The sequence below is a fragment of the Mitsuaria sp. BK037 genome (genome assembly GCF_014193045.1).
Taxonomy (GTDB): Bacteria; Pseudomonadota; Gammaproteobacteria; order Burkholderiales; family Burkholderiaceae_C; genus Roseateles.
On the sequence record NZ_JACHYS010000001.1, the window covers coordinates 1,530,608 to 1,588,278 of the forward strand.

A 57,671-nucleotide genomic window follows, 5' to 3' on the forward strand; every position below is an offset into this window, starting at 1 on the left:
GGCGAGAACTTGGGGCTGGATGGCCCGAATGGTCAACAGAAAATCTCGTTGCGTACGGTGATGCTGAGCGAAAACGAAACAGTCCTGCACTTGGCGGCGCTTCAGGGCATGGGCCTTGCCTTCTTGCCGCTGTGGATGGTTGAGGCGGATCTCGCGGCGAGGCGTCTGGAACTGGTTTTGCCCGATATCCTACGGTTCGGCAACACGCTGCATGCCGTCTATCCAAGCCGCAAGTATCTCTCTGCCAAGGTTCGTACCTTCATCGACTTCTTGGCGTCCCAGATCCCGGAGGACGATCAAGGCACACCGCTTCCGAGTGCCCTCAATCTCCTCAGCAGATGAGATTGGGTCATACACGTTTTGCTGCGGCAGATGAGGCCGACGAGACCTACTTCCTGCGCTCCAGCAAAAGCCAACACGTGCAAGCCCGCAAGGCTCGACACCGAGGCGGCAGCGGAGCCAAGCGCGGACTGTCCGACGAACAAGAGCCGGTGTTGGCGGCGCGAGACCGCTCCGGCGCAGCGGCCGACTTCATCTCGCACCGCGCCGGTAAGGCTCAGACCATCGCGGTGTTGACGCCGGTGCTAGCCCCGGACGCTGCTGTGCACGGACTGCAGCGGCTCGCTAGGAGCGGCAGCCAGACATCTGGGCGTTGAGCACCACGCGCTGAACCTGTCCAGAGGTGAGCGGGGGCAGGGCGCTTGGCACATTGGACCAGCCCCCGTTCGGTGGACGCCACGAGGCGCGACGAGCGTTATCCACGGACGGCTGGTTCGGGCGCTTGCGACGAACCGGGAACCGGCCGTCGGTGGGTAACGCGGTGCTCCGCATGCGCGACGCCTTGGTCTTTCGTCTGGTCGAGCCACGCGGAAGGCCTGTTGCTTCACCGCGAGCCACTGGCTGCCGTTCAGGGGCGGTGGAGCACCGTTGCAGTCGTAGCGGCATGACTGCGCACGGAGATCACGTTCGGGATTCGCCAGTCGGACCTTAACGTTGTGCGCCATGACAGGCCTCACTTCATCGTTGTGCGCCATCGCCATGAGTGCCTAGGTCGAGGGTTTGACTTGCTGCGCCGAATGCATCGGCACATCCCCGTGACATCACATAATGCACATTGTCAATCACTCAAACCTGCATTCATGCGCTGTCCTTGACCCATTCGTTATCGAGCTCACTGGCTCCGTTCGCGTTCCGTGATCCACCAACGCGCGTTCCCGCCTAAGGGCTCCACTTCGCAATCGCCGGCACATCCTTGCGTCCCACGCATTTATTGATCCAAACGATGCACTTCACGTCATCAACGGCATGGCCGAGCATGCCGCTCCATGACACGAACCATCCCTTGCGTCCTGATGCGTGCGGGCACCTCCCGAGGCCCGTTCTTCCTGCGCGACTGGCTGCCCGCCGACGAACGCCAGCGTGACGAGGCGCTGATCGGCGCCATCGGCGCCAGCGACCTGCTGCAGCTCGACGGCGTCGGTGGCGGCAACTCGCTGACCTCCAAGGTGGCCATCGTGTCCCGGTCCAAGGAACCGGGCTGCGACGTCGACTACCTGTTCGCCCAGGTCGGCGTCGGCCAGCGCTCGGTGGACACGCGGCCGAACTGCGGAAACATGCTCTCGGGCGTCGCGCCGTTCGCGATCGAACAAGGCCTGATCGACGCCCAGGACGGCGAGACGACGGTCCGCGTGTTCAACGTCAACACCCGCTCGCGCATCGACGTGACCGTGCTGACCCCCGGCCGGCGCGTGGTCTACGCCGGCGACACCAGCATCGACGGCGTCGCCGGCGCCGCGGCGCCCATCCGCCTGAACTTCCTCGATGCCTGGGGCTCGGTCACCGGATCGCTGTTCCCGACCGGCCGCCGCATCGACGCCATCGACGGCCTGCCGGCGACCTGCATCGATGCCGCCATGCCGCTCGTCCTGCTGCGCGCCGCGGACCTCGGCCTGCACGGTCGCGAAACCCCGGCCCAACTCGACGCGGATGCCGCCTTGCTGGCTCGCATCGAAGCGGTCCGTCGTGCCGCCGGGCTGGCCATGGGCCTGGGCGACGTGTCGGCGAGCGTCGTGCCCAAGCCGGTGATCGTGAGCGCCGGCGACGACCCGGACAGCATCACGTCCCGCTACTTCACGCCGCGCCGCTGCCACGCCGCCCATGCGGTGACGGGCGCGATCGGCGTCGCCACCGCCTTCGCCTTGCCCGGCACCGTTGCCAGCGGCGCGCCCGCGCGCGACGGGACGCGCACCGTGTCCGTGCTGCATCCGCAGGGACGCATCGCCATCGAGGTCCTGGTCGCCGGCCACGGCGAGGCGGCCTCGGTCCAGCGCGCCGCGCTCGTGCGCACCGCCAGAAAGATCCTGCAGGGCGACTTGCATCTGCCCGAGGACGTGTTCTCGACATCAACGAAGGAGACAAACCGATGAAGACTCTGCTCGCGCCCGTGGCGCTGGTGGCCACCGCCGCTCTCACCGCCCTCACGGCCATCAGCGCCCTCGCCGTCCCCATCGCGGCGCCCGCCGCCACGCCAACCGTCGCCCCCATCGCCTATCCCACGCGGACGATCACCATCGTCGTGCCGACGGCGGCGGGCGGCGGCAACGATGCGATGGCGCGCACCATCGCGCAGAAGCTCGGACCGCTGCTGGGCCAGACGGTCATCATCGACAACCGCGCCGGCGCCAACGGCGCGATCGCCAGCGAATTCGTCGCCCGCGCGGCGCCGGACGGCCACACGCTGATGCTGGGCTACGTCGGGACGCATGCGATGAACCCGGCACTGCAGAAACTCCGCTACGACCCGGTGGCCGACTTCGAGCCGGTCGGCCTGGTGGGTTATTCGCCGACGCTGATGGTCGCCAATGCCCTGGCGCCGGTGAAGGACGTCCGCGACCTCGCGTCCCAGCTCAAGGCCAAACCCGACCGCTACAGCTACGCCTCCGCCGGCAACGGCACGGCGCCCCACTTCGCCGCCGAGCTCTTCAAGCTCAATGCCGGTGTCGACATGCTGGGCGTGCCCTACAAGGGCTCGGCGCCCGCCATCACCGACACGCTGGGCGGCCAGACACAGTTCATGTTCCCCAGCCTCTTCACCGCGATCCCCTATGTGAAGGCCGGCAAGCTCAAGCCGCTGGCCGTCGCCGGCCCCCGGCGCAGCCCCCTGCTGCCCGATGTGCCGACGCTCAAGGAAGCGGGCGTCGACGGCGTCGAGGTGCAGCAGTGGTACGGCGTCTTCGCGCCGGCGCGAACACCCCGTCCCATCGTCGACAAGCTGAACAAGGCCCTCAACCAGGTGCTGGCCGACAAGGAGGTCATCAAGCGCATCGAGGACCACGGTGCCGACGTCGAAGCCAGCACGCCGGAGCAGCTCGGCACGCTGGTCAAGAGCGAGCTGACGAAATGGAAGGCCGTCGTTCAGAAGGCCAGGTTGACCGCCGAATGAGCAGCAGAACGCCTCGAGGAGCCCTCCGCATGACACTCCCCTCCCCCCTGCTGCGGATCGCCGCGGCCACCGCGCTGGGCACCTGCGCCGCCGCGGCCGCCGCCCAGGGCAGCGTGACGCTGTCCGGTGTCGTCGATGCCGCGGTGCGCAGCGTGCGCAACGACGGTGCCGGCCGTCTCCAGTCCCTGATCAGCGGCGGCAACGCGACCAGTCGGCTCGTCGTGCGCGGGTCCGAGGACCTGGGTGCCGGCTGGTCCGCCGGCTTCCATCTGGAACACGGCATCGCGCTCGACACCGGCGCCGCGACCAGCGCGAGCCAGTTCTGGGATCGCCGCGCCACGCTCAGCCTGGCCAGCCGCGAGCTCGGCGAGCTGCGCGCCGGCCGCGATTACGTGCCGACCTACACCGTGTGGGTCAAGCAGGACCCCTTCAGCCACGTTGGCGTGGCCGGCTCGACCAACCTCTACACCGCCGCGCCCGCTGGTCCGATCCGCTCGGCCTTCGGCAGCAGTCCCAACACGCTGGTGCGCAGCAGCAACTCGGTGCAGTGGCTGTTGCCCGACCGCTTCGGCGGCCTGGAGGGCGGCGTGATGGTGGCCGCGTCGGAAGGCGGCACGCAGGTCCAGGGCGCCAACAAGCTGATCGGGGCCCGGCTGGGTTACGTGAAGGGCGCGGCGTCCCTGTACGCGGCGCATGTGAGAAGCGAGAACAACGTCATCGCGGTCAGCGGCGATTTCAACGACACGCTGATCGGCGGCGGCTACGACTTCGGCGTGGTGCGCTTGGCCGTGACGCAGCGCCGCTTCCGGCAGGCCAATGCCGCGCAGACGCTGCGCATGCTCGGCGCCTGGGTGCCGCTGGGGCGCGGTGAGCTGAAGTTCCAATGGCTGGCGAGCAACATGGCCGGGCGAGTCGGTGCCGTCGATGTCGGCGCCAACGATGCGCGCCAACTCGGCGTCGGTTATGTCCACGCCCTCTCCAAACGGGTGGCGGTCTATGCCCAGGTGGCGCGTGTCGACAACGATGGCGTGGCGGCCTATGCCGTGCCCGGCGGTCCGGCGGGGCTCTCCGCGGGCCGGTCCTCCACCGGCACCGAACTCGGCATCCGCCACAACTTCTGACACGCGGGCGCGGCTGCATCGCGGGCGGCGCGGGCAGCGCGCTGCGGGTCGGGCGCCGGATCGGCCCGGCCGATCATCGGGAGCGCCGCCGCACCGCACGCGGCGGCAGCTTCATCTCCGCCAGGAAGTCGTACAGCTGCTGCGCCTCCGGCGACAGCCGACGGCCCTGACGCGTGATCAGTCCGATGCGCCGCGTGACGACCGGGTCGACCAACGGCACGCTGACCAGCAGTGGATGGTCCGGCCCCGGCATCGCGATCGACGGCACCGCCGCCACGCCCAGCCCCGCTTCCACCAGCCCCAGCAAGGTCGTCACGTGCTGGGCCTCGTACACCGGCTGGGGGCGGTCCTTCACGCGCGCCAGGGCCTGGTCGAGCAGCAGCCGGTTGCCGGAGGACTTCGCCACCGCGATGAAGTCATGGGCGGCGAGCTGGCTCCAGCTGACCTCGCGGCGTCGCGCCAGCGGGTGGTCGCGTCGGCAGGCCGCGACGAAACGCTCCTCGAGCAGCGGCCGGAACTCGATGCCCGGCTCCGAACTGCCGATGAAGTTGAGCCCGAAGTCGGACTCTCCGCGCGACACCGCAGCCAGGACCTCGTTCGCGCTGGCGTCCAGGATCTTCACCCGCAGCTTGGGATAGCGCTCGCGGTAGCGGTGGATCACCTGGGAGAGGAAGTAGTAGACCGTCGACGGCACGCTGGACACCGTCACCTCGCCCATCCGGCCGGTGCCCACCCCGCGCACCGTCAGCAGCGTCTCGTCCAGCTCGTCCAGCAGCAGGCCGATCTTGCGCGCGAACTCGCGCCCCACCGCGGTGAGCGTGACACGCCGGGTCGTGCGCTCGAACAGCTTCACGCCCAGCGCCTGCTCCAGCTTGTCGATGCGCCGGCTGAACGCGGGCTGCGAGATGTGCACCGCCTCGGCGGCCTTGCGGAAATTCGACAGCTCCGCGGCGGCACGAAAGGCGATGAGGTCGTGGAGATCGAATTTCATGCGACGCAATGCTCCCGTCAATTGATGTCGAGTATGCATTGAGCGCGCACCGCCGCACCTGTGGCGGGAAGCGCCTCTTAGCGGGCGCGCCGCCGACGTCCGCGCGTTGAGCATCACAGGGTTAGTTCTGATTAATTAGTGCAGCGCGCGAACTAACATCGTCAAATAGGCCGGTTATGCACAGATCGTCTGTTCAAGACGACGACCGGCCAGGAGACAAGGCAATGTCGAAGCTTGGAACGAATGTGAAACGCCGCGTCGCAGTCATCCGGACGCTGGCGATCGCCGGCGGCGCGACGCTGGGCCTGCTGGCCGGCGGCGCCCGCGCCGAGGACAAGGGCCTGGTCGGCATCGCGATGCCGACCAAGAGCTCGGCCCGCTGGATCGCCGACGGCGACAACATGGTCAAGGCCTTCCAGGCCAAGGGCTACAAGGTCGACCTGCAGTACGCCGAGGACGACATCCCCAACCAGCTCGCCCAGATCGAGAACCTGATCACCCGCAAGGTGAAGGTGCTGGTGATCGCGTCCATCGATGGCTCGGCGCTGTCGCCGGTGCTGCAGAAGGCGGCCGACCGCGGCATCAAGATCGTCGCCTACGACCGGCTCATCAAGGGCACGAAGAACGTCGACTACTACGTCACCTTCGACAACTTCCAGGTCGGCGTGATGCAGGGCCAGAGCCTGGTCGACAAGCTGGGCCTGGCGCAGGGCAAGGGCCCGTTCAACATCGAGCTCTTTGGCGGCTCGCCCGACGACAACAACGCGGCCTTCTTCTACGACGGCGCGATGTCGGTGCTCAAGCCCTACATCGACAGCGGCAAGCTGGTCGTGCGCAGCAAGCAGCTGGGCATGGCCAAGGTCGGCACGCTGCGCTGGGACGCGGCCACCGCGCAGGCCCGCATGGACAACCTGCTGTCCGCGTTCTACGGTAAGGACAAGCTGCATGCGGTGCTGTCGCCGTATGACGGCATCAGCCTGGGCATCCTGTCCTCGCTCAAGGGCGCGGGCTACTGCACCGCGAAGCAGCCCTGCCCCATCGTCTCGGGCCAGGACGCGGAGCTGCCGTCGATCAAGTCCATCCTCAAGAATGAGCAGGCCAGCACCGTGTTCAAGGACACGCGGCAGCTCGCGCAGGCGGCGGCGACCGTCAGCGACGAGATGCTGGCCGGCAAGACGCCCTCCCAGATCAACGACACCAAGACCTACAACAACGGGGTGAAGGTCGTGCCCAGCGTGCTGCTCAAGCCGGTCTCGGTGGACGCGAGCAACGCGAAGGCCGTGCTCGTGGGCAGCGGCTACTACAAGGACACGCAGCTGCGTTGATCCGCGGGACTTGCAGTCATGAACCCGATTCCTGGGAACGGCGCGGGCTCCGCTCCGCTGCTCGAGCTGCGCGGCATCACCAAGCGCTTCCATGGCGTCGCGGCGCTGGAGGAGGTGCGGCTGTCGGTGCGCGCCGGTGAAATCCATGCGCTCTGCGGCGAGAACGGTGCCGGCAAGTCGACGCTGATGAAGGTGGTGTCGGGCGTCTACCCGCACCCCGACCATGGCGGCGACTACGGCGGCGAACTCCGCTTCGACGGCGAGGTGCGCCGCTTCGCCGGCATCACCGACAGCGAGCGGCTGGGCATCATCATCATTCACCAGGAGCTGGCGCTGGTGCCGCAGCTCTCGATCGCGGAGAACCTGTTCCTCTGCCACGAGCCGGCGCGCTGGGGCGTCATCGACCGCGTGGCGATGCACCGGCGCGCGGTCGAGCTGCTGGCGCGCGTCGGCCTGCGCGCGTCGCCGGACACGCTGGTCGGCGAACTCGGGGTCGGCCAGCAGCAACTGGTGGAGATTGCCAAGGCGCTGGCCAAGGAAGTGCGGCTGCTGATCCTGGACGAACCCACCTCCAGCCTCAACGAGGCCGACAGCGACGCGCTGCTCGCGCTGCTGATGGAGCTGCGGGCGCAGGGCATCGCCTGCATCCTGATTTCGCACAAGCTCAAAGAGGTCACGCGCGTGGCCGACGGCCTGACCGTGCTGCGCGACGGGCGCTCCATCCTCAGCGTCGATTGCCGGGGCGAGCCGCTCAGCGAGGCGCGCATCATCCAGGCGATGGTCGGCCGCGACCTGGCGGATCGTTATCCGCGCCGCACGCCCAAGATCGGTGACCTGCTGTTCGAGCTCCGCGACTGGCGCGCCCAGCACCCGGTGCAGGCGGGCCGGGAGGTCGTCAAGGGCGTGAACCTGAAGGTGCGCCGCGGCGAGATCGTCGGCATCGCCGGGCTGATGGGCGCGGGCCGGACCGAGCTCGCGATGAGCGTCTTCGGCCGCAGCTACGGCCGGCGCATCAGCGGCAGCGCCTGGATGGACGGCCGCGAGGTCGACGTGTCCACGGTGCCCAAGGCGATCGCCGCCGGCCTGGCCTACGTGACCGAGGACCGCAAGTCGCTGGGGCTGCTGCTGGACGAATCGATCGCCGTCAACACGACGCTGGCCAACCTGCGGGAAGTCTCGCGCGCCGGCGTGCTGGACAACGCGCGTGAGCACCAGGTGGCGCAGGACTACCGTCGACGCCTGGCCACGCGCTGCGCGGGCGTCGACCAGAGCGTCGTGCACCTGTCCGGCGGCAACCAGCAGAAGGTGGTGCTGGCCAAGTGGCTGTTCTCGCAACCGCGCCTGCTGATCCTGGACGAGCCCACCCGCGGCATCGACGTCGGCGCCAAGTTCGAGATCTACAGCCTGATCGCCGGCCTGGCCGAACAGGGCTGCGGCATCCTGGTGATCTCGTCCGAGATGCCCGAGCTGCTGGGCCTGTCCGACCGGCTGTACGTGATGAACGAGGGGCGTCTGGTGGAGGAGTTCCCGGCCGCCGGCACGACCCAGGAAATGATCATGGGCGCCATCGTCGGCGCCGGAGAGACCGCGTATGTCTGAACCGATCGCGGCGAGCGTCACGCCAACCGCCCGCCCCTCCTCCCCTGCCGCCGGGGCCGCCGGCATCGGCCATTTCCTCAAGCGCCACCTGCGCGACTACGGCATGTTGCTGTCGCTGGTGGCGATCATGGCGCTCTTCGAGTTCCTGACGGACGGCACGCTGCTGGAGCCGCTCAACCTCACCAACCTGGTCCTGCAGAACAGCTACATCGTCATCATGGCGCTGGGCATGCTGCTGGTGATCGTCGCCGGCCACATCGACCTCTCGGTGGGCTCGGTGTGCGGCTTCATCGGCGCGCTCGCGGCGGTGCTGATGGTGCAGTACGAATGGGCCGCGCTGCCCGCCGGCCTGGTCTGCCTGCTCGCGGGCGCGGTGATCGGGGGCGCGCAGGGCTGGTTTGTCGCCTACCTGGGCATCCCGTCCTTCATCGTCACGCTGGCCGGGATGCTGGTGTTCAAGGGCCTGGCGCTGGCGCTGCTGCAAGGCCAGTCGCTCGGCCCCTTCCCCGACAGCTTCCAGGCGCTGAGCGCCGGTTTCCTGCCCGAGCTTTTCGGCCAGGAGGACCCGCGTCCGACGACGCTGGGCCTGGGCCTGCTGCTGACCGCCGTGGCGGTGGTCGTGGCCTGGCGCCACCGCATCGCGGCTCTGCGGCACGGCATGGACACGGAACCCGGGCCGGTCTTCTGGCTGCGGCAGGCCTTGCTGGCCGGCGCGGTGCTCGCGATGAGCTGGCTGATGGCGTCCTACAAGGGCCTGCCCACGGTGATGGTCGTGATGGTGGCGCTGACGCTGCTCTACGACTTCATCGCCGGCCGCACCACGCTGGGCCGCCGCGTCTACGCGGTGGGCGGCAACGAGAAGGCGGCCCGGCTGTCGGGCGTGCGCACGCAGCGCATCGCCTTCCTGACCTTCGTGAACATGGGTGCACTGGCGGCGCTGGCCGGCCTGGTCTTCGCCGCGCGGCTCAATACCGCCACACCCAAGGCGGGCCTGGGCTTCGAGCTCGACGTCATCGCCGCCTGCTTCGTCGGCGGGGCCTCGGCCTCGGGCGGCGTGGGCAAGATCATGGGCGCGGTGATCGGCGCCTTCGTGATGGGCGTGATGAACAACGGCATGTCCATCCTGGGCGTCGGCATCGACTACCAGCAGGTCATCAAGGGCCTGGTGCTGCTGGCCGCCGTGTTCGTCGACGTCTACAACAAGCGCAAATAGGCGCGAAGGCGTACTCGCCCCACCACTCCCGGGATGCGGCCTGCCGGCATTCGCGATACGCTGCCGACGCGTCGCCCGCCGCGAAGGAGTGTCCGTGAGCCCACCGAAAGGCCAAGGTCGAAGCCGCCTCGTGACGAGGCTGCTCCTGGTATCGGCGCTGTGCACCTCGCTGTCCCCGGCGCTGGCGGCTGATCCGCCGCGACAGGTCGCCCAGTACGCGCATACCTCGTGGACCGCGCGGGACGGCGCCTCGCTGGGACTGGTCTTCGCGATGGCGCAGACCCCCGATGGCTACCTCTGGATCGCCGGATCGCTCGGCCTGTTCCGTTTCGACGGACATCGATTCACCGAGTGGCAACCACCCGACGGCCAGGTGCTGCCCAGCGGCCCCTACAGCCTGCTGGCCTCGCGGGACGGCACGCTGTGGATCGGCACCTTCCATGGACTCTCGAGCTGGGACGGACGCAAGTTCGTCGCGCGGCATCCGGAGATCGGCCAGACCTTCGTGACCTCGCTGATCGAGGACCGCGAAGGCACCGTCTGGGCCGGCCTGCTGGGCCAGGCCGGGCGCCTGTGCGCCATCCGCGGGAAGAGCATCCAGTGCGCCGCGCCCGAGGGGGGCTTCGGCAACTTTGTCTGGAGTCTGGCGGAGGACCGCGCCGGCCAGCTCTGGGTGGGAGCGGAGGCCGGCATCTGGCGGTGGGGCCCCGAAACGCCGCGGCGCTATCCCGTGCCGGGCGCGCGCGTGGGCGACCTCACCACGACCGCCGACGGCCAGGTCCTGGCCGGCATCGCGTCCAAGGGGCTCTGGGAACGGGCCGGCGACCAGTGGGTGCCCCATCGATTCCGCAAGGTTTCCAAGCCCGATGAATGGATGGCCGACATGGAGGTCAAGGCCAACAAGCTGCTGCGCGACCGCGATGGCGGGCTGTGGATCGGCACCGAGGGCCTGGGCCTGCTGCATGTGAAGGACGGCCAGGCCGACAGCTTCACGCGCATGGAGGGACTTTCCGGAAACATCGCATGCAGCCTCTTCGAGGATCGCGAGGGCAACGTCTGGTACGGCAGCGAACGGGGCGTGGACCGTTTCCGCAAGTTGCCGGTCACCACCTTGTCGACACGCCAGGGCCTGCCCGACGACGTCACCAGGTCCGTGCTGGCCGCCGCCGACGGCGCCCTGTGGGTGGCCACGAACGGCGGTCTGGCGCGGTGGAAGGACGGTCGCCTGTCCATCTTCAAGGAGCAGGAGGGCTTGCCCTCCGCACAGGTGCAGGCCCAGTACCAGGACGCGCAGGGGCGCCTGTGGGTGAGCACGGCCACGGGGCTGGCCTATTTCGCGAACGAGCGCTTCGTCGCCGTCGACGGCGGGCCCAGCAGCGAGATCTACGCGATGGCCGGGGACGCCGCGGGCAACCTCTGGCTGTCCGGCAACAAGGGGCTTGCGCGGCTGCATCAAGGCCGCTTCGCCGAGAACATTGCGTGGGCCGCGCTGGGGCACTCGCAGCAGGCGCAGCTTGTCGTGGCCGATCGCGGCGGGCTCTGGCTGTCCTTCTGGGATGGCAGCGGCGTGTCGTACGTCAGGAATGGCAAGGTCGAAGCGAACTACAGCTTCGCGCATGTACCGGGCCGTGGGCAGGTCACCGGCCTGCGCGTGGATGACGAGGGCGCACTGTGGGTGGCCACCGGGTCCACGGGCCTCAAGCGTATCAAGGACGGCCGCGTCACGGCGCTGACGCCAGCCAACGGCCTGCCCTGCGAGACGATCCACTGGTCGACGCTGGACCAGGGCGGCGCCCTGTGGATGTACACGTCCTGCGGGCTGGTGCGGGTGGACCGAGGCGATCTCGCGTCCTGGATCGCCGACCCGGCGCACCGCGTCTCGCCGGTGTCCTGGGGCGTGACGGATGGCGTGCCGCTCATGGTCACCCCGCAGGCCTATTTCAATCCGCCGGTAGCCCGGCAGCCCGACGGCAAGCTCTGGTTCATCGCGGGCGCCGAGCTGCTGTGGGCGGATCCGGAGAACATGCCCTCCAACGCGGTGCCGCCGCCCGTGCACATCGAGCGCCTGACCGCCGACCACCAGAGCTACCCGATCGAGCAAGGCCTGCGGCTGCCGCCGCGGATCCGGGACATGACGATCGACTTCGTCGCGCTGAGCCTGGCGGATCCGCTGCGCACGCGCTTCCGCTACCGGCTCGAAGGCCACGACAGCGACTGGCGCGAGGCCGTCGACCGCCGCCAGGCCAGCTACACCAACCTGCCGCCGGGTCAGTATCGATTCCAGGTGAAGGCGGCCAACAACAGCGGCGTCTGGAACGAGGACGGCGCGCAGCTCGAGTTCACGATCCTGCCCGCCTTCCACCAGACGACCTGGTTCCGCGTGGGCAGCCTCGTGGTGCTCGCAGGCTTGATCTGGGCCGGCTTCCAGCTCGCGCTGCGGCTGCGCGTGCGGCGACTGCATCGGCAGTTCGAGGCGACGCTGGAGGGCCGCGTCGCCGAACGCACGCGCATCGCGCGCGATTTGCACGACACGCTGCTGCAGCGCTTCAATGGGCTGCTGCTGCAGTTCCAGGCCGCGTCCAACCTGCTGCCCGACCGCCCGCGCGAATCCAAGCGGGTGCTGGACACCGCCATCGACCAGGTGGCCGGCGCGATCACCGAAGGTCGCGACACCGTGCAGGGATTGCGCGCGTCGACGCTGGAGACGAACAGCCTGGCGGAAGCCGTGCGGACGCTCGCGCGCGAGCTCTCCAGCGAAAGCGGCCGCGCGCTGCCGGTGGATGTCCAGGTGCAAGGCAAGCCGCAGGAGCTGCATCCGCTGCTGCGCGACGAAACGGTGCGCATCGCCGCCGAGGCGATGCGCAACGCCTTCCGCCATGCGCAGGCGACGCGGATCGATGTCGAGCTGCGCTACGACGCGCGGCAGCTGTGCCTGCGGATTGGCGACGACGGCCAGGGGATCGATCCCGAGGTGCTGCGACGGGGCGAGCGCGAGGGCCACTTCGGCTTGAGCGGCATGCGCGAGCGCGCCGAGGTCGTCGGCGGTCGCCTCTCGGTGCGCTGCCCCGAGGGCGGCGGAACGGTGGTCGAATTCACCGCCCCGCTCCACCGCCCCCCTGCCCTCACTCGACCTTGACCCAGTCGTACTGGGCCTGGCCGCCGCCGCCGTTCCACTGGCCCAGGAAGCCGATGGCATCGGGGCTGTTGTCGCCACGCCAGTGGTTCAGCATCAGCCGCATCGGCGTGGAGACCGAGACGATCTGGTGACGGATGGTCGTCTCGCCGCCCTGCGCGTTGACGGTGAACCAGCGCACGAAGTTCTCGCGCCATTCGAAGCCCAGCGTCTGCCAGCCGGTCGCGATCGGGAACTGCTTGTAGTTCTGCACCCCGCCCTTCCAGACGTTGGTGTGCAGCACCGTGCCGCCCTTGATCAGCTCGATGTCGATCTCGAAGTGGCTGGCCGTGCCCGCCGTGCCGGTGTAGAGGAAGAACGAGGTGTTGCCGCCGGCGAAGGTGCTGGCCTTCAGGCGCGTCGTGAACTTGCCGTAGGTGAAGCTCTGCTGGGTCCGGATCTCGCCGCAGCGGCCGGTGCCGGCATTGACGTTCAGCACCATGTTGCCGGCGTCCTTCCACACCTCGCTGTAGGCGAAGCCGCAGCCGAAGGGCGTGCCGTTGTGCCAGGTGGCCGTCTCCCACGCCGGCCCGGCGCCGCCGGTGCCATCGAAGCCGTCGAAGAAGCTGGCCGCGTGCGCGGTGCCGGCGGCACCGACGGTCGCGACGCCAATCGCGCCCATGGCGCCGATGAGCCGGGCCGCGCGCAGCGCGCGCTTGAATCGGAATGTCATCCTTGTCTCCTTGGTTCTTGGGTTCTCAGAAGTCCGCGCGCACCCGCAGGCCGTAGCTGCGCGCGTCGTTGAGGAAGCGCACGTTGAGGCTGGAGCCCACCAGTGCCTTGGTCGAGGCCTGCTCGTTCGTCACGTTGGCCGCGAAGGCCTCGATGCGATAGCGGTTGAGCGTGTAGCCCACGCCCAGGTTCAGCGTCGCGAAGCCCTTCTGGCGGTCCGGGAAACCGGCCGCCAGCGCGCTGGTGCGGGCGCCCGCCAGGGTCACCACGTCCAGCTCGTTGTACTGGGTCAGGTAGTAGGACGAGCGGTAGCTCAGCAGCGCCTGCCAGTCGAAGCGGCCTGAGCCCAGCGCGAAGGCCTGCTGCAGCCGCGCCGACACGCTGACCTTGGAGGCCAGCGGCAACTGGTTGCCGGCCAGGCTGATCTGCGGCGCCTTGCCGCCCTGGCCGTAGTCGATGGCGCGCGCGTCGGCCACCACCGCATTGCGGATCTTCGTCTGCAGCAGCACCGCGTTCAGGTCCAGCGAGAAGCCGGCCGGCAGCGGCATGCGCAGCTCGCCTTCCAGCCCGTACAGCCGCGACGCACCGATGTTGCGGTTCACCAGCGAGTAGCCGTTGCAGGTGTTGGGCGTGACCTCGGTGTTGACCTTGATGCAGCTCAGGTCCTGGAAGACCTGGTTCTTGTAGTCGTAGTAGAAGCCCGAGAGATTGACCACCGAGCGGCGCCCCATCAGCTCGATCACGTTGCGCGAGCCGACCTCGAGCACACTGAGCTTCTCCGGGCCGTAGACCTCGGGGATCGGCGAGGTGGCGAAGGTGTCGTTGAAGCCGCCGGCCTTGTGCCCGGTCGAGAACTTCGCGTAGACCATCGCGTCGCGGCCCAGGTCGTGCTCGACGCCGACGCGGAAGTCGTTGTACTGCGCGCTGCTGCTGCCGTACTGCTGGGTCGGCAGGTCCCACGAGTTCACGTAGGAGAAGCCGCCATTGGTCGTCGCCGGGTTGGTGCGCGGGCAGGACAGGCGGCCATTGCCGTTGACATCGGGCCGGTCGATGCAGGCGCCGTTGGGGTTGGAGCCATCGGCCACCGGTCCGAGCTGCTGGCCGACCAGGTCGCGGCGTCCCGGCACCAGGAAGGTCTGGAGGATGAACTGGGCCCGCTGCGCATCGGTCGTGATCTGGCTCATGTCGAAGTTGGGGCGCGACAGCAGCGCGGGCTGGAAGCCGTCCGTGCCCCAGCGCGTGGCGTAGCAGCAGTCGTAGTTCTCGCCGCCCAGCACCACGCCCAGGTTGCCGCCGATGCCGTAGCGCGACTTGCTCTCCTTGGTCCGCCGGAAGCCGGCGAGCGCGCGCCAGTCCGGCGTGACCTTGTAGGTCGCATCCAGATAGGCCGCGGTGGACTTGCCGCGCACGTCGGGCATGGTGAACTCGCTGCCCCAGTAGCAGCAGCCGCCATCGGCCAGCGACAGGTAGCCCACGCCCTGCTTCTCCTTGAAGTGGAAGAGCCCGGTGGTCCATTGCAGCGGCGACTGGCCGTCGTTGGAGCGCAGCACCAGCTCGTAGACATTGCTCTTGGACAGCGTCTGCCAGTACTGCGTCGAGTAGTTGTCGTAGTTGACCGCCGACAGGTCGCGGCCCGGCCAGTCGATGCCGTCGGACTGGCCGTTGCGCTGCCAGAAGTCCACCGAGCGCCGGCTGGCGTTGAACTCGGCGCTGACCGGGCCGAGGTCGGCCTCGACCTTGCCCAGCAGGCCCCACAGGTCGTTGCGCATGTCGCCCTGCGCGCCGCGGTACACGACGTGGCGCAGGTCCAGGTCTTCCGCGCGCAGACCGCTGGCGGTCACCGCGCTGAAGATGTTGGCGCCGGGATAACCGGTGCCGCGCTCGCGGCCCGTGTCGGCCACGACGCTGAAGCGCAGCGCCTCGGTCGGCTCCCAGCGCGCGGACAGGCGCAGCGCGCGGTTGTTCTCCTGGCCGGCCGGCTTGAGCTGGCTCGCCACCGGGTCGGTCGACACGTTGGTGAAGCCGTAGTCCTTGGTGCTCTGGTAGCCGGCGATGCGGATCGCGGCGTCGGAGCCGATGGGCACGTTGACCGCTGCCTCGGCGCCATGGCCGCTGCGGTTGGAGACCTCGCCCTGCGCGTAGCCGGAGAACTGGTTCAGGCGCGGCTGCGCGGTGATGATGTTCAGCGTGCCGGCCAGCGCGTTGCGGCCATACAGCGTGCCTTGCGGGCCCTTGTTCACCTCGACCCGCTCCAGGTCGTAGAACATCAGCCCAAGCCCGCGTGGGCGCGGGATGTAGACGCCGTTCAGGTGCGGCGCCGCGCCCGGATCGCCGAGCTCGGTGTTGTTGGCCGAGCCGACGCCGCGGATGAAGATCTCGACGTTGCCTTCCTGGTTGGCGATGCTCAGGCCCGGCACCGCGGCCTGGAGCTGGCGCACCTCGGTGATGCCGTCCTTGCGCAGCTGGTCGCCGCTGACGGACTGCACCACGCCGGAGACCTTCTGCGCCGTCTCCAGCCGCCGGTTGGAGGTGACGGTGACGGTCTCGAGGCGGCTGGAATCGGCGGCGGGCTGCTCGTCCGCGCGCGGGGTCTCGGGCGCGGCCTGCGCCAGGGCATGGCCGTGGCACACGGCCAGCGCGGCGGCCATCACGAGCGGGATGGCGAAGGGATGGGCGGGCGTGGACGGCGACGCGGGTTGGCGGGGGGCTTGTCTCTTTGTCATTGTTGTCCTCTGGCGGGAGTAAGGGGTTGCGGGTGGCGCGGGCCTCGGGCCCAGGGCGCGGGTGGAACTGCGTTGGCGGGAAAAACGTGAGAGGGGAAATGGGCCGGGTCGCCGATCAGGCGGCGATCGCGTGGCCCTCGGCATCGAAGAAATGCACGCGCTCTGTCCGGATGCGCAGGCCGACGGCATCGCCGGCGCGCGGTGGCGGTGAATCGGGGGCCAGGCGCACCGCGATCAGCGGCTGGTCCGGCGCCCAGCGGGCATGCGCGATCACGGTGTCGCCCAGGTGCTCGATCACCTCGATCGAGGCGGGCAGGCCCTGCTCCGGCGCGCTCAGCGCGATGTCGTTGGCGCGCACGCCCAGCGTCATCGGGCGACGAGCCGACGCACCGGTCTGCGGCACGCGCACGCCGGCCCGCGACAGGCCCTCGTCCGGGCTGGCCGACATGGCGGGCACGGTCAGGAAATTCATCGTGGGGGTGCCGAGGAAGCCGGCCACGAAGCGGCTCGCCGGCTGCTCGAACAGCGCCAGCGGCGTACCGACCTGCTCGACGCGGCCCGCGTTGAAGAGCGCGATGCGGTCGCCCAGCGTCATGGCCTCGACCTGGTCATGGGTCACGTAGATCATGGTCGTGCCCAGCTCGCGATGCAGGCGCGCCAGCTCCAGGCGCATCTGCACGCGCAAGGCGGCATCGAGGTTGGACAGCGGCTCGTCGAACAGGAAGACCGAGGGCCGGCGCACGATCGCGCGGCCAATGGCCACGCGCTGGCGCTGGCCGCCGGAGAGCTCGCGCGGCCGGCGCTGCAGCAGCGGGCCGATCTGCAGGATCTCCGCGACCTGGCCCACGCGCTCGCGCACCTCGGCGCGCGGCAGGCCGGACATCTTGAGCGCGAAGCCCATGTTCTGCTCGACGGTCATGTGCGGGTACAGCGCATAGCTCTGGAACACCATCGCCACGCCGCGCTGCGAGGCGTCGAGCGCGGCCACGCTGCGTCCGCCGATGCGGACATCGCCGTCGTCGATGTCCTCGAGCCCCGCGATCATGCGCAGCAGCGTCGACTTGCCGCAGCCGGACGGGCCGACGAACACGGTGAACTCGCCATCGGCGATGTCCAGGTCGATGCCCTTGAGCACCTCGACGCCGCCGCTGTAGCGCTTGCGCAGGCCGCGCAACTGCACGTCAGCCATGGACGGGCTCCTGCGCCGGCGCGGCCGCGTGGCGGCGCGCCTCGGCGATCGTGGCGCTGTACCAGTGCGCGCTGTCCTTCAGCGTGCGTTGCTGCGTCGCGTAGTCGACATGGACCAGGCCGAAGCGCTTGGCATACCCCGAGTCCCACTCGTAGTTGTCCATCAGGCTCCAGTAGAAGTAGCCGCGGATGTCGACGCCGGCGGCCTTGGCCTGCGCCAGCGCCTCGAGGTGGCGGCGCACGTAGTCGATGCGCGCGTGGTCGGGCACGCGGCCGTGGTCGAGCGTGTCGGCGTTGGCCATGCCGTTCTCGGTGATGAAGATGGGCGGCAGGTCCGGGTACTGCGCCTTCAGGCCGACGAGCAGCTCGCGCAGGCCGTCGGGGTAGATCTCCCAGCCCATGTCGGTGGCGCCCAGCGCCATCGGCGGCGGCACCGGCGGCTCGTCGCGGCTGGCCCAGATGCGGGCGTAGTAGTTGATGCCGAGGAAGTCCAGCGGCGCCTGGATGAGCGCCATGTCGCCGTCCTGGACCTGCGGGTAGTGGGCGATGCCGGCATCCTGCGGATAGCGCCCCTGGAACAGCGGATCCATGTACCAGCGCACGAAGCGCGCGTACTCGGTGGCGGCCGCGGCCTGGTCGGCGGCGCTCGCGGTCGCCGCGGTCACGCTGGACTGGTTCAGCACGATGCCCAGCGGGCAGGCGGTGCCGCTGGCCCGCATCGCGCTCATTGCCAGGCCGTGCGACAGCAGCAGGTGGTGCGAGACCTGCGCGGCCAGTTGTGGGTCGCGCTCGCCTGGCGCGAACTTGCCGATCTCATGGCCCAGCACCGCGGTGCACCAGGGCTCGTTGTGGGTCGCCAGCGAGGCCAGCCGGTCGCCGAGCCGCCGCGCGATCGCGTCGGCATAGATCGCGAAGTGGAAGGCGGTGTCGCGATTGCCCCAGCCGCCGCGATCCTGCAAAGCCTGCGGCAGGTCCCAGTGATACAGCGTCGCGTGCGGTGCGATGCCGCGCTCGAGCAGCTCATCGACGAGACGGTCGTAGAAGTCCAGGCCGCGCTCGTTGAAGAGCCCCTGCCCCAGCGGCTGCACGCGCGGCCAGGCGATGGAGAAGCGGTAGGCATCGACGCCCAGGCCCGCGATCATCGCGACGTCATCCTTCCAGCGGCGGTAGTGGTCGCAGGCGACGGCGCCGCTCTCGCCATTGACGGTGCGGCCGGGCTGGCTCGCGAAGGTGTCCCAGATCGACGGGCCGCGACCGTCGACATCGACGGCGCCCTCGATCTGGTAGGCGCTGGTCGCGACGCCCCAGGTGAAGGCATCGCCCAGCTGACGCAGCGCGGCGGCGGAGAGACGGTCGGAAGCGGTGAAGCGGTCGGTCATGGAAGGGGTCGGGCTCATGAGGGCTGGAAGGCTGGAGGGCTTGAAAGCGGGAGGAACGGGATGAGGCGTTGAGGCGCTGAGGCGTTGAGGCGTTGATTCGGTGGGAGACGGAGCGCGTCGCGGCTACTTGACCGCGCCGGCGGTGAGGCCGTCGATCAGGCGCCGCGAGGCGACGACGAACAGCAGCAGCAGCGGCAGCACCGCGACCGCGGCGCCGGCGCACAGCGCGCCCCAAGGCGTCTGTCCGCTGCCCTGCAGGGCGCGCAGCGCCAGCGGCACGGTGTAGAGGTCCATGTCGCGGATCACCACGAGCGGCCCCATGAAGTTGTTCCACGAGCCGATGAAGGTGATCAGCCCGAGCGTGCCCAGCGCCGGCAGCGTCAGCGGCAGCACGATGCGCCAGAAGATGCCGAACTCGCCGCAGCCGTCCAGCCGTGCGGCGTCGACGAGCTCGCGCGGCACCGTGCTGCCGATGTACTGCCGCATCATGAAGATGCCCAGCGCGCCGCAGGCGCCCGGCACGATCAGGGCCTTGTGCTCGTTCAGCCAGCCCAGCCAGGCCATCGTCAGCACGGTCGGCACCATGCCGAGGAAACCGGGCAGCAGCATGGTGGCCAGCACCAGGCCGAAGAGCCGGTCCCGTCCCGGGAAGTCCAGCAGCGCGAAGGCATGGCCCGCCAGCGAGCACAGCAGCAGGTTCAGCACCGTGACGGCCCCGGCCACGTAAAAGCTCCAGCCCAGGTTGCGCCAGAAGAAGGGCAGCCGGTCCAGTAGCAGCGTCAGGTTGTCGCCCAGGGCGTCGCCGAACCACAGCGGCGGCGGCACCGAGAGGATCTCCGCGTTGGTGTGGGTCGCGAAGACCATCATCAGGTAGAAGGGCGCGAACATCAGCAGCGCGCCGGCAAGCACGATGGCATGGCCGATCACGCGCGCCGAGGGCATCGGCCGCCAACGGGCGCCGAGGCGGGCGGGCCGGTCCGGTCCGGCATGGAGGGGAAGCAGGGTCGACATTGGAGGTGTCCTTGCCGCGTCAGCGCTGGCGGCCGAGCAGCCGGTTGTTGAGCCAGGTGGCGGCGGCGATCAGCAGGAAGAGCAGCCACGCGATCGCGGAGGCGGTGCCGAAGTCGCCGTCGGTGAAGGCGACCGAGTACAGGTGCATGGCCACGGTCTTGCCGGCCTGGCCCGAGCCGCCGGTGCCGCTGGTCAGGATGAAGGGCTCCTCGAACAGCTGCAGGCTGCCGATGATGGCCAGCGTCACCGCGAAGAAGATCATCGGCCGCAGCTGCGGCAGCACGAGGTGCAGGAAGGTCTGGCGCTCGCTGACGCCATCCACGCGCGCCGCCTCGAAGAGGTCGCGCGGCAGCGTCTGGATGGCCGAGAGGTAGAGCACCGTGTTCCAGCCGACGTAGCGCCAGAACACCACGATCGCGATCATCCAGCGCGTGTTCTCAGCCTGGTCCCAGTCGATCGGCGTGGACGGGAACAAGGCGCCGAGCAGCGGCAGCTCATGCAGGCCCAGCAGCGCCGCGTTGATCGCGCCGAAGTCCTTGGAGAACAGCGCCGAGAAGACCAGCGACACCGCGACGGTCGAGGTGATGAAGGGCAGGAAATAGAGCCCCACCACGCCGTTGCGCCAGCGCCGGAAGGCGGTGTGCAGGTAATAGGCCAGCGGCAGCGCGACCAGGTGCTGCGGCACGCAGCCCACCACGGCCAGCCACAGCGTGTTGAAGAGCGAGGCGCGCAGGCCGTCGTCACGGGTGAGCGCGTACAGGTAGTTGTCCAGGCCGACCCACTGCATCGCGCCCAGCCCGGCGGCGACGTCCCAGCTGTGCAGCGACAGCACGATGGAGAACAGCAGCGGGAACAGGCCGAAGGCCGCGAACAGCACGAAGAACGGGCTGATGAAGAGGTAAGGCATCCAGCGGCGCGGAATGCGCAGCCGGTGCGGCCAGGTGAGGCGAAGGCTCATGCGGGGGCTCATGCAAGGGCTCGTGGGCGAGGTTCCAGGGAAAGCGCGGCGGGTCAGGCGCGTCGGCGCACGCGGCGCTCGACGGTGGCGCGCGCGTCAGCCAGCGCCTGGTCGATGCCCTTGCGATGCAGCAGCACCTGGTCGAGTTCGTTGCGTACGACCTCGTCGGCCACGGCGTCATGGCGGTCGATCGTGATCGCCGGAATCCGGCGCGCCATGTCCCGCCACTGCAGGCGCGCCGCCTCCCCGCCCAGGAAGTCGATGGGCTCGGACAGGAAGCCGTCGTCCTGCGCGGACAGCAGCACCGGGAAGGCGTCGAGCGAGCGGAAGGCGGCCACCTGCTGGTCCCGGTCCAGGGCCAGCAACTGCAGCAGGTCCCAGGCCAGCGCCTTCTGCTGCGAGTGCACCGGGATCGCGTAGAAGGAGCCGCCCCAGGCCGCCGCCGCGCCCTCGGGCAAGGGCGCGGACCGCCAGAGCCCGGCCGTCTCCGGCGCGATCCACCGCTTCAGGTGGCCGCCCAGCCAGCAGCCCATCATCTGCGTCGCGATGGCCCCGCGGCGGAAGCCTTCGGACCATTCATTGCTCCAGGCGCGCACCCGCGCGTCGATGCCGGCATCGCGCGCCTGCAGGGCCAGTTCGAAGGCGCGGCGGAAACGCGCCGTCTGCACCTGGCTGCGCCCCTGCGGATCGAAGAACACCCCCTCCCCGTCGGCCAGACCGGCGCGGATGCGGATGTCCTTGAGGTCCTGCGCATGCGCGACCAGGTAGGCGCCGGTGCGGGCCCGCAGCGTCCGGCCGGCCTCGATGAAACCTGACCACGAGTGCGTGAGATCGGTTTCAAGCAGCCCGGCGCGCGCCAGCAGGTCGTGCCGGTAGAACAGCGCGCCGGGACCGGTGTCCACCGGCAGTGCCTTGATCTCGCCCCGGCGGTTGACGCCGGCGCGCCAGGCGTAACCAGGGAAGCGGGCGGCTTGGCCACCCGCGAGATACGGGGCGCGCGACAGATCCTCCAATCCGGCCGAGTCGACGAACTTGCCCAAGAAATCCATATCAAGGGCGATCAGGTCGGGCAGCGCGGCGCCGGCCGCGAGGGCCGTCGTCATCGCGGTGTGGTGGTCCTTGTGCGACAGCGTCACCACGTTGACCGCCACGCCGGGGTGGCGCCGGGCGAAGGCCGGGAGGGCCAGTTTCAGCGCCCGATCGAGGTCGGGATAGCTCGCGACGGTGATCCGGGCCGGCGCGGCCCGTGCTCCACCGGCGGCGGCGCAGGACAGCAGCATCAAGGCCTCTCGGCGCCTCAGCGATCTCATGGTTCTTCCTGTTGTCGACGATCCGACGCCTCGGATCGCAGCCTTGTCTCGTTGGCTTGAAATCGAATTCACGCAGTCTGCCTGCACGGGAATTGCGTTGTCAACGTTGTCATCGCACGAATCGACGCTCTTGAGGGAAGTCCCCTAGGGCGACATGCGATGGCTGTCTCGCGGACGCTGCGAAATCGTTATCATGCGCCGTTCCCGTCACAGGGCGCCCGTGGCGCTCCCTCTTCATGGATCCGAGCCCTTCCCTCACCCGCCCGAAATCCGAGCCGGCCACGGTGCAGGACGTCGCCCGGCTGGCCGGCGTCTCGCCCGCCACGGTCTCGCGCATCCTCACCGGCTCGGCCCGCGTGGCCGAGGACAAGCGGCGCGCCGTCGAGGCGGCGATCCAGAAGCTGAAGTTCCGCCCCAACCTGTCGGCGCGCGGGCTGCGCAGCGGCTCCACGCACACCATCGGCGTGCTGACGCAGGAGCTCGAGAGCCCCTACTTCGCCAACGCGGTCAAGGGCGTCGACGAAGGCCTGACCGGCAGCGGCTACACGCCAATCGTGGTGCCGGGCCACTGGAATCCGGACGAGGAGTCGGAGCGGGTCGCGCTGCTGACGGCGCGCAAGGTCGATGCCCTGATCGTGCTGGGCGGGCGGCTGGGCGACGCCCGGCTCGCCGAGCTGGCCCAGCAGCTGCCGGTGGCGATCATCGGCCGGCGCACGGACGCGGCGGGCGTCTTCTCCTTCTCCCAGGACCAGGTCGAAGGGGCGCGGCTGGCCACGGCCCACCTGATCGCGCTGGGGCATCGCCGCATCGCCCACATCGCCGGGCCCTCCAACCAGGTCGACGGCCAGGAACGCAAGGAAGGCTTCATGCTGGCCCATCGCCAGGCCGGGCTGAGCGTCGATCCGGCGCTGATCGTCGAGGGCGACTTCATGGAAACCGGCGGCATCGCCGCGATGGAAACGCTGCTGGGCGCCGGCCATGGGTTCACCGCGGTGTTCTGCGCCAACGACCAGTCCCTGTGGGGCGCCAAGCTGGTGCTGCACCGCCGCGGCATGCGAGTGCCTGAAGACCTGTCGCTGGTCGGCTTCGACGACCTGCCGCAATCGAAGTACATGACGCCGCCCGTCACCGCCGTGCGCCAGCACACCTTCGCGATGGGGCTGGCGGCGGCCTGGGCGCTGCTGAACGCCCTGGGCCGCGAGATGGACGAGCCGGCGCCGACGGTCCCGGCCATCCACCTCGAGGTGCGCGAGACCACCGGCCCCTGCCACGAACCGGCCTGATCGGGCACCCCGCGGCCAGGCGGGCGATACGCGGTCCGGGGGCGGCAGGCGATGGAGGGCCGGTGCTACAGTCCGCGGCCTCGCGCCGTCACGACTTCGCCTCCGCTCCTCCGTGCCAGCCTCGCCGCCAAAACCGCCCGCCAAGCCGCCTGCCAAGGCGTCGAAGGCCCCCAAGGCGCCCTCCAAAGCACCCCTCAAAGCGCCGGCCCCACCGCCTGCCGAGGCGGTCGCTTCGCCGGCCCCATCGACCCGTCGCCGCAGCGACGCGCCGACGCTGGCGGATGTGGCGCGCGCGGCCGGCGTGTCGGGGATGGCGGCCTCGTCCGCGCTCAACGGTGGTCGCCGCGGCTCGGCGCGGGTCTCGGCCGAAACCCGTGAACGCGTCCTGGCCGCGGCCGAGCGGCTCCAGTACCGGCCCAACGCCACGGCCCGCGCGCTGGCCAGCCAGCGCACGAATGCGATCGGTTTCGTCGCCAACTTCGAGAGCGAGGAGCCCAACCTCTATGTCCTGGAGGTGTTCACCGGCGTCATCCATGGCGCGACCGCCGCCGGCCAGACCGCGGTGGTCTTCACCCTGGGCGACTGGGCGGAGGCTCGCGCCCGCCTCCCGGCCCTGTGCGACGGCCGCGTCGACGGGCTGGTCCTGCTCGGCCCGCGCCTGCCGGACGACCACGCCAGCTGGCTGCCGCAGCACACGCCGATGGTCTCGGTCCACGCCGACCGCCCCCTCGCCGGCGTAGCCAACCTGGAAACCGACGACGAGGCCGGCGCTTACGACGTGGTGCGCGAGTTGCTCGCGCGCGGCCATCGCCGCATCCTCCACGTGGGCGGCCCGGAGGCCTTCGCCGGCGCCAACCGGCGGGTCGACGGCTATCTGCGCGCCCATGCCGAGGCCGGCGTGAAGCCCGCCGCCGGCCACCTGATCCGGGCGCCGCTGACCATCGACGGCGGACGCGACGCGATCGAGGCCTGGCTGCGCCGCCACCGCGGGCGGCCCTTGCCCGACGCGGTCTTCGGCTGCAACGACGCCATCGCGTTCGGCTGCATCGAGGCGCTGCGCGCGCGCGGCCTGCGCATCCCGGAGGACATCTCCGTCGTCGGCTACGACCACACCTTGATGGCCCGCTCGGTGCAGATGGCCACGATGCGGCAGCCGCTGCACGACATGGGGCGCCGCGCGGTCGAGCTGCTGGTGGAACGGATCGACGCGATGCGCCGCAACAAGCCCCTGCCCGCTCCCGGCCACCTGGTGCTGCCGACCGAACTCGTTGCCGGCGTCACGCTGGGGGCGCCGCGACGCGAGCGCCTGGCGATCTCCTGACGCGCGCTTGACGGACGCCTGAGGTCGTGCCTCGTCACCGTGCCCCGCGCTGGTGCGTCGCACCGTCCCGGTGAGGTCTTTCCCCTAGATAGTTCATTCAATACACAAACTAACATCGCGTCGCCTTGATTTAGCGGAATATCACGCGCCCACAACAGGGCCGTAACCAGATTCCATCAAGCTCGCGCCCGGAGGAGACAACCGGCCGGGCCCGTTGCTGAAAGGTCGACCGATGAGATTGCGATCCTCCCCCCTGCTGCTGGCCCTGGCGGCCGCCGGCGTGTCCACCGCCATGGCGCAGACCTGCACGCCGACGCCGATCAAGCCCTTCGTGAATGTCGGCGGCAGCTGGTCGGCGACGGCCTCGGCCACGCTCAAGACCGGCAGCTCGGCCGTGCTGGGGCCGCAGCCGGTCTCGGGCGGCAGCTGGAGCTGGACCGGCTGTGGCACCGTCGGCGCCTCCCGCGAGCAGACCATTCAGCCCGCCGCGGCCTGCACCGCCACGGCCACGCACACCAACGCCTGCGGCGCCAAGAGCCAGCAGGCGTTCTCGATCAAGGTCGGCACCTGGGCCAGCGCCAAGTTCGGCGGCGGCGGTTATGTCACCGGCCTGGTCTTCCATCCGAGCGCCCGGGACCTGCTCTACGCGCGCACCGACGTCGGCGGCGCCTACCGCTGGGACGCCGGCTCGTCGTCCTGGATCCCGATCAACGACGGCTTCACCGCGGCCGAGGGCTTCCATCACGGCGTTGAAAGCATCGCCCTGGATCCCACCAACGACCAGCGCGTCTACATGGTCACCGGCATGTCGGCCTCGGCGGACGCGACCGCGCGGCTGTACATCTCCAACAACCGCGGCGGTAGCTGGGCCTTCTTCAACCTGCCGTTCTCGGCGGGCGGCAACAACAACGGCCGGGCGATCGGCGAGCGCTTGTCGGTCGACCCCAACAATCCGTCGATCCTCTTCTACGGTTCGCGCACGGCGGGCCTGTGGAGGAGCGTGAACTCCGGCCGCACCTGGGCCCAGGTGAGCGGGCTGTCGTCGACAAAGCTCACCGCCGACCAGATCAACAATCTGGGCGGCCAGGTCATGGGCGTCGAGCACCTGGTGTTCGACACCTCGACCAAGGGCAGCGGCTCGCCGACGCGGACCCTGTGGGCCGCCATCGCGCCGGACTACGTCAACGCGGCCGGCCTGGGGTCCAACCTCTACAAGTCGGTCGACGGCGGCGCCACCTGGGCGCCGGTCGCGACGCCGGTGTCCGGCTTCCACATCCCCCACATCGTGCGCACCGCCGACGGCGCGCTGTACCTGCTCTTCACCAAGGGCGCCGGCCCGGGCGACGCCGGCCCCGCGCGGCTCTACAGGTACGACGCCAGCAACGCCAACACCTGGACGCTGCTCAACAGCAACGATGGCGCCGGCTACGGCGGCCTGTCGGTCCTCGGCACCGGCGCCACGGCGCGCATCGCGCTGGGCGTGAGCGGCACCTGGGGCAACTACAGCGGCCAGCAGGTGGTGCAGCTGTCCGACGACGGCGGCCGCAACTGGCGCGAGATCGCGGCCACCATGCCGCACACACCGGCCAGCGACGGCTTCTCCGGCTGGATCGACGACGTGGAGATCGATCCCTTCAACCGCGATCGCGTGCTGCATGTCTTCGGCGGCGGCATCTGGGAGACGCGCAACGCGTCCTCGTCCACACCGAGCTGGAACTTCGCGGTCAACGGCCTGGAAGAGACCTGCACGCTGAGCCTGGCCACGCCGCCGGCGGGCGCCTCCTACACGCTGATCAACAACTCGGGCGATGTCGGCACCTGGGTCCACACCGACCTCGGCACGACACCGACGCTGAGCCCGTACAAGCAGTGGAGCAACGGCAACTCCGCCGACATGGCCTGGTCCGACCCCAACTACATCGCCAACGCCAACGTCACCAGCACCGCGAGCGGCCATGTCGGGACCGGCTACTGGTCCGGCGACGGCGGCCGCAGCTGGGCACCGTTCGCGCGTCTGCCCGCGGGCGCCGCGGCCAACATCAACCAGGCGTCCAACCTGGCCGTGCTGGCGCGCAACCGCGTCGTCTGGGCGCCGGCCGATTCGGTGCCCTCCTACACCACCGACAACGGCAACAGCTGGACGGCCACCAACCTGCCGGCGCTCACCGTCGTCGGCGGCGTGCCGCGCAGCTATCGCCTGGTGGCCGACCGCAGGAACGCCAACAAGGTCTATGCCTACGACTCGGGCGGCGCGTGGTGGACCTACACCCCGGCCAAGGTCTACGTCTCGACGGACGGCGGCCGGACCTTCGCGCTGAGCCAAGGCTCGGTGGCCGCCAACATGCGCTTCGCGCCGTGGGGCGCGTCGTCGATGGCGGTGAACCCGAACGCCGAAGGCGACCTGTGGGTGGCCGACGGCCTGGCCGTCTACCACTCGTTGGACTCGGGCGCGAGCTGGACCAAGGTGGGCGCGTTCTCGCCCATCTGGGGCGGCCGGCAGGACTGGCTCGGGCCTGAAGTGGCGGGCGCCAGCATCGTCGCGCTGGGCAAGGCCAAGCCGGGCTCGAGCTACTCGGCGGCCGTCTACGTGGTGGGCGTGATCAACGGCGTGTGGGGCGTCTGGCGTTCGGACGATGCCGGCGCCACCTGGGTACGCCACAACGACGACGCCCACCAGTACGCCGGCCTCGGCGTGATGGCGGCCGACCAAGGCCTCTACGGACGGATCTACGCCGGCGGCAGCTGCCGCGGCGTGGTGTACAGCAACTGACCAACGGGCCCGGCGACGGGCCCCTTCCCTTTCTCCGCATGAAGATCATCACCCCCATCGCCGCGGCCGTCCTGGCCCTGGGCGCGTCCGGTGCCCAGGCGGCGGACGCCCTGCTCTCGTCGCCCGACGGGCGCATCACGCTGCGCATCGCCGACGACGCCAGCCGCTTCAGCATCAGCCGCAAGGGCGAGACGGTCATCGCCGACTCGCCGCTGGGACTGGCGCTCGACGGCCAGCCGCCGCTCGGCGCGCTGACGCTGGAGTTGCGCCAGGACACGCGGGAGGACCGCGTCATCCCGCTCGTCGCGACCAAGGCGGCCACGGCGCGCGACCACTACCTCGGCACGACGCTGACCTTCCGGGAAGCGGGCGGCGGACGGCGCCTCTTCATCGATGCGCGCGCCTATGACGAGGGCGTGGCCTTCCGCTACCGGCTCGAGGGCCAGGGCCCGGTGCGACTGAAGGATGAGCGCACGGCCTTCGTGCCGGCCGGCGATCCGGCCTGCCTCGTCACCCCGGTGGAAGGCGCGCATGAACTGCCCTTCGAGCGGCTGCGGATCTCCGAGCTCAAGCGCGATGCGGGTTACGACGTGCCGGTGGTCTGCGCCACGCCCTCGGGCCGCACGCATTACGCCATCACGCAGGCGCACCTGGAGGGCTACACCGGCGCCTCGCTGTGGCGCGACGGTGCCGCGCTGCGCGTGCGCCTGTCCGGCGTGCCCAAGCGCGAGGGGCCGGCCTATGTCTCCAGCGCCGGCCTGACGACCGCGTGGCGCGCCGTCATGATGGCGGACCGCGCCGGCCAGCTGATCGAGTCGCAGCTGGTGGGCAACCTCAACCCGCCGCCGCGGGGCGACTTCAGCTGGGTCAAGGCCGGCAAGACCTCCTGGGACTGGTGGTCCGGGCCGCTCGAGGGCGTCAAGCCCGACCTGGCCGCCTACAAGCGCTTCATCGACTTCGCGGCGGAATCGGGCTTCCCCTACCACCTGATGGACGCTGGCTGGGCCTTCGGCACCGGACCGTGCTGCGATCCGCTGCCCACCACCGACATCACCCGCGCGGCCGACGGCATCGACATGCCGGCCCTGGTGCGCTACGCCGCCGACAAGGGCGTGGGCCTGCTGCTGTGGGTGCACTGGGAGCACCTGGCGCCGCGGATGGACGAGGTGCTGGACACCTACGCGCGCTGGGGCATCAAGGGCATCAAGGTCGACTTCATGAACCGGGACGACCAGGACATGGTCGCCTTCTACCAGCGCGTGGCCGAAGCCACCGCCAAACGCCACCTGCTGCTGGACCTGCACGGTGCCTACGTGCCCGCCGGGCTGCAGCGGACCTATCCCAACTTCATCACCCAGGAAGGCGTGCTGGGCGCGGAGTGGAACAAGATGGACCGGCGCATCACGCCGCGGCACAACCTGATGCTGCCCTACACCCGGATGCTGGCCGGCCCGATGGACTACACGCCCGGCGGCTTCCGCAACGCCACGCCGCGGGACTTCGAGGTGCGCGCCTCGATGCCGCTGACGCAGACGACCCGCGGCCAGGCGCTGGCCATGTACGTGGTCTACGACAGCCCGCTGCAGATGGTCTCCGACGACCCGTCCAACTACCGCGGCGAGACCGGCTTCGACTTCGTGCGCCGCGTGCCCGCGGCCTGGGACGAGACCCGCTTCCTCGCCGGCGAGCCCGGCGAGGACATCGTGCTGGCGCGGCGCAGCGGCAAGGCCTGGTACCTCGGCGCGATGACGTCGGAACGCGCCCGCACTGAAAAGGTCCCGCTCCGCTTCCTGCCACCCGGCCGGTGGCGCGCGACGATCTGGCAGGACGGCGAGGTCGTGCGCGAGGTCCGTCGCAGCACGCGCAGCGTGACGAACGCCGATGTGCTGACGCTGTCGCTGGCCGCGGCCGGCGGCGCCGCCGTGATCCTGGAGCCGGCGCCGTGAGGACGCGCGCGTTCACGCCCGCCCACGCCAAGGAGGACGCACTGACATGAGACGCCGCGATGTGTTCGGGCTGATGGCGCTGGCCTCGGCCGGCCCGCTGGCTACCGCAGCGAGTGCCGCCAGTGCCGCGACGAACGCGGCGCTGCTGCCCTCCGCGCTCGATGCCGCGGGGCAGTTGCGCGCGCTGCCAATGGACGGGCCGGCGGACGGCTTCCACTGGCGGCGTGTCGCGGAGGGTGTGCAGTTCCGCGTCGACAGCCTGACCAAGGCCGTGCTGTTCTACGGCCCGGGCCTGGTACGGATCACCGCGCACCTAGGCGCGGCGCATACCGCGCAGCCCAGCCTGGTGGTCGTGGCCAAGCCCAGGCCCGTGGCCCTCGAGGTCCGCGAGGAGGCGGACACGCTGCGCGTGGTCGCGCCCGGCGTGCAGGTCCTCGTGGACAAGCACAGTGGCGCGCTGACCTTCCTCGACGGCGCGGGCCGCCTGCTGACCCGGGAGCGCGAGCGCGCGCCCACCGAGCTGCAGCAGGTCGAGATCGCCGGCAGTCCCAGCTATGCGCTCGCCCAGCACTTCAGCCTCACGCCGGACGAGTCGCTGTACGGCCTGGGCCAGTACAACGAGCCCTACATGGACTACCGCGGCCGCGAGGTCCTGATGGTGCAGACCAACATCGGCATCGTCGTGCCGTTCATGGTGTCGACGCGCCGCTGGGGCCTGCTGTGGGACGTCTACTCGAAGATGAGCTTCAGCGACCGGCCGCAGGGCGCGACCTTCCGCGCGGAGAGCGCGCCCGCCGGGGCTGATTACTACCTCGTGGCCGGCACCGACATGGACGGCGTGATCGCCGGTTACCGGCAGCTGACCGGCGCCGCGCCGATGTTCCCCAAGTCCGCGTTCGGGCTCTTCATGAGCAAGGAGCGCTACCAGACTCAGCAGCAGTTGCTGGACGTGGTGCGGCACTTCCGCGCCGACGGCTTCCCGCTCGACACCATCGTTCAGGACTGGCAGTACTGGGGCGGCGAGAAGGACGGGGTCTGGGACGGCAAGTGGAGCGGCATGGTCTGGGACCGCGAGCGCTTCCCCGATCCGGCCGCGATGACGCGCGAATTGCACGGGCCGCTGCACACGCGGCTGATGGTGTCGATCTGGCCGTCGGTGGGCAACGACACGGCGCTGGCCCGTGAGCTCGACGCGCAGCACCTGCGCTTCGAGCCACTGCACTGGATCTCCAAGCGCGCGCGGATCTACGACGCCTTCAGCCCCGCCGGGCGGCGCATCTACTTCAAGCACGTCAAGCAGGGCCTGCTGGACGTCGGCGTGGACGCGCTGTGGATGGACGGCACCGAGGTCGAGGTCGGCGGCGCGGCGCACGATCCGGCCGAGGTCGAGGCCGACATCAAGCGCCTGGGCCGCAACGCGATGGGCGACTTCACGCGCTACCTGAACGTCTACAGCCTGCTGACCACGCGCGGCGTCTACGAAGGCCAGCGCGCCGCGGGCCCCTCGGGCCGGCGCGTGTTCACGCTGACGCGCTCGGCCTGGGCCGGCCAGCAGCGCTACGCCGCCCTGCCCTGGTCCGGCGACACCGAATCCAGCTGGGCCTCGCTGCGCGCGCAGATCGCCGGCGGGCTGAACGTCGCGATGGCCGGCCTGCCCTACTGGTCGCAGGACACCGGCGGCTTCTTCGTGAACTTCGCCGACGGCGAGCGCAATCCCGCCTGGCGCGAGCTCTACGCGCGCTGGAACCAGTTCGGCATCTTCAATCCGATCTACCGCATCCACGGCACCTCGGTCGAGCGCGAGCCCTACCTGTTCAAGACCCTGGACCCGGCGGTGTACGGCTCGCTGCGCCGCGCCGCCGAGCTGCGCTACCAGCTGCTGCCCTACCTCTACAGCCTGGCCTGGCGCGCCACGCAGGAGGGCACCCTGATGATGCGCGGCCTGGCGATGGACTTCCCGGACCAGGCCGCGCTGCGCAAGGTGGACGACACCTACATGTTCGGCCCGGCCTTCCTGGTGCAGCCGATCACGCGCCCGATGTTCCATGCGGTGCTGCCGCCGCCCGCGACCGTGCCGGCCGCGCAGCTGCGCACCCCGGACGGCCAGGGCGGCCTGCTGCTCGAGTACTTCGACGGCATGGACTTCGAGAAGCCGGCGAGCCGCACCGTCGACACGGTGATCGAGCATCGCTGGCCCGATCCGCCGCTGGGCAGCGTGCCGCCGGGGTTGAGCGGGCTGATGCGTTTCTCGGCGCGCTGGACGGGCGAGCTCATCGCCGCCGAAAGCGGCGATCACGAGATCGGCCTGGAGGGCGACGACGGCTTCCGCTTGTGGCTGGACGACGAACTGGTCGTCGACGACTGGAACCTCGGCCCTCCGCGCTTCAAGGGCCATCGCCTGACGCTGCGCGCCGGCCAGCGCCTGAAGCTGCGCATCGACTACTTCCAGGAGACGCGCGGCCGCTTGCTGCGCCTGGCCTGGCGCACGCCGACCCAGGCGCGCGAACTGGTCGAGATGCAGGGCCGGCTGGACCGCCGGCAGGAAACCCTGCTGCCGCAGGGCAGCGACTGGACGGACTTCTGGACCGGCCAGCGCCACGCCGGCGGCGGCCGCGTCGCGCGCGACTACGCACTGGACGAGTTCCCGCTCTTCGTGCGCGCCGGCGCCATCGTGCCCCTGGGGCCGGTGGTCGAGCACACCGGCCAGGACGCCGGCGCACCGTGGGAGATCCGCGTCTATCCCGGCGCCGACGGCCGCTTCGTCCTGTACGAGGACGACGGCGAGACCTACCGCTACGAGCGCGGCGAGCGCGCCACCGTCGCGCTGCGCTGGGACGATGCCCGCCGCACGCTGCACATCGGCGCCCGTCAGGGGCGCTTCCCCGGCCTGGTGACGCATCGCACGCTGCGGGTGCGCGTCATGGCCACCCCCGACCGGGTCGAGCAGACCCGCACCGTGCAGTACCAGGGTCGGGCCCTGGCTCTGTCCTTCGACTCCCGCATCGACTCCCGCATCGACTCCCGCGGCAACGCCCTCATCGATTCCCCTTCCTCCCGTCCATGAAGCAGACCGTCCTTCCCCTGATCCTGGCCTTGCTGGCCGCCACCGCCCAGGCCGAGGTGCGCCTGTCCGAGGTCTTCGGCGAGCACATGGTGCTGCAGCGCGACCGTCCCTTGCGCCTCTGGGGCCAGGCCACGCCCGGCCAGTCGCTGACCGTGACACTGGGCGGCCGCGAGGCCACCACCCGCGTGGGCGCCGATGGCCGCTGGCGCGTGCAGCTGGATCCGCTGCCGGCCGGTGGTCCGCACCGGCTGCAGGTGACCGGCGACCAGACCGTCACGCTGGAGGACATCCTAATCGGCGACGTCTGGCTGCTGGGCGGCCAGTCCAACATGGAATGGCCGCTGGCGCAGACCGACACCGGCCCGCAGGAGGTGGCGTCGCCGCAGGATGCGCGACTGCGCCAGCTGCGGGTGCCGCTGCGCGCCAGCGTGCGGCCGGAAGCGGAGATCGCGCCGGCGCCCTGGGTCGTCGCCGAGCCCGGACGCGTGGGCGAGTTCAGCGCGGTCGGCTACCACTTCGCCCGCCGGATGCAGGCGGTGCAAGGCATCCCGATCGGCCTCATCGCCACCGCCTGGGGCGGCTCCATGCTGGAGACCTGGATGAGCCGTGGCGCCGCCCTGCGCGACCCGGACCTGGCGCCGACGGTGCGGGCGCTGCCCGCGGACAACGCCGCCTTCAGCGCCGTGCTGGGGCAGCAGCTGCAGCGGCGGGTAGCGGCCTGGCAGCCCGGCCTGTCGCTCGCGGGGGTGGATGCCTCGGGCTGGAACGCGGCGGGCGACATCGACGCCAAGTGGCCCACGCTGCAGGCGCCGGGCGCGTGGGAAGGCCAGGGGCTGGCCGATGTCGACGGCGTCGTGTGGATGCGCAAGCGCGTCGAGCTGACCGCGGCGCAGGCGGCCGGCGCGGCCGAACTGCATCTGGCCAAGGTCGACGACTGCGACGAGGTCTGGATCAACGGCCAGCGCATCGGCGACCAATGCGGTTGGGAGCTGTCCCGGCGCTATGCCGTGCCCGCTGGCGTGCTGCGCGCGGGCGCCAACTGGATCGCCGTGCGCGTGACCGACAACGGCGGCGGCGGCGGCATCTACGGCGATGCCGCCGACCTGCGCCTGGACACGGCGGCAGGTCCGGTGACGCTGGTCGGTGCCTGGCGTGCCCGCGTCGAGAAGCTCGCGCCGGCGGCCGGCCCGGTCGCCAACAACGCGCCGGCGCTGGGCCACAACGGCCTGATCGCGCCGCTGCAGGGACTGTCGGTGCGTGGCGTGCTCTGGTACCAGGGCGAAGAAAACGCAGGACGCGCCGCGGCCTATGCCGACGGCTTCAAGCGCCTCATCCAGGACTGGCGCCAGCAGTTCGGGGACCCGGACCTGCCCTTCCTGTTCGTGCAGCTTGCCGCCTGGCGGCCGCTGGCCGACAACCGGCCCGACGGCAACGGCTTCGCCGAGCTGCGCGGCAGCCAGGCCGCCGCGCTCGCCCTGCCGCACACCGGCATGGCCACCGCGATCGACATCGGTGACGCCATCGACATCCATCCACGCAACAAGCGCACCGTGGGCGAGCGCCTGGCCGCCGTCGCGATGCATGAGCTGGGCCTGCGCGACGCGCCGGCCATGGGGCCGCGACTGATCGGTGGTCAGGCCCGCGGCGCCGAGTTCGAGCTGCGCTTCGACCGCACCGAAGGCGGGCTGCGCACCACGCGGGCCGGCGAGCCGCTGCGCGGCTTCTACCTGGCCGGCGCCGATCGCCGCTGGGCGCCGGCGCAGGCGCGCTTCGACGGCGATCGCATCGTGCTGCGCAGCGACGCGGTGGTGGCGCCGGTGGCGGCGCGTTACGCCTGGGTCGACAACCCCGGCGAGGCCAACATCGTCGGCGGCGACGGCCTGCCGCTGCCGCCGCTGCGCACCGACAACTGGCCGCTGGCCTCGGCCGGCCGCCGCTACGGGCGCTGAGCCGTCGCGCCCTGTCCGTCCCCATCGCCACGCGCGGGCCGTGCCCGCGCGATCCGTTTACTGAAAGGACCTTGTTCATGCCTCCCTTCCTCCGACGCGCCGCGCTGGCGCTCGTCGCCGTGATCGCCACGGCCGCGCTGCCCGCCCACGCCCACGAAACCCTCAAGCTCGACGCGCCCAAGCCCAATCTCGCGCCGACGCCGCCGATGGGCTGGAACTCCTGGAACAAGTTCGCCTGCAACGTCAGCGAGCAACTGATCCGGCAGCAGGCCGACGCGATGGCCGCCTCCGGCATGAAGGCCGCCGGCTACCAGTACATCGTCATCGACGACTGCTGGCAGAAGAGCCGCGACGCCGACGGCAACATCCAGGCCGACCCCGAGCGCTTCCCGTCGGGCATCAAGGCGCTGGCCGATTACGTCCATGCCAAGGGCCTCAAGTTCGGGCTCTATTCCGACGCCGGCTCGCTGACCTGCGGCGGCCGTCCCGGCAGCGCGGGCCATGAGTTCCAGGACGCGCGCCAGTACGCCCGCTGGGGCGTCGACTACCTCAAGTACGACTGGTGCCACACCGGCCCCCGCAACGCCGAGGCGGCCTACACCATCATGGCCAAGGCGCTGCGCGAATCGGGCCGCGACATCGTGCTGTCGATCTGCGAATGGGGCACCGATCATCCCGAGCGCTGGGGTCCCACCGTCGGCCACCTGTGGCGCACCACCGGCGACATCTTCGATGCGTGGTCCGGCAAGAAGGACTGGTCGCACGGCATGACCGACATCCTGGACATGCAGGTCGAGCGCGCCGCCCATGCCGGCCCCAACGCCTGGAACGACCCCGACATGCTGGAGGTCGGCAACGGCGGGATGACGACCACCGAGTACGAGTCCCACTTCTCGCTCTGGGCCATGCTGGCCGCGCCGCTGATCGCCGGCAACGACCTGTCGAAGATGGACGCGGACACGCTGCGCATCCTCACCAACGCCGACGTCATCGCCGTCGACCAGGACCCGCTGGGCCGGCAGGGACAGCGCATCTGGAAGCAGGGCGAGCTCGAGATCTGGTCGCGCCCGCTCCGGGGCGGCGACCTGGCGGTGGTGCTGTTCAACCGCGGCCAGGCCCCGGCCGCGATGCGCGTGGACTGGGCCCAGCTCAAGCTGCCGGTCGACCAGAAGGTCGACGTGAAGGACCTGTGGAGCAAGCGGGTCGCCAAGGGCGTGGCGGGCGGCTACGGCGGCACCGTCGCCTCGCACGGCGTGATCATGGTGCGGCTCACGCCCGCGCGCTGATCCGGCACCGCGAGGACGGGACGCGGGGGCGATCGCCGCCTCGTTCGTGCAGGACAATCGGCGGCTTTCGGCTCAGGCCACCCTTGCCCGTCCCACGCTTCATGACGATCTCCACGCCTCCGCCGCCCTCTCCTTCCCCTGCTCCCGCCGCTGCCGGCCCCGGCGACCACGACCTCGGCCCCGGCGGCAACAAGCTGCTGTGGTTCCTGCTGTTCGCGGCGGTGGTCTTCGCGGTGCTGCGGCCGATGTCGCCACAGGCCTGGCTGGGCCTGATCGACTGGCAGACGATGGGCGCCCTGACCGGCCTGCTGGCCATCACCCAGGGCGTGGAACGCAGCGGCGTGCTCCAGTCCGCCGCGCGCGCGCTGCTGGCCCGCACCGGCAGCGCCCGCCAGCTCGCCCTGCTGCTGTGCGCGGTCGCCGCGGCGCTGGCCGCGCTGGTCACCAACGACGTCAGCCTCTTCCTGCTGGTGCCGCTGACCCGCGAGCTGGCCGCCCAGGCGCACCTGCCGCTGGCGCGGCTGGTCGCGCTGGAGGCGCTGGCGGTCAACGCCGGCTCCTCGCTGACGCCGATCGGCAATCCGCAGAACCTCTATCTCTGGCACAAGTCCGGCGAGTCCTTCGGCGGCTTCATCGCGATGATGGCGCCCACCGTCGGCCTCATGCTGCTGTTGCTGGTGGCCACGATCCTGATCACCATGCCGCGCGCGCCGATCAAGCTGGCCGCGGACACGCGCCGCACGCCGACCCGGCCCGGGCTGCTCGCGCTGTCCGGCGCGCTGTTCGTGGGTTTCGTGCTGGCGCTGGAGCTGCACCAGTGGGCGCCGGCGCTCGCGGTGGTCCTGGCGATCTACGCGCTGTGGCACCGCCCGGTGCTGATGAAGCTGGACTGGGCGCTGCTCGCGACCTTCGCGCTGATGTTCGTGGTGCTGCACCAGCTGGCGGCCCTGCCGCAGGTGGCGGCGCTGCTGCGCGGGCTGCCGCTGGACCAGCCGATGGCGGCCTACCTGGCCGCCATCGGCGCCTCCCAGGTCATCAGCAACGTGCCGGCCACGCTGGTGCTGGCCGACGCGGTCCCCAACGTCGCCGTGCTGGCGATCGCGGTGAACGTCGGCGGCTTCGGCTTCGTGGCGGGCTCGATGGCCAACCTGATCGCGCTGCGGCTGGCCCGCGCGCCGGGCGCGCTCAAGGAGTTCCACCGCATCAGCCTGCCCTTCCTGGCCGTGTGCGCGCCGCTGGTGGCCTGGCTGGCGCTGTGACCGGATTGGCGTTTCCCCGACGCCCTCCGCCCATTCGTGGTGGGGACGCGCGCCCGCGCCGATGCGATAGTCGGGCCACGCCGCCGACGCGACAGGCAGCGAAGGACCCTTCGTGAGTCGCCTGCAAGGCCACCGTTTCCCGCCGCTGATCCTCTGCCTGCTCCTGGCCTGGGCCTGGCTGCTGGGCGCCCCCTCCGCAGCCCGGGCGGCCGACGCCGCGCCGCAGATCTCCCAGTACGCCCACACCTCGTGGACCGCGCGGGATGGCGCGCAGCTCGGGCTGGTCTTCGCCTTCGCGCAGACCCATGACGGCTACCTGTGGGTGGGCGGCTCCTACGGCCTCTTCCGCTTCGACGGGCTGCGCTTCGTGCCCTGGCAGCCGCCGAAAGGCTCCTCGCTGCCGAGCAATCCCTACGCCCTGCTGGTCTCGCGCGACGGCACGCTCTGGATCGGCACCTTCAACGGTCTGGTCAGCTGGAACGGCAGCCGCCTGACCCGCTATCCGGAGACCGACGGCGGGCTCGTCACCTCCCTGCTGGAGGACAGCGAGGGCACCGTCTGGGCCGGCCTGCTCGGTCCCCCCGGCCGGCTCTGCGCCGTGCGCGGCGGACAGGCCCGCTGCGACGACGCGCAGGGCGGCTTCGGCACCTTCGTGTGGAGCCTGGCGCAGGATCGCTCGGGCGACCTGTGGGCCAGCGCGGACTCGGGCCTGTGGCGCTGGCGGCCCGGCACGCCGCAGCGCATCGACGCGTCCGGCCAGCGCCTGGGCGACCTGACCGAGACCGCCGACGGCCAGTTGCTGGTCGGCGTCCGCGGCGCCGGGCTCAAGCGCCCCGCCGGCGACCGGCTCGCCCCCTATCCGCTGCGCAGCGCCACCCGGCCCGCGGAACTGCTGCCCGATCGCCAGATCCTGGCCAACAAGCTGCTGCGGGCCCGCGACGGCGGCCTGTGGATCGGCACCGATGGCCTGGGGCTGCTGCATGTGCGCGAAGACCAGGCCTCCGCCTTCACCCGGTCCGACGGCCTGTCCGGCAACATCGCCTGCAGCCTGTTCGAGGACCGCGAAGGCAACATCTGGTACGGCAGCGACAAGGGCGTGGACCGCTTCCGCAAGCTGCCCGTCACCACGCTGTCCAAGGCGCAGGGCCTGCCCAACGAGGCGACGCGGTCGGTGCTGGCGAGCCGGGACGGCAGCGTCTGGGTCGCCACCGACGACGGCCTGGCCCGGTGGAAGGACGGCGCCATCGCCGTCTACAAGGAGGCGCAGGGGCTGCCGGACGCCCGGGTGCACTCGCTGTACGAGGACCACGACGGGCGGCTCTGGGCCAGCACCGCCGCGGGCCTGGCGTCCCTGGCACCGCCGCGGGGGGCGCGTGCGGCGCCCGGCCAGCCGGCCGAACGGTTTGTCCGCGTCGACGGCGTACCCGGCCGGGAGATCTACTCGATCACCGGGGACGACGCCGGCAACCTCTGGCTCTCGGGCAATGAGGGGCTGATCCGGCTGCATCAAGGGCGCTTCGTCGAGAGCCTGCCCTGGTCCGCTTTCGGCCGCCGCCAGCAGGCCAAGGTCATCGTCGCCGACCGGGGCGGCCTGTGGCTGTCCTTCTGGCAGGACGGCGGGGTGATGCGGGTCAAGGACGGCAAGGTCCTGGCCACCTACACCGCCGCCGAAGGCCTGGGCGCCGGCCATGTGGCGGGCCTGCGCCTGGCGGCCGACGGCACGGTCTGGGCGGCCACCGAGGACGGCGGCCTCAGCCGCATCAAGGACGGTCGCGTCGCCACGCTGGGCGTCGGCCAGGGCCTGCCCTGCAACACCATCCACTGGTCGGTCGTCGATGACGACGGGGCGCTGTGGCTGTACACGGCCTGCGGGCTGATCCGCATCCTGGGCGAGGACCTGGCCGCGTGGGAAGCCGATCCCGCGCACCGCGTCGCGCCCAAGACCTGGGGTGCCGCGGACGGCGTGCCGCTGCTGGCCTTGACGCCGGCCTACTTCAATCCCCCGGTGGCCAAGGCCGGCGATGGCCGGCTGTGGATGGTCTCGGGCGCCGATGCCCAGGTGCTGGACCCGGCCCGGCTGCCCTTCAATCCGCTGCCCCCGCCGGTCCACATCGAGTCGCTGGTGGCGGACCACACCGCCTACGCCGTCGCCCCGGGCCTGCGCCTGCCGCCGCAGGTGCGCGACATGACGATCCAGTTCACCGCCCTGAGCCTGGTCGACCCGAAGAACACGCGCTTCCGCTACCGGCTGGACGGCCACGACACCGACTGGCAGGAGGTCGTCGACCGGCGCCAGGCCAGCTACACCAACCTGCCGCCCGGCGCCTACCGCTTCCAGGTGAAGGCGGCCAACAACAGCGGCATCTGGAACGAGGACGGCGCGCAGCTGGCGTTCTCGATCGAGCCGGCCTTCCACCAGACCACCTGGTTCCGCGTGCTGACAGGCCTCCTGCTGGGGCTCCTGGTGGTGAGCGTCTTCCAGGTCCGGATGCGGATGCGGATGCGCCGGCTGCGCCTGCAGCTCGAGGCGACGGTGGAGGCGCGCGTGGCCGAACGCACCCGCATCGCCCGCGACCTGCACGACACCCTGCTGCAGCGCTTCAACGGGCTGCTGCTGCAGTTCCAGGCCGCCTGCAACCTCCTGCCCGACCGGCCGCGCGAATCGAGGCAGGTCCTCGCCGTCGCGATCGACCAGGTCGCCGAGGCCATCACCGAAGGCCGCGACGCGGTGCAGGGCCTGCGGACCGCGGCGGCCCCAGCGAACGACCTCGCGCAGGCGCTGCGCGCCACCGCGCAGGCGCTGGCCCGAGAACACGGCCCGGCGCCCGCGACGCAGGTCGAGGTCCAAGGCCCGCCGCGGCCGCTGAGCCCGGTCGTGCGCGACGAGGCCTTCCTGATCGCGGGCGAGGCGATGCGCAACGCCTTCCACCATGCCGAGGCGACGCAGGTCGAGGTCGAGATCCGCCATGACCCGCGGCAACTGCGGGTGCGGGTGCGCGACGACGGCAGGGGCATCGCCCCGACGGTCCTGCAGGCGGGCCGCAAGGAGGGGCACTTCGGCCTGAGCGGCATGCGCGAGCGCGCCGAGCTGCTGGGCGGCCGGCTCACCGTCCGCAGCGGCGTCGGGGCCGGCACCGAAGTGGAGTTCAGCGTGCCGGCGGCGCGGGCTTATAGTCCCGTCGCGTCAGCCCGGTCGTGGTTCCCTTTCAAGAAACGCCCGCCCTGGGAGATCCCGCATGACTGAAGAATCGAGCCGCATCCAGGTGCTCTGCGTCGACGACCACCCCATCGTCCGGCAGGGCATCGCCACGCTGCTGTCGGTGGAGCCGGACATGACGCTGGTGGCCGAGGCGTCCAACGGCCGCGAGGCGATCGAGCGCTTCCGCGCCCATCGTCCGGACGTCACGCTGATGGACCTGCAGATGCCCGGCATGGGCGGGCTGGACGCGATCGCGGCGATCCGCGCCGAATTCCCGGACGCCCGCATCATCGTCCTCACCACCTATGTCGACGATGCGCAGGCGCAGCAGGCCTTGCAGACCGGCGCGCTGGGCTACCTGCTGAAGAACGCGCTGCACAAGGAGCTGCTGGACGCGATCCGCGCCGTGCATGCCGGGCGCATGGCCCTGCCCTCCGAGACCTCCTTCGAGCTGGCCGCGCAGATCCCCGTGGATGCGCTCACGCCGGCGGAAATCGGCCTGCTGCGCTTCATCGCCCAGGGCAATGCGTACGAGGAGATCTCCAAGGTGCTGGGCCTTGGCCCGACGGTGGTCGAAAGCCAGGTACAGGGCCTGCTGTCCAAGCTCGACGAGCAGGAGCGCACGCGCGCCGCCGCGACCGACCTGCACCAGGGCATGCTCGAGACCGAGCGGGCCGCCCGGCATGCGGCCGAGGCCGCCAACCGCGCCAAGAGCGAGTTCCTCGCCGGCATGAGCCACGAGCTGCGCACGCCGCTGAACGGCGTCCTGGGTTACGCCCAGCTGCTGAGCATGGAAGGCGGGCTGAGCGCCCGGCAGGCGCGCGGCCTGGAGACGATCCAGCAGAGCGGGCTGCACCTGCTGGCGCTGATCAACGACATCCTGGATCTGGCCCGCATCGAGGCCGGCCGCACCGAGCTGGACCTGGCGCCGGTCAACCTGCCCGAGCTGCTGCGATCGGTCGTCAACCTGATGCGCATCAAGGCGGAGGAGAAGCAGCTGGCCTTCGTGTTCGACACCGCGAGCGCCCTGCCGGCGACGGTGCTGACCGACGGCCGCCGGCTGCGCCAGGTGCTGCTGAACCTGCTGGGCAACGCCATCAAGTTCACCGACGCCGGCACGATCACGCTGCGCGCGGGCGCCGAGCCGCTCGCGGCGGACCAGGTGCGGCTGCGCCTGGACATCGAGGACACCGGCATCGGCATGCGCCCCGAGGACCTGGACCGCATCTTCGAGCCCTTCGTGCAGGTCGGCGCCGCGCAGCGCCGCGCCGGCGGCACCGGGCTGGGCCTGGCGATCACCCGGGCCCTGGTGACCGACATGGGCGGGCAGGTGCGGGTGAGCAGCGAGTTCGGCGTCGGCACCCGGTTCCAGCTGGAGCTGCCGCTCTCGCCCACCGAGGCCGAGGCCGACGCCACGCCGAAGATCGCGCCCGGCGTGCCGCGTTACCTCGGCGCGCCCCGGCGCGTGCTGGTGGTCGACGACGTCGCGGCCAACCGCGCGCTGCTGTGCGACTTCCTGTCGGACGCCGGCTTCCAGGTGGCCCAGGCCAGCGACGGCGCCGAGCTGGCCGCGGCGGTGAGCCGCTTCCGTCCGGACCTGATCCTGATGGACAGCATGATGCCGACGACCGACGGCGTGGAGGCCACGCGCCAGCTGCGCCGCCATCCCGACACGGCCACGGTGCCGGTGATCGCGATCTCGGCCACGGCCACGGCCGAGCACCGCGCCGCCTGTCTGCGGGCCGGCGTCAACGTGTTCCTGACCAAGCCGGTTTCGCTGGGGACCCTCCAGACGCACATCGGCGAGCAGCTCGGCCTGCAATGGCTCGAGCCGCCGGCCGCGTCGCGCTGAGGACCGCCCCGGGGCGACGGATCACCGACGGCCGCCGGCCGTGATGGCGGCGTCGTCTTCGCCCGCGAAGGCCTGCGCGACCGGCTCCGCCGCGACCACGGCGACTTCTGGCGGCGCCGCTGTCGCCGCTCCCACCGGTTCCGCCGGCTGGGCCGGCGACGCCTCGTGGAACGCCACCTGGTTGCGTCCGCCGCGCTTGGCCTGATAGAGCGCGCGATCCGCGGCTTCCAGCAGTTGCTCGCCGTCGCCGGTGTCGACGCCCAGCATGGCCGCGCCGAACGAACTGGTCACCACGCCGATCACGGTGGGCGCGCGGCTGACGTCGACCTGCATGCGGCGCAGGCGCTGTCTATCCTCCGGCTGCGCCAGGTCCAGCCCCGGCAGCACGAGGCAGAACTCCTCGCCGCCCAGCCGTCCCACCGCGTCGTAGGGCCGCACCGTCGCGGCGAGGCGGCCGGCGAAGTCCTTCAGCACCGCATCCCCGGCCGGATGGCCGTGGGTGTCGTTGACCCGCTTGAAGTGGTCGATGTCGACGATCGCGAGCGTCAGGGGCGTGCGCTCGCGGCGGGCCCGCACGACCTCGCGCTGGAGGATCTCCGTCAAGGCGCGCCGGTTCCAGAGCCCGGTCAGCGCGTCGCGGCTGGCCAGTTCCTCGAGCTGCGCGCGGGAGGCCTCCAGCTCGCGCGTGCGCTCGCCCACCAACTGTTCGAGCCGGGCCTGCTGGCTCCGCCATTGACGGCGCCGCCACAGGTGCCAGCCCTGCGACAGCCCCAGCAGCGCGACCAGCCCCAGCGCCGTCGCCCACGCCCGTCGCCACCAGGGCGGCTGCAGCGTGAAGCCGAAGCTCGTCGTCGCGGAGTACCGACCGGTCTCAGGATCCGCGAGCCGCACCTCCATCTGGATCGCCCCGGGCTCCAGGCCCGCCACGTCGATGTCGGGTGTCGCGACCGCGGTCCAGCCCTCGTCGCGTCCGACCTGGCGGTACTCGACGCGCACCCGGGGGTCGCTGAACTGCAGGGGCGCGACCCGCAGGTGGATCCGGTCCCGCGACCAGGCCAGCGTCTCGCCGTCCTGCATCGGCACCTGGCCGGCGCCGCGCGTCGCCGACATCAGCACCGGGCGCGGCAAGGCCGTCGCGAAGACCTGGGAGGGATCGATCAGGCGCGACAAGCCGCGGCTGGTGCCGATCCACATCGACCGGTCGCCGTCCTCGTACAGCGCGTGGCCCGAGGTGTCGTTCCAGGCCAGCCCCTGCGAGCGATCCAGCAGCTTCCAATGCGTCCCGTCGTGCACCACCAGCCCGGCGTCGGTGCCGAGCCAGAGCCAGCCTCGGCTGTCGATCAGCAGGGACACGATCATCCGGCCCTTGAGGACGGGGGCGTCTAGGCTTTCCAGCGACGGCTTCGCCGCCCCTGGCGTCCGCACCCGCCAGGCCTGGCCGGCCTCGCTGGCCGCGACGACGGTGCCGTCCTCGCCACAGGCGACGTAGGTCACCCCGTCCTCGACCGCGAGGGACGACAGCCATTGGCCTGCCCGGCGTCGGGCCAGCCCACGCGCCCCGGCGAGCCACAACGTGCCGTCGGGCGTCTCGCAGGCGTCGTAGAAATGCTCCTGCGCATTGCCTGGGGGGCCGGGCACCGCCTGCACCGGGCCTCGGCCCGCCTCGGGCCAGCGATGCAGCTTGCCGGCGGTGATGACCCAGAGCGCGCCGTCCTTCGAGGCCAGCGCCCAGAGGAAGCCGTCCTCGGTCCCGCCGGGCGTCGTGATCGGGCCCGGCAGCCCTCGTCCGTCGCGCACGTGGTGGAAGGTCGCTACATCGGTGGCGGCCCACAGGCCGCCCTGGCCATCGGGGACCAGCCCGAAGAGGTCGCCCGCGTGCGGCAGCGGCACCTGGCGGAACACGCCCTGCGCCGCGTCGAACGCCGCCAGGCCCCGTCCCGTGCCGACATGCAGCGCGCCACGCCCCTCCCCGTCGCGCTGCATCGTCCAGACCACGCTGCTGGGCAGGCCGTCCGCATCGGTCCAGCTCTCCCAGCGGCCGTAGCCGCGCCACTGCAGCAACCCCGTGCCGCGCAGCCCGAGCCAGAGCCCGCCTTCGCGATCGCTCAGCAGCGCGTGGACGCGACCGTCGCCGGGCAGGCCTTGCCGCTTGCCGAAGGACTGCCACTGCTGCCCCTGCCAGCGCAGCACGCCCAGCTGCGACGCGGTCAGGATGCGGTGCGCGGCATCCTCGACCAGCGGATAGCGATGCATCGGATCGCCGCGGTCGCTGGGTGCGGTCCGGTCGACGAAGGCCTCGGCGCCCGCGGGCAGCTGCAGCGTCGCCTGCGTGGAGCGCGCCCAGACGCTGCCGTCGCTGGCCTCGAGCAGCGCATGCCACTGCTGGCGCGCAACGCCGCTGCGCGCATCCCATCGCTTGAGCTCGCCGCGATGCCAGCGGCAGATGGCGTCGCCGCAACCCGCCCACAGCGCGCCGTCGCGCGCCAGCATGACGCTGGCCAGGCGGCCCATCTCCGGATGACGCGCCAGTTGCTCGGCCGTCATCACCGGGCTCGAGGACCAGCTGTCGGTCTGCCGGTCGACGACCACGTGCTGCAGCCCGCCCAAGGTGACGAACCAGGCCTCGTCGCCGCGCGCGGCGATCGCCATCGGCACGTCCTGCGGCAGCTTCGCCGTCCGGGGGAGCACGCGCTCCAGCCGGCCGTCGTGCCACCACCAGGTGCCGGTGTCGGAGAGGATCCACAGGTGTCCGCCGCCGCTGGCCAGCGCGGCCACCCGCCGCAGTTCCTGCGTGGCGACGCGCTCGATGCGCTGCCCGTCGTGGCGATACAGGCCGTTCTCGGTGCCGGCCCACAGGAAACCCTGCGCATCCTGTTGCAGCGCGTTGAGCGCCAGGTTGCCCAGGCCGTCCGGCTGGCCGAGCTCGCGCAGGTTCATCTGCTCGCAGAAGCCGGCCGACGATCCGAGGATCGACGCCAGCAGCCATGCGCCGCGCACCATCGCGCGGCTCCATGCGTTCCTCATGTCGTCTCCGGCTGTCGTCTTCGCTGGCGAGCTTACCGAGCCGACGTCCGAGCGCACGCCGGCGACATCACCGAGCCGCGCGGCCGAGTGAAGAAATGCCTCGAAGCGCGCACCGCGCACGGGTCGGACGCGCGTCCTGCACTGCCCGCAGCCCCCGGTGGGACGCCAGTGACGGGTCAGTGAAGGCATGCCGGGGAGGGCTCGGGACAATCCGACCAACGCATCTTTTTCCTCGTCGCGCGACCCGATCGACGTCCGAGGCCCACGGACATGACCGCGCACCTTCACCCTCCGGATTCGACGACAGGAACGAGCGATGACCCGACCCGCGATCCGCGTCGTTGACCTGACGGCGCGCCTGGGCGACCAGGCCCTGGCGCAATGCGCCGGTACCTCGACCTCGCCGGGCAGCGACGGGCGCCGGATCGTCCGCCCCGGCGCCTCGCCGTCGGGGCCGGCCCTCGAGTGGGTCAAGCCGCCCCGGCACCTGGACGAGCTCTCGCCCGGCGCCGGACCGGACGCCCTCTTCCTGCTGGTGGGGCCGGGCTCGGTCCGGGCCGCCACCGAGGTCTTCCAGCGCGCCGTCGATGCCGGCGTGCCCCGCATCCATGCGCTGCTGGCGCCCAACGCCCTCGTCGAGGAATCGGCGCTGCGATCGATGGTGCCGCGAAGCGACGACGCCCGGCGTCTCTACCGCCTGCCCGACAGCAGCGCGGAAACCCTGTGGTTCGTCCTCATCGACGAACTCGACCGTTGGCCGACCCCGCAGGGCCCGGCCGCCTTCCCTCCCCCTGACCTCACGAAAGTACCCATGAGCAACAACCTGCAGCAGTCGATGTCGGCTGCGATGACGATCGACGGCGCGATGTCGGCCGCACTGGTGGACTACCGCAGCGGCATGTGCCTGGCCCAGGCGGGCTCCGGCCTCAACCTCGAACTGGCCGCGGCCGGCAACACGCAGGTGGTGCGCGCCAAGCTGCAGACCATGGAAGCGCTGGGCCTGCGCAAGGGCGGCATCGAGGACATCCTGATCACGCTCGCGGACCAGTACCACCTGATCCGGCTGGTGCCCAACAACGCCGGCCTGTTCCTCTATCTGGTGCTGGACCGGGCCAAGGGCAACCTGGCCCTGGCGCGCTACAAGCTGACCGAGATCGAGCGCGGCCTCAAGGTCTGAGCGACCCGGCGCCACCGGGCGGCACGGCGGTTCATCGGAAGAGCCGCTGCGAGAACTGGTACAGGTTGTCGCTCCAGCTCTCGCGGTCGTGCCCGCTGGCGTCGACGTTCCACTGGTGGGGAACGCCTTGCCGGAGCAGGTCCCGGTGCACCCGCTGCGAGACGCTGATCAAGCCATCCCGGTTGCCGCAGGACAGGTACAGCAGCGCCAATTGCCGGCGCAGCGCGCCGGGATCGGGCGTCAACTCCGCCGTGGCCCGCGTGTTGGGCGCGGAGGAAAAACCACCGATCCAGGCGAAGGTCTCCGGATGGCCCAGGCCCATGTTGAGCGCCTGCCCGCCGCCCATCGACAGCCCCGCGAGCGCGCGATGCCGCGCGTCCGCCCGGACCGGGTAGGCGGCCTCGACCGCGGGAATGAGGAAGTCCAGCAGGTCGCGCTCGAACTTCGCGAAGCCGGCCGCGTTGGCCTCGGTGAAGACGCGATCCGGCGGCGGCACGCTGTCGTCCGGCAGGGCCCGGCCATTGGGCATCACCACGATCATCGGGACCGCCTTGCCGTCGGCGATCAGGTTGTCCAGCACGGCGTTGGCCCGCACGTAACCGGTCCATTCGTGCTGGTTGCCGCCGATGCCGTGCAGCAGGTAGAGCACCGGATAGCGGCGCTCGCGCGTGTAGCCGGCCGGCAGATAGACCAGCGCCTGGCGCCGCCCGCCGGTGACGCCCGACTCGTAGCTGAACGTCTCCACCCGGCCCGGTACGACGCCGGGCCGCGTTTCGTCGAAGCCTCGCGGCGGCGGCGGCGTCGAGCGGACATCGTCGGCCGCCAGCACGATCGGCCGGGCAAAGTTGGCGCGGGCCGCGTCCGGTGTCACCGGGCCGGCGTCCTGCGCTTGCGCGGTGGGCGCGAGGGCCAGCACGAGCGCGCTCAGCAGCGCGCCCGACAGCGCGCCAGGCAGGGGATCGAAGGAGCGGAAGGTCATGGGCTGCATCCCGGATGTGGACTGACCAGTATCGCAACATCTTCATTCGGTCTTACCGGCATAAACACGGAATCCTTGCCGGGCCCGCCCTACCCGGCCCCGCCCGCCGCGGGAAGGCGGATCGCCGCTCGACAGGCCACCCATCCGGTCGGACCAATTTGAAACGATACGAATCAAGGGTAGTTCCCGGGTGGGGGTGACAACCCTGTCTGGCATAAACTGGTCAGACCTCTTGGCCGGATTTCGACCGTGAACCTGCCCCTTCCGCCCTCTTCCGCCGCTGGCTCCCTCGCTGGCAAGACCGTGCTGATCACCGCAGCCGCCCAAGGGATCGGCCGCGCGAGCGCACTGGCCTGCCTCGCGGCGGGCGCCGAGGTGATTGCCACCGACCTCGCGGCCCCTGGCCTGGACAGCCTGCGCGAAGACGCCGGAGATTCGTCCCGCTTGCGGACCGCGCCGCTCGACGTGCGCGACGCCGCCGCCATCCAGTCCCTGGCGCGCGAGCTGCCGCCGCTGCACGGCCTCTTCAACTGCGCCGGCTTCGTCCATCACGGCTCGGTCCTGGACTGCGACGAGTCGGCCTGGGATTTCAGCATGGACCTCAACGTCAAGAGCATGTGGCGCATGCTGCGCGCCTTCCTGCCCGGCATGCTGGCCGAGGCGGCGCGCCCCGGTGGCAGCGCCTCGGTGCTGAACATGGCGTCGATGGCGTCCTCGGTGAAGGGCTTTCCCAACCGCTGCGTCTATGGCGTCAGCAAGGCGGCGGTGATCGGCCTGACCAAGTCGGTCGCGGCCGACTTCGTCAAGCAGGGCCTGCGCTGCAATGCGCTGTGCCCCGGCACGGTGGACACGCCCTCGCTGCGCGGACGCATCGCCGCGGCCGCCGATCCGGTGCAGGCCGAGCGCGACTTCATCGCGCGCCAGCCGATGGGACGCCTGGCCACGGTGGACGACATCGCGCCGCTGGTGGTGTTCCTGCTCAGCGATGCGTCCCGCTTCATCACCGGCCAGGCGGTCAGCGTCGACGGCGGCGTCACGATCTGAACCCCGTGGCCGTCGCCGTTTCCCGGTCGCCAGGCCGACAGGCCTTCGGGCCGTTCTGGCCTTCAAGCCGCCCCTCCGATTTCCTCTCGCCCCTCTCGCCTCTCTCGCAAGGACTGCCATGAAACTGCTCCGCTACGGCCCGCCCGGCCAGGAACGCCCCGGCCTGCTGGACGCCGACGGCCAGGTGCGCGACCTCTCCGGACACATCGACGACCTCGCCGGCGAGGTGCTGACCCCCGCCGGCCTGTCGCTGCTGCGCCAGCTCGATCCCACCACCCTGCCCCGGGTCCCGGGCACGCCGCAGCGGGATCTGCGACTCGGTCCCTGCGTCGGCCAGGTCGGCAAGTTCATCTGCATCGGCCTGAACTACGCCGACCACGCCGCGGAGTCCGGCCTGCCGGTGCCGCAGGAGCCGGTGGTCTTCGCCAAATGGACCAGCGCGATCAGCGGTCCCGACGACCCGGTGCGCATCCCGCGGGGCTCGGTCAAGACGGATTGGGAGGTCGAGCTGGGCGTGGTCATCGGCGAGGGCGGCGCCTACATCGACGAAGCCGACGCGATGAAGCATGTCGCCGGCTACTGCGTCGTCAACGACGTGTCCGAGCGCGAATGGCAGCTCGAGCGCGGCACCCAATGGGACAAGGGCAAGGGCTGCGACACCTTCGGGCCGCTCGGCCCCTGGCTGGTCACCGCGGACGAGATCCCGGACCCGCAGCAGCTGGACCTCTGGCTGGAGGTCGACGGGCACCGCTACCAGAACGGCAACACCCGCACGATGGTGTTCGGTGTGGCGCAGATCGTCAGCTACCTGAGCCGCTTCATGAGCCTGCAGCCGGGAGACGTCATCTCCACCGGCACGCCGCCCGGCGTCGGCCTGGGCCAGAAGCCGCCGGTCTACCTGCGGCCCGACCAGACGATGCGCCTGGGCATCGCCGGACTGGGCACGCAGACCCAGCGCACCGTCGCCGCCTGAAGCCCGCCACCTCACCCCGCCCCATGAGCCGCATCACCAGTCTGCGCACCGTCGACGTGCGCTTCCCCACGTCGGCCCACCTGGACGGCTCCGACGCGATGAATCCCGATCCGGATTACTCGGCCGCCTACGTCATCCTCGAGACGGACCGGCCGGGCCTGGAGGGCCACGGTCTGACCTTCACCATCGGGCGCGGCAACGACCTGTGCTGCCGTGCCATCGAGGCAATGCGGCATCTCGTCGTCGGCCTGGACCTGGATTGGATCGCCGCCGACATGGGGCGCTTCTGGCGGCACGTGACCTCGGACAGCCAGCTGCGCTGGATCGGACCCGACAAGGGCGCGATCCACCTGGCCACCGGCGCCGTCGTCAACGCGGTCTGGGACCTGTGGGCCAAGGCCAAGGGCAAGCCGCTGTGGCGCCTGGTCGCCGACATGAGCCCCGAGGAGCTGGTGCGCTGCATCGACTTCCGCTACCTCACCGACTGCATCACGCCGGACGAGGCGCTCGCGCTGCTGACCCGAGCGGCCGAGGGCAAGGCCGAGCGCCTGGCCCAGCTCGAGCGCGAGGGCTATCCCTGCTACACGACCTCGGCCGGCTGGCTCGGCTACCCGGACGACAAGCTGCGACGCCTGTGCCAGGAGGCGGTGGACGCCGGCTTCGGCCATGTGAAGCTCAAGGTGGGCCGCGACCGCGAGGACGACATCCGCCGCCTGCGCATCGCCCGCGAGGTGCTCGGGCCCGATCGCCGCCTGATGATCGACGCCAACCAGGTGTGGGACGTGCCGGTGGCCATCGACTGGCTGAAGGACCTGGCCTTCGCGCGGCCCTGGTTCATCGAGGAGCCCACCAGCCCCGACGACGTCGAAGGCCATCGCGCGATCCGCGAGGCCATCGCGCCGATGCGGGTCGCGACCGGCGAGATGTGCCAGAACCGCATCCTGTTCAAGCAGTTCATCATGCGCGGCGCCATCGACGTGGTGCAGATCGACAGCTGCCGCCTGGGCGGCGTCAACGAGATCCTGGCGGTGCTGCTGATGGCGGCCAAGCATGGCCTGCCGGTGTGTCCGCATGCGGGCGGCGTCGGCCTGTGCGAGTACGTGCAGCACCTCTCCGTCATCGACTTCCTGTGCGTCTCCGCCAGCCGCGAGGACCGGGTGATCGAGTACGTCGACCATCTGCACGAGCACTTCGTCGATCCCTGCGTCGTGCGTGGCGCCGCCTACCTGCTGCCGACCGCTCCGGGCTTCTCCATCACGATGAAACCCGAGTCGCTGGAGCGGTATCGCTTCCGCGGCTGAGCCGTCGGCTCGGTGTTTTCACCGGTAAGACCGAAAGTAGATTTTGAGAAACTGGTAAGACCAAATCAACGGCCGTCAGAGCCTCGAAGGACCGCCGCCTTTCCGGCGCCGCGGTCCTCGTCATGGAGACAAGATGTTCAAGACGATGACGCGCCCTGCGTCACTGGTTCATGGGCTGTTGATCGCCTGCCTGGCGATCGCGGCGCTGCTGCCCGCTACCGCGCGCGCCGAGGGGCCGCGCGAGCGCCTGTCGCTGGACGCCGGCTGGCTGTTCCACCGCGGCGAAGTGCCGCCGCAGCCGGTCAAGGGACACGGCGCGAGCTACCACCAGGCCAAGGCGGGCGGCGTCGTCGGCGCCGGTGGGGCGGAGTTCGACGACTCCGACTGGCGCCGGCTGGACCTGCCGCACGACTGGGCGATCGAGAACGCCTTCGACCGTCAAGAGAACGCGTCGCAGGGCTACCGCGCCCGAGGCATCGGCTGGTACCGGCGCTACCTGCAGCTGCCGGAGTCCGACCGGAGCCGCCACATCGAACTGCAGTTCGACGGCATCGCGACCCACAGCACGGTGTGGGTCAACGGCATCGTGGTGAATCGCAACTGGTCCGGCTACAACGGCCGCGCCATCGACATCACGCCCTACCTGCGCTACGGCGACGAGGTGAACAGCATCGCGGTGCGCGTCGACGCGGACGCCCAGGAAGGCTGGTGGTACGAAGGCGCCGGCATCTACCGCCATGTCTGGCTGGTCAAGCGCGACCCGCTGCACATCGCCACCGACGGTCTCTACGCCAATCCGGTGCAGCGCGACGGCCGCTGGACGCTGCCGGTCGAGGTGCAGGTCGACAACACCGGCGAGGCCGTGCGGGCCGCGGTCGTGTCGCTTGAGGTGACCGGCCCCGACGGCGCCGTGGTGGCCCGGAAGGAGACCCGCGTTCGCGTCGCCGCGCTGGACTCGGCCACCGCGCGCCTGACGCTGGACATCCGGCAACCCGCGCTCTGGTCGCCGCGATCGCCGCGGCTGTATCGCGTGCGGGCGGTGCTGCGCCAACCCGGCGCCGGCCCGCTGCGCGAGATCGACGCCACCGAGCTGCATACCGGTTTCCGCACGCTGCGCTTCGATGCCGAGCGGGGCTTCTTCCTCAACGGCGAAGCGCTCAAGCTGCAGGGCGTGTGCATCCACCAGGACCATGCCGGCGTCGGCGTCGCGGTGCCGACGGCGATCTGGGAATTCCGCCTGCGCCGCCTCCAGGAAATGGGCGTGAACGCGGTGCGCTTCGCCCACAACGCGGTGGCGCCGGAGGTCATGGACCTGGCGGACCGCCTGGGCCTGCTGGTGATGGACGAGAACCGCAACTTCAGTGCGAGCCCGGACGCGATGGCCCAGCTGACCTGGCTGGTGCGGCGCGACCGCAACCGGCCCAGCGTGATCCTCTGGTCCTTGTTCAACGAAGAGCCGCTGCAAGGCACCTGGCAAGGCCGCGAGATGGCGCGCCGCATGGCCGCCGAGATCAAGCGGCTGGACCCGAGCAGGCCGGTCACCGCGGGCATGCACGACGGCCTCTTCGCCGATCGCAACGCCTCGGAGGTGCTGGACGTGGTCGGCGTCAACTACCAGGTCCATGCCTACGACCGCTACCACCGCGAGCATCCGGGCCGGCCGATGTTCAGTTCCGAGGACACCTCCGCCTACATGACGCGCGGCGCCTGGCGCAGCGACCGGCAGGCGCAGGTGCTGGGCAGCCACGACGACGAGCCCTCGTCCTGGGGCCAGACCCATCGCGAGGCCTGGCGGCACATCGCGCAGCGGCCGTTCATGGCGGGCGGCTTCGTCTGGAGCGGCTTCGACTACCACGGCGAGCCCACGCCCTTCGAATGGCCGAGCGCCTCGACCTTCTTCGGCGCCCTGGACCTGTGCGGTTTCCCCAAGGCAGCCTTCTACATCCGGCAGGCGCAATGGGTGAAGGACCGCACCGTGGTCAAAATCCTGCCGCACTGGAACTGGGCCGGCAGCGAGGGTCAGCCGGTGAAGGTGATGGTCGCCACCAACGCGCCGCGCGTGCGCCTGCTGCTGAACGGCCAGACGGTCGCGGAGCAGGCGGCGGACCGCGACGGCATCGTCAGCGTCGACCTGCCCTACGCGCCGGGCCGGCTGGAGGCCGTCGCGCTGGAGGGCCCGCGTGAACTGGCCCGCGACCTGGTGGAGACCAGCGGCGCCCCGGCCCGCCTGGTGCTTGCCGCCGACCGCGCCACGCTGGCCGGCGACGGCCGCGATGCGGTGGCGGTGACCGTCAGCGCGGTCGATGCGCAGGGCCGCCCGGTGCCGACCGCCAACCTGATGGTGCGCTTCGAGACCACCGGCGGCGGCCGCCTGATCGGCGTCGGCAATGGCGATCCCAATTCGCATGAAGCGTCCAAGGCGCCGGAGCGCTCGCTCTTCAACGGCCTGGCGCAGGCGATCCTCCAGACCGACCGTGACGGCCAGGGACCGCTGCGGCTGCGCGCGACGGCGGACGGGCTGGCGGCCGCCGAGCTGGTGCTGGACGTGCGCCCGGCGCGGGTCCCGTCGGCGCCGGCCGCGGAGGCGATCAGCCGCGTCGGCGGCTGGCGCATCTCGCCGCCCCAGGCCACGCGTCCCGATCCCAACCAGGTGCTGGCGGAGAACGACATGAACAGCTGGGGCTGGGGCGAGCCACCGATCCGGCAGGTGGCGGAGGCCGCGCCCTGGCGCGCCTACCGCGCCTCGCTGCGCCTGCGCGCCGACCGCAACGATGGCCAGGGCCAGCTGCTGTTCCAGGAGATCGCGGGCCAGGCGGAGGTCTGGGTCGATGGCGTGAAGATCGGCGAGAAGACCTCGCCGGCGCCCGGCCCCTTGCGCCTGCCGCTGGCCCAGGGACCGGGCTGGCGCACGATGACCGTGCTGGTGCGCGCGCAGCCGGGCCAACCCTCGGGCCTCATCGGGCGGGTTTCGCTCGAACGCGGCCAGGCGAAGGCCGCGCCATGAGATACGCCGCCCGGCCGCATGCGATGGGAGGCTTGCGCCGATGAACGCGCTGCCCGACACGTCCCCCCTCCCCGCCCTCCCCGCGCTGCTGGGCATGCGCGGCGTGTGCAAGCGTTTCGACAACGTCGTCGCGCTCGCCGATGTCGCGCTGGAGGTCCATCGCGGCGAGGTCCATGCGATCTGCGGCGAGAACGGCGCCGGCAAATCCACGCTGATGAAGGTGCTCAGCGGCGTGCATGCGCCCGACGACGGCGAGCTGCGCATCGATGGCGAGCCGGTGCGCCTGGAGGGCCTCGCGCATGCGCAGCGCCTGGGCATCGTGATGATCCACCAGGAGCTGAACCTGGTGCCGCAGCTCACGGTGGCCGAGAACATCTGGCTGGGCCGCGAGCCGCGGCGCGGCTGGTTCGTCGACCGGCAGCGCCAGCGGGACGGCGCGCGCGCCTGCCTGGCCCGGCTGGGCGCCGACATCGATCCGGACGCCCTGGTCGCGACGCTGCCGATCGCGCAGCGGCAGCTGGTCGAGATCGCCAAGGCGCTGTCGCTCCAGGCGCGGCTGCTGATCATGGACGAGCCGACCTCCTCGCTCGGCGAGGCCGACGCGGCGCGGCTGCTGCAGGTCGTGCGCGAGCTGCGGCGCGAGGGCGTGGGCATCCTCTACATCTCGCACCGGCTCGATGAACTCGAGCGCATCGCCGACCGCGTCACCGTGCTGCGCGACGGCCGGTACATCGCGACCCGCCACTGGCACGAGACCTCGATCGACGAGATCGTCAGCCTGATGGTGGGCCGCGAGCTCCACCAGCAGTTCCCGCCGGCCACGCGGCAGCCGGTCGACGAGGTGCTGCTGCGCGTGCGCGGCCTGCGGCGCCACGGCGTCTTCGGGCCGCTGGACTTCGAGCTGCGGCGCGGCGAGATCCTGGGTTTCGCGGGCCTGGTCGGCGCTGGTCGCACCGAGACCGCCCGCGCGCTCTTCGGGGCCGACCCGCTGGACGGCGGCGAGATCGAGCTCGGCGGACAAGCCCTGGACATCCGCTGCCCGCGCGACGCGATCGAGGCCGGCATCGCCTATGTCTCCGAGGACCGCAAGGCCCACGGTCTGGCGGTGGCCATGAGCGTCGCCCACAACATCACGATGGCCAACCTGGGCGCGCTGACCCGCGGGCTCGGCCTCATCGACGCGGCGCGCGAGCGGGAGACCGCCGAGCGCTTCATCCGGCAGCTGCAGATCCGCACGCCCTCGCCGGACCAGATCGCGCGGCTGCTCTCCGGCGGCAACCAGCAGAAGGTGGTCATCGCCAAGTGGCTGTTCCGCCAGGCGCGGGTGATCGTCTTCGACGAGCCCACGCGCGGCATCGATGTCGGCGCGAAATACGCCATCTATGCGCTGATGGACGAGCTGGCGGCCCAGGGCGTCGGCGTTGTGCTCATCAGCTCCGACCTGCCCGAGATCTTCGGCCTGACCGACCGCATCGCGGTGTTCCGCCAGGGCCGCATCGCCGGCGTGCTGGACACGCGCGGCAGCAGCCAGCAGGACGTGATGCACCTGGCCTCGGTCGGCCCGGCTTCCCCATCCCCAGCGCCGGACGCGGCGCCCGAGACGACTGCCCCATGAACGAACGACAGAAAGACCTGCTCCAGAAGTTCGCCGCGCTGGCCGGCCTGCTGGCGCTCGTGCTGGTGTTCTCGCTGACCAGCAACGCCTTCTTCAGCGTGGGCAACGCGATGACGGTGTCGCTGCAGGTCAGCACCATCGTCTACCTCGGCCTGGGCGCCACGCTGGTCATCCTGACCGGCGGCATCGACCTGTCGGTAGGTTCGGTGCTGGCCCTGTCGGGCGTGACGGCCGGGCTGCTGGTCAAGCAGGGCCTGCCGGTGGCGCCCGCGATGGCCGCCGGCATCGTGGTGGGCGGGCTGTGCGGCGCCGTCAACGGGCTCTGCGTGACGCGGCTGCGCCTGCCGCCCTTCATCGCGACGCTGGGCATGATGCTGGTGGCGCGCGGCCTGGCGCTGCAGCTGACCGACGCGCGCGCCGTCTCTGGCCTGGGCGAGGCCTTCGGCGTGCTGGGCAACGGCGCGCTGTGGCGCATCGAGGAGATCGATGCGCAGGGCTTCCCCAACGTGATCTTTCCCGGCATCCCCTACCCGGTGCTGCTGATGGTGGCGCTGGCGGTGATCGTGGGGCTGCTGCTGCGCCGCACGCTGCTGGGCCGGCACCTGCATGCGGTGGGCTCCAACGCCGAGGCCGCACGCCTGTCGGGCGTCCACGTGGCGCGCGTGGCGATGTTCGCCTACACCTGCTCCGGCGCCCTGGCCGGCCTGTGCGGCTGCGTGCTGATGTCGCGCCTGGTGACCGCGCAGCCCAACGAGGGCGTGATGTACGAGCTCGACGCCATCGCCGCCGCGGTCATCGGCGGCACCTCGCTGAGCGGCGGCGTGGGCAGCGTGTCCGGCACCGTCATCGGCGCCTTCGTCATCGGCGTGCTGCGCAACGGCCTGAACATGAACGGCGTGTCGGCGTTCTCGCAGCAGATCATCATCGGCCTGGTCATCCTCCTCACCGTGTGGATCGACCAGCTCCGCAACCGGCGCTGAAGACCGGCGCAGAACACCGGCGCAAGACCGGCACATCCCACCAGGAGACCCGCATGCCCCGCATCCCCTCGTCCCTCGCTCCCTTTGCGATCCGTGCGCTGCGGCGCGCGCTGCTCGGTGCCGGCCTCGCGCTGCTGGGCGCGAGCGCCCAGGCCGGCGAGATCGCCGTCATCGTCAAGACCACCAACTCCAGCTTCTGGCAGAACGTCAACAAGGGCGCCGACGCGGCGATCAAGGAGACCACCGGCCACACGCTGACCTTCTCCGGCCCGGCGTCGGAATCGGCGGTCGCCGACCAGGTCAACCTGGTGGAGAACGCGGTCAACCGCCGCGTCGCGGGCATCGTGCTCGCGCCGTCCGACCCCGATGCGCTGGTGCCGGCCATCAAGCGCGCGTGGGAGGCCCGCATCCCCGTGGTGCTGATCGACTCCCGGGTGTCCGACGCCGGCAAGACCTACTACCAGTCCTTCCTGTCCACGGACAACATCGCGGCGGGCGAGCTCTGCGCCAAGGCGCTGATCGCGCGCGTCGGCACCACCGGCAAGGTGGCGCTCATGTCCTACGTGGCCGGCGCGGGCTCGGAGGCGGACCGTGTCGGCGGCTTCAAGCGCTACCTGCAGGCCCACTCGAAGCTGGAGATCGTCGGCCCGTACTACTCGCAGTCGCAGATGGCCACCGCGATGAACCAGACCACCGACGTGCTGGCGGCCCATCGCGACCTCAAGGCCCTGTTCGGCGCGAACGAGCCGACCGCGGTCGGCATGGGCCGCGCGCTGGTGCAGAGCGGTCGCGCCGGCCAGGTGGTGGCCATCGGTTTCGACGGCAACCAGGACCTGCAGAAGTTCGTCCAGGACGGCACGCTGGAGGGCATCGCGGTGCAGAGCTCGTTCCGCATGGGCTACCTGGGCGTCAAGACGGTGGACGAGTTGCTGCAGCGCAAGCCGGTGCCCAAGTTCCGCGACACCGGCGTGGTCTGGGTCAACAAGACCAACCTGCAATCGCCCGAGGCCCGGGCGGTCCTCTACTGATGACCGTCGTGCTTTCGCCCCTGGCGCCCCCGCCCCTCGCCGATCGCGCAGCCGCCGTCATGCCCGCACCGGACCGTCCCTTGCGCCAGGCCCTGCGCGCCAGCCCCCTGGGCCTGGGCGCGGCCGCGCTGGCGGGGCTCTACGACGCGGTCGACGAGGCCACGGCCACCGCGACGCTGCAGGCGGCCTGGGACGCCGGCCTGCGCTGCATCGATACCGCGCCGTTCTACGGCTACACGCGCAGCGAGCACCGCGTCGGCGCCTTCCTGGCCGGACGGCCGCGCGACGGGCTGGTGCTCTCGACCAAGGTGGGGCGCCTGCTGCGGCCCGACGCGAGCGTGCAGCCCGGCAGCGACGGCTGGGCCGATCCGCTGCCCTTCCGCCCCGTCTTCGACTACAGCTACGACGGCGTGATGCGCTCGTTCGAGGACAGCCTGGCGCGCCTGGGCGGCGCGCGCATCGACCTGCTGCTGGTGCATGACATCGGCCGCGCCACCCACGGCCAGCAGCACG

At 71.0% G+C, this 57,671-nt stretch carries 37 protein-coding genes and 1 pseudogene (2 of these 38 running past the window's edge); 28 read left to right on the top strand and 10 right to left on the bottom strand.

The features are described from left to right. The 5 genes and pseudogenes from FHT37_RS06380 to FHT37_RS06400 all read left to right on the top strand — a co-directional run. Positions 1-342 carry the final stretch of a LysR family transcriptional regulator gene (locus FHT37_RS06380; RefSeq protein ID WP_091725293.1) on the top strand. It extends 597 nt beyond the left edge of the window, so the window shows 342 of its 939 coding nt (coding positions 598-939); the start codon falls outside the window, past its left edge; it ends in the stop codon at positions 340-342. Positions 343-374: 32 nt separating this feature from the next. Continuing rightward, positions 375-711: pseudogene (locus FHT37_RS06385) on the top strand (IS1595 family transposase); the annotation flags it as partial. A gap of 614 nt (positions 712-1,325) precedes the next feature. Further along, positions 1,326-2,426, top strand: coding sequence for a 4-oxalomesaconate tautomerase (locus tag FHT37_RS06390; RefSeq protein ID WP_183479576.1), 1,101 nt, complete (start codon positions 1,326-1,328; stop codon positions 2,424-2,426). Next, the gene (locus FHT37_RS06395) at positions 2,423-3,442 is read left to right on the top strand and encodes a tripartite tricarboxylate transporter substrate binding protein (protein ID WP_183479578.1); all 1,020 of its coding nucleotides are present in this window, start codon (positions 2,423-2,425) and stop codon (positions 3,440-3,442) included. Before FHT37_RS06390 ends, FHT37_RS06395 begins: the two co-directional genes overlap by 4 nt. Before the next feature lie 29 nt (positions 3,443-3,471). Continuing rightward, a complete protein-coding gene (locus FHT37_RS06400) occupies positions 3,472-4,563 on the top strand; it encodes a porin (RefSeq protein WP_183479580.1) in 1,092 nt (363 codons plus the stop codon). 73 nt (positions 4,564-4,636) lie between these two features. On the opposite strand, the gene FHT37_RS06405 is transcribed toward FHT37_RS06400, so the two are convergent. Further along, complete coding sequence (locus tag FHT37_RS06405) at positions 4,637-5,554, bottom strand: LysR family transcriptional regulator (RefSeq protein WP_183479583.1); 918 nt, start codon at positions 5,552-5,554, stop codon at positions 4,637-4,639. A 224-nt stretch (positions 5,555-5,778) separates the two neighbouring features. Here FHT37_RS06405 and chvE point away from each other — a divergent pair, with 224 nt between their 5' ends. The 4 genes from chvE (at position 5,779) to FHT37_RS06425 (ending at position 12,827) form a co-directional block, all read left to right on the top strand. After that, on the top strand, positions 5,779-6,879 hold the full coding sequence (gene chvE, locus FHT37_RS06410; protein ID WP_183479585.1) for a multiple monosaccharide ABC transporter substrate-binding protein: 1,101 nt from the start codon (positions 5,779-5,781) through the stop codon (positions 6,877-6,879). Positions 6,880-6,897: 18 nt separating this feature from the next. Further along, entirely contained in the window at positions 6,898-8,478 is a 1,581-nt protein-coding gene (locus FHT37_RS06415) for a sugar ABC transporter ATP-binding protein (protein ID WP_183479587.1), read from the top strand. Further along, the gene (gene mmsB / locus FHT37_RS06420) at positions 8,471-9,691 is read left to right on the top strand and encodes a multiple monosaccharide ABC transporter permease (protein ID WP_183479589.1); all 1,221 of its coding nucleotides are present in this window, start codon (positions 8,471-8,473) and stop codon (positions 9,689-9,691) included. Before FHT37_RS06415 ends, mmsB begins: the two co-directional genes overlap by 8 nt. Positions 9,692-9,821: 130 nt before the next feature. Next, the gene (locus FHT37_RS06425) at positions 9,822-12,827 is read left to right on the top strand and encodes a sensor histidine kinase (RefSeq protein WP_183479591.1); all 3,006 of its coding nucleotides are present in this window, start codon (positions 9,822-9,824) and stop codon (positions 12,825-12,827) included. On the opposite strand, the gene FHT37_RS06430 is transcribed toward FHT37_RS06425, so the two are convergent. From FHT37_RS06430 to FHT37_RS06460, 7 genes are all read right to left on the bottom strand, one after another. Then, positions 12,814-13,536 (bottom strand): family 16 glycosylhydrolase, encoded by a 723-nt coding sequence (locus tag FHT37_RS06430; RefSeq protein ID WP_183479593.1) that lies wholly within the window; start codon positions 13,534-13,536, stop codon positions 12,814-12,816. The genes FHT37_RS06425 and FHT37_RS06430 overlap by 14 nt on opposite strands. 25 nt (positions 13,537-13,561) lie before the next feature. Continuing rightward, on the bottom strand, positions 13,562-16,258 hold the full coding sequence (locus FHT37_RS06435) for a TonB-dependent receptor (protein WP_221210966.1): 2,697 nt from the start codon (positions 16,256-16,258) through the stop codon (positions 13,562-13,564). A 115-nt stretch (positions 16,259-16,373) separates the two neighbouring features. Then, a complete protein-coding gene (locus FHT37_RS06440) occupies positions 16,374-17,447 on the bottom strand; it encodes an ABC transporter ATP-binding protein (RefSeq protein ID WP_183479595.1) in 1,074 nt (357 codons plus the stop codon). Then, on the bottom strand, positions 17,440-18,843 hold the full coding sequence (locus FHT37_RS06445; RefSeq protein WP_255489506.1) for a GH1 family beta-glucosidase: 1,404 nt from the start codon (positions 18,841-18,843) through the stop codon (positions 17,440-17,442). Before FHT37_RS06445 ends, FHT37_RS06440 begins: the two co-directional genes overlap by 8 nt. Positions 18,844-18,948: 105 nt before the next feature. Further along, entirely contained in the window at positions 18,949-19,836 is an 888-nt protein-coding gene (locus FHT37_RS06450; RefSeq protein WP_255489507.1) for a carbohydrate ABC transporter permease, read from the bottom strand. A gap of 19 nt (positions 19,837-19,855) precedes the next feature. Continuing rightward, positions 19,856-20,794 carry a carbohydrate ABC transporter permease gene (locus FHT37_RS06455; protein WP_255489508.1) on the bottom strand — a complete coding sequence of 313 codons (939 nt, stop codon included), beginning with the start codon at positions 20,792-20,794 and terminating at the stop codon, positions 19,856-19,858. A gap of 53 nt (positions 20,795-20,847) precedes the next feature. After that, entirely contained in the window at positions 20,848-22,104 is a 1,257-nt protein-coding gene (locus FHT37_RS06460) for an ABC transporter substrate-binding protein (protein ID WP_091724648.1), read from the bottom strand. A gap of 236 nt (positions 22,105-22,340) precedes the next feature. Here FHT37_RS06460 and FHT37_RS06465 point away from each other — a divergent pair, with 236 nt between their 5' ends. The 10 genes from FHT37_RS06465 to FHT37_RS06510 all read left to right on the top strand — a co-directional run bounded on the left by FHT37_RS06465 (position 22,341) and on the right by FHT37_RS06510 (position 42,033). Continuing rightward, positions 22,341-23,387, top strand: a complete 1,047-nt coding sequence (locus tag FHT37_RS06465; RefSeq protein WP_183479599.1) for a LacI family DNA-binding transcriptional regulator — start codon at positions 22,341-22,343, stop codon at positions 23,385-23,387. Positions 23,388-23,670: 283 nt separating this feature from the next. Continuing rightward, positions 23,671-24,708, top strand: coding sequence for a LacI family DNA-binding transcriptional regulator (locus FHT37_RS06470; RefSeq protein WP_310739719.1), 1,038 nt, complete (start codon positions 23,671-23,673; stop codon positions 24,706-24,708). 232 nt (positions 24,709-24,940) lie between these two features. Further along, positions 24,941-27,478, top strand: a complete 2,538-nt coding sequence (locus tag FHT37_RS06475; RefSeq protein WP_221210967.1) for a sialidase family protein — start codon at positions 24,941-24,943, stop codon at positions 27,476-27,478. Between the two features lie 38 nt (positions 27,479-27,516). Further along, positions 27,517-29,424, top strand: a complete 1,908-nt coding sequence (locus tag FHT37_RS06480; protein ID WP_183479601.1) for a glycoside hydrolase family 97 protein — start codon at positions 27,517-27,519, stop codon at positions 29,422-29,424. Between the two features lie 46 nt (positions 29,425-29,470). Further along, the gene (locus FHT37_RS06485; RefSeq protein WP_221210968.1) at positions 29,471-32,488 is read left to right on the top strand and encodes a TIM-barrel domain-containing protein; all 3,018 of its coding nucleotides are present in this window, start codon (positions 29,471-29,473) and stop codon (positions 32,486-32,488) included. Continuing rightward, entirely contained in the window at positions 32,485-34,437 is a 1,953-nt protein-coding gene (locus tag FHT37_RS06490; RefSeq protein ID WP_183479603.1) for a sialate O-acetylesterase, read from the top strand. The genes FHT37_RS06485 and FHT37_RS06490 overlap by 4 nt, the downstream gene beginning before the upstream one ends. A 77-nt stretch (positions 34,438-34,514) precedes the next feature. Further along, complete coding sequence (locus tag FHT37_RS06495) at positions 34,515-35,723, top strand: glycoside hydrolase family 27 protein (protein ID WP_183479605.1); 1,209 nt, start codon at positions 34,515-34,517, stop codon at positions 35,721-35,723. 101 nt (positions 35,724-35,824) lie between these two features. Continuing rightward, the gene (locus FHT37_RS06500) at positions 35,825-36,982 is read left to right on the top strand and encodes an SLC13 family permease (RefSeq protein ID WP_183479606.1); all 1,158 of its coding nucleotides are present in this window, start codon (positions 35,825-35,827) and stop codon (positions 36,980-36,982) included. A gap of 112 nt (positions 36,983-37,094) precedes the next feature. Continuing rightward, the gene (locus FHT37_RS06505) at positions 37,095-40,226 is read left to right on the top strand and encodes a sensor histidine kinase (RefSeq protein ID WP_183479608.1); all 3,132 of its coding nucleotides are present in this window, start codon (positions 37,095-37,097) and stop codon (positions 40,224-40,226) included. After that, positions 40,219-42,033: a response regulator gene (locus FHT37_RS06510; protein ID WP_091724657.1), complete on the top strand. Its 1,815-nt coding sequence runs from the start codon at positions 40,219-40,221 to the stop codon at positions 42,031-42,033. The genes FHT37_RS06505 and FHT37_RS06510 overlap by 8 nt, the downstream gene beginning before the upstream one ends. A gap of 21 nt (positions 42,034-42,054) precedes the next feature. On the opposite strand, the gene FHT37_RS06515 is transcribed toward FHT37_RS06510, so the two are convergent. Further along, a complete protein-coding gene (locus tag FHT37_RS06515) occupies positions 42,055-45,057 on the bottom strand; it encodes a diguanylate cyclase (RefSeq protein ID WP_183479610.1) in 3,003 nt (1,000 codons plus the stop codon). Positions 45,058-45,868: 811 nt separating this feature from the next. Here FHT37_RS06515 and FHT37_RS06520 point away from each other — a divergent pair. After that, positions 45,869-46,234 carry a hypothetical protein gene (locus FHT37_RS06520; protein ID WP_404932597.1) on the top strand — a complete coding sequence of 122 codons (366 nt, stop codon included), beginning with the start codon at positions 45,869-45,871 and terminating at the stop codon, positions 46,232-46,234. A 31-nt stretch (positions 46,235-46,265) separates the two neighbouring features. Here FHT37_RS06520 and FHT37_RS06525 read toward each other — a convergent pair whose 3' ends face one another. After that, a complete protein-coding gene (locus tag FHT37_RS06525) occupies positions 46,266-47,213 on the bottom strand; it encodes an esterase family protein (RefSeq protein ID WP_183479612.1) in 948 nt (315 codons plus the stop codon). 249 nt (positions 47,214-47,462) lie between these two features. Between FHT37_RS06525 and FHT37_RS06530 the strand changes: the two genes are divergently transcribed. From FHT37_RS06530 to FHT37_RS06565, 8 genes are all read left to right on the top strand, one after another. Next, positions 47,463-48,257 (top strand): SDR family oxidoreductase, encoded by a 795-nt coding sequence (locus FHT37_RS06530; RefSeq protein WP_310739720.1) that lies wholly within the window; start codon positions 47,463-47,465, stop codon positions 48,255-48,257. Positions 48,258-48,375: 118 nt separating this feature from the next. Beyond that, on the top strand, positions 48,376-49,230 hold the full coding sequence (locus FHT37_RS06535) for an ureidoglycolate lyase (protein ID WP_183479614.1): 855 nt from the start codon (positions 48,376-48,378) through the stop codon (positions 49,228-49,230). Between the two features lie 23 nt (positions 49,231-49,253). Next, positions 49,254-50,531 carry an L-fuconate dehydratase gene (locus FHT37_RS06540; protein ID WP_183479616.1) on the top strand — a complete coding sequence of 426 codons (1,278 nt, stop codon included), beginning with the start codon at positions 49,254-49,256 and terminating at the stop codon, positions 50,529-50,531. A 133-nt stretch (positions 50,532-50,664) separates the two neighbouring features. Continuing rightward, positions 50,665-53,535: a beta-galactosidase GalA gene (gene galA / locus FHT37_RS06545; protein WP_255489509.1), complete on the top strand. Its 2,871-nt coding sequence runs from the start codon at positions 50,665-50,667 to the stop codon at positions 53,533-53,535. Between the two features lie 40 nt (positions 53,536-53,575). Then, positions 53,576-55,150: a sugar ABC transporter ATP-binding protein gene (locus tag FHT37_RS06550; protein ID WP_183479618.1), complete on the top strand. Its 1,575-nt coding sequence runs from the start codon at positions 53,576-53,578 to the stop codon at positions 55,148-55,150. Then, on the top strand, positions 55,147-56,130 hold the full coding sequence (locus tag FHT37_RS06555; protein ID WP_091724662.1) for an ABC transporter permease: 984 nt from the start codon (positions 55,147-55,149) through the stop codon (positions 56,128-56,130). Before FHT37_RS06550 ends, FHT37_RS06555 begins: the two co-directional genes overlap by 4 nt. 53 nt (positions 56,131-56,183) lie before the next feature. Beyond that, on the top strand, positions 56,184-57,158 hold the full coding sequence (locus FHT37_RS06560) for an ABC transporter substrate-binding protein (protein ID WP_147241699.1): 975 nt from the start codon (positions 56,184-56,186) through the stop codon (positions 57,156-57,158). Between the two features lie 59 nt (positions 57,159-57,217). Further along, positions 57,218-57,671, top strand: the beginning of a protein-coding gene (locus FHT37_RS06565) for an aldo/keto reductase (RefSeq protein ID WP_183479620.1). 560 nt of this gene lie beyond the right edge of the window; only the first 454 of its 1,014 coding nucleotides appear in the window; it begins with the start codon at positions 57,218-57,220; its stop codon lies beyond the right edge, outside the window.

Excerpts from the sequence above, each read along its gene's own strand:
- FHT37_RS06390 (WP_183479576.1), top strand. The coding sequence starts at position 1,326 with ATGACACGAACCATCCCTTGCGTCCTGATGCGTGCGGGCACCTCCCGA.
- FHT37_RS06395 (WP_183479578.1), top strand. The coding sequence starts at position 2,423 with ATGAAGACTCTGCTCGCGCCCGTGGCGCTGGTGGCCACCGCCGCTCTC.
- FHT37_RS06400 (WP_183479580.1), top strand. The coding sequence starts at position 3,472 with ATGACACTCCCCTCCCCCCTGCTGCGGATCGCCGCGGCCACCGCGCTG.
- FHT37_RS06405 (WP_183479583.1), bottom strand. The coding sequence starts at position 5,554 with ATGAAATTCGATCTCCACGACCTCATCGCCTTTCGTGCCGCCGCGGAG.
- chvE (WP_183479585.1), top strand. The coding sequence starts at position 5,779 with ATGTCGAAGCTTGGAACGAATGTGAAACGCCGCGTCGCAGTCATCCGG.
- FHT37_RS06415 (WP_183479587.1), top strand. The coding sequence starts at position 6,898 with ATGAACCCGATTCCTGGGAACGGCGCGGGCTCCGCTCCGCTGCTCGAG.
- mmsB (WP_183479589.1), top strand. The coding sequence starts at position 8,471 with ATGTCTGAACCGATCGCGGCGAGCGTCACGCCAACCGCCCGCCCCTCC.
- FHT37_RS06430 (WP_183479593.1), bottom strand. The coding sequence starts at position 13,536 with ATGACATTCCGATTCAAGCGCGCGCTGCGCGCGGCCCGGCTCATCGGC.
- FHT37_RS06435 (WP_221210966.1), bottom strand. The coding sequence starts at position 16,258 with ATGACAAAGAGACAAGCCCCCCGCCAACCCGCGTCGCCGTCCACGCCC.
- FHT37_RS06440 (WP_183479595.1), bottom strand. The coding sequence starts at position 17,447 with ATGGCTGACGTGCAGTTGCGCGGCCTGCGCAAGCGCTACAGCGGCGGC.
- FHT37_RS06445 (WP_255489506.1), bottom strand. The coding sequence starts at position 18,843 with ATGAGCCCGACCCCTTCCATGACCGACCGCTTCACCGCTTCCGACCGT.
- FHT37_RS06450 (WP_255489507.1), bottom strand. The coding sequence starts at position 19,836 with ATGTCGACCCTGCTTCCCCTCCATGCCGGACCGGACCGGCCCGCCCGC.
- FHT37_RS06455 (WP_255489508.1), bottom strand. The coding sequence starts at position 20,794 with ATGAGCCTTCGCCTCACCTGGCCGCACCGGCTGCGCATTCCGCGCCGC.
- FHT37_RS06460 (WP_091724648.1), bottom strand. The coding sequence starts at position 22,104 with ATGAGATCGCTGAGGCGCCGAGAGGCCTTGATGCTGCTGTCCTGCGCC.
- FHT37_RS06465 (WP_183479599.1), top strand. The coding sequence starts at position 22,341 with ATGGATCCGAGCCCTTCCCTCACCCGCCCGAAATCCGAGCCGGCCACG.
- FHT37_RS06475 (WP_221210967.1), top strand. The coding sequence starts at position 24,941 with ATGAGATTGCGATCCTCCCCCCTGCTGCTGGCCCTGGCGGCCGCCGGC.
- FHT37_RS06480 (WP_183479601.1), top strand. The coding sequence starts at position 27,517 with ATGAAGATCATCACCCCCATCGCCGCGGCCGTCCTGGCCCTGGGCGCG.
- FHT37_RS06485 (WP_221210968.1), top strand. The coding sequence starts at position 29,471 with ATGAGACGCCGCGATGTGTTCGGGCTGATGGCGCTGGCCTCGGCCGGC.
- FHT37_RS06490 (WP_183479603.1), top strand. The coding sequence starts at position 32,485 with ATGAAGCAGACCGTCCTTCCCCTGATCCTGGCCTTGCTGGCCGCCACC.
- FHT37_RS06495 (WP_183479605.1), top strand. The coding sequence starts at position 34,515 with ATGCCTCCCTTCCTCCGACGCGCCGCGCTGGCGCTCGTCGCCGTGATC.
- FHT37_RS06500 (WP_183479606.1), top strand. The coding sequence starts at position 35,825 with ATGACGATCTCCACGCCTCCGCCGCCCTCTCCTTCCCCTGCTCCCGCC.
- FHT37_RS06510 (WP_091724657.1), top strand. The coding sequence starts at position 40,219 with ATGACTGAAGAATCGAGCCGCATCCAGGTGCTCTGCGTCGACGACCAC.
- FHT37_RS06515 (WP_183479610.1), bottom strand. The coding sequence starts at position 45,057 with ATGAGGAACGCATGGAGCCGCGCGATGGTGCGCGGCGCATGGCTGCTG.
- FHT37_RS06520 (WP_404932597.1), top strand. The coding sequence starts at position 45,869 with ATGAGCAACAACCTGCAGCAGTCGATGTCGGCTGCGATGACGATCGAC.
- FHT37_RS06525 (WP_183479612.1), bottom strand. The coding sequence starts at position 47,213 with ATGACCTTCCGCTCCTTCGATCCCCTGCCTGGCGCGCTGTCGGGCGCG.
- FHT37_RS06535 (WP_183479614.1), top strand. The coding sequence starts at position 48,376 with ATGAAACTGCTCCGCTACGGCCCGCCCGGCCAGGAACGCCCCGGCCTG.
- FHT37_RS06540 (WP_183479616.1), top strand. The coding sequence starts at position 49,254 with ATGAGCCGCATCACCAGTCTGCGCACCGTCGACGTGCGCTTCCCCACG.
- galA (WP_255489509.1), top strand. The coding sequence starts at position 50,665 with ATGTTCAAGACGATGACGCGCCCTGCGTCACTGGTTCATGGGCTGTTG.
- FHT37_RS06550 (WP_183479618.1), top strand. The coding sequence starts at position 53,576 with ATGAACGCGCTGCCCGACACGTCCCCCCTCCCCGCCCTCCCCGCGCTG.
- FHT37_RS06555 (WP_091724662.1), top strand. The coding sequence starts at position 55,147 with ATGAACGAACGACAGAAAGACCTGCTCCAGAAGTTCGCCGCGCTGGCC.
- FHT37_RS06560 (WP_147241699.1), top strand. The coding sequence starts at position 56,184 with ATGCCCCGCATCCCCTCGTCCCTCGCTCCCTTTGCGATCCGTGCGCTG.